Origin of the sequence: Bradyrhizobium sp. 172 (assembly GCF_023101065.1) — a bacterium.
Classification (GTDB): domain Bacteria; phylum Pseudomonadota; class Alphaproteobacteria; order Rhizobiales; family Xanthobacteraceae; genus Bradyrhizobium; species Bradyrhizobium canariense_D.
On the sequence record NZ_CP064701.1, the window covers coordinates 5,987,251 to 6,043,988 of the forward strand.

Annotated in this window: 51 protein-coding genes and 2 pseudogenes (2 of these 53 only partly in view); 28 read left to right on the top strand and 25 right to left on the bottom strand. The window is 64.9% G+C overall.

From position 1 onward, the window contains the following. Positions 1 to 635, top strand: partial view of a glutathione S-transferase family protein gene (locus tag IVB07_RS28775; RefSeq protein WP_018454921.1) — the 3' portion only. The gene continues 52 nt to the left of window position 1, outside the view; only the last 635 of its 687 coding nucleotides appear in the window; its start codon lies off the left edge, out of view; its stop codon occupies positions 633 to 635. 59 nt (positions 636 to 694) lie between these two features. Here the strand turns inward: IVB07_RS28775 and IVB07_RS28780 are convergent, their stop codons facing one another. Next, complete coding sequence (locus IVB07_RS28780) at positions 695 to 2,704, bottom strand: methyl-accepting chemotaxis protein (RefSeq protein ID WP_026232843.1); 2,010 nt, start codon at positions 2,702 to 2,704, stop codon at positions 695 to 697. A gap of 340 nt (positions 2,705 to 3,044) precedes the next feature. Beyond that, the gene (locus IVB07_RS28785; protein WP_018454923.1) at positions 3,045 to 3,488 is read right to left on the bottom strand and encodes a nuclear transport factor 2 family protein; all 444 of its coding nucleotides are present in this window, start codon (positions 3,486 to 3,488) and stop codon (positions 3,045 to 3,047) included. 90 nt (positions 3,489 to 3,578) lie between these two features. On the opposite strand from IVB07_RS28785, the gene IVB07_RS28790 reads away from it, so the two are divergent. Beyond that, positions 3,579 to 4,499, top strand: coding sequence for a LysR family transcriptional regulator (locus IVB07_RS28790; protein WP_018454924.1), 921 nt, complete (start codon positions 3,579 to 3,581; stop codon positions 4,497 to 4,499). 199 nt (positions 4,500 to 4,698) lie between these two features. On the opposite strand, the gene IVB07_RS28795 is transcribed toward IVB07_RS28790, so the two are convergent. Then, complete coding sequence (locus tag IVB07_RS28795; RefSeq protein ID WP_026232844.1) at positions 4,699 to 5,319, bottom strand: glutathione S-transferase family protein; 621 nt, start codon at positions 5,317 to 5,319, stop codon at positions 4,699 to 4,701. A gap of 128 nt (positions 5,320 to 5,447) precedes the next feature. Here IVB07_RS28795 and IVB07_RS28800 point away from each other — a divergent pair, with 128 nt between their 5' ends. Beyond that, complete coding sequence (locus tag IVB07_RS28800) at positions 5,448 to 6,725, top strand: flavin-dependent oxidoreductase (RefSeq protein ID WP_018454926.1); 1,278 nt, start codon at positions 5,448 to 5,450, stop codon at positions 6,723 to 6,725. Between the two features lie 206 nt (positions 6,726 to 6,931). On the opposite strand, the gene IVB07_RS28805 is transcribed toward IVB07_RS28800, so the two are convergent. Together IVB07_RS28805 and mutY are read right to left on the bottom strand one after the other, a co-directional pair. After that, positions 6,932 to 7,354, bottom strand: a complete 423-nt coding sequence (locus IVB07_RS28805) for a PaaI family thioesterase (protein WP_018454927.1) — start codon at positions 7,352 to 7,354, stop codon at positions 6,932 to 6,934. Positions 7,355 to 7,406: 52 nt separating this feature from the next. Then, the gene (mutY, locus tag IVB07_RS28810; RefSeq protein ID WP_018454928.1) at positions 7,407 to 8,522 is read right to left on the bottom strand and encodes an A/G-specific adenine glycosylase; all 1,116 of its coding nucleotides are present in this window, start codon (positions 8,520 to 8,522) and stop codon (positions 7,407 to 7,409) included. A gap of 122 nt (positions 8,523 to 8,644) precedes the next feature. On the opposite strand from mutY, the gene IVB07_RS28815 reads away from it, so the two are divergent. From IVB07_RS28815 to IVB07_RS28855, 9 genes and pseudogenes are all read left to right on the top strand, one after another. Then, positions 8,645 to 9,139: a DciA family protein gene (locus tag IVB07_RS28815; protein ID WP_018454929.1), complete on the top strand. Its 495-nt coding sequence runs from the start codon at positions 8,645 to 8,647 to the stop codon at positions 9,137 to 9,139. A gap of 126 nt (positions 9,140 to 9,265) precedes the next feature. Then, positions 9,266 to 9,940 (top strand): DsbA family protein, encoded by a 675-nt coding sequence (locus IVB07_RS28820; RefSeq protein WP_018454930.1) that lies wholly within the window; start codon positions 9,266 to 9,268, stop codon positions 9,938 to 9,940. A gap of 217 nt (positions 9,941 to 10,157) precedes the next feature. Beyond that, complete coding sequence (gene smc, locus IVB07_RS28825) at positions 10,158 to 13,622, top strand: chromosome segregation protein SMC (protein ID WP_018454931.1); 3,465 nt, start codon at positions 10,158 to 10,160, stop codon at positions 13,620 to 13,622. A 60-nt stretch (positions 13,623 to 13,682) separates the two neighbouring features. After that, positions 13,683 to 14,662: pseudogene (locus tag IVB07_RS28830) on the top strand (small ribosomal subunit Rsm22 family protein). Positions 14,663 to 14,800: 138 nt separating this feature from the next. Beyond that, positions 14,801 to 15,361, top strand: coding sequence for a LemA family protein (locus IVB07_RS28835; RefSeq protein ID WP_085352637.1), 561 nt, complete (start codon positions 14,801 to 14,803; stop codon positions 15,359 to 15,361). 32 nt (positions 15,362 to 15,393) lie between these two features. After that, positions 15,394 to 16,637, top strand: a pseudogene (locus tag IVB07_RS28840) (M48 family metallopeptidase). Between the two features lie 205 nt (positions 16,638 to 16,842). Next, positions 16,843 to 17,598 (top strand): hypothetical protein, encoded by a 756-nt coding sequence (locus IVB07_RS28845; protein WP_018454934.1) that lies wholly within the window; start codon positions 16,843 to 16,845, stop codon positions 17,596 to 17,598. Between the two features lie 60 nt (positions 17,599 to 17,658). Then, positions 17,659 to 18,327 (top strand): hypothetical protein, encoded by a 669-nt coding sequence (locus tag IVB07_RS28850; RefSeq protein ID WP_018454935.1) that lies wholly within the window; start codon positions 17,659 to 17,661, stop codon positions 18,325 to 18,327. Positions 18,328 to 18,413: 86 nt separating this feature from the next. After that, entirely contained in the window at positions 18,414 to 18,746 is a 333-nt protein-coding gene (locus IVB07_RS28855; RefSeq protein WP_018454936.1) for a GIY-YIG nuclease family protein, read from the top strand. A gap of 23 nt (positions 18,747 to 18,769) precedes the next feature. Here IVB07_RS28855 and IVB07_RS28860 read toward each other — a convergent pair whose 3' ends face one another. From IVB07_RS28860 to petA, 5 genes are all read right to left on the bottom strand, one after another. Further along, positions 18,770 to 19,309, bottom strand: coding sequence for an adenine phosphoribosyltransferase (locus tag IVB07_RS28860; protein ID WP_007595035.1), 540 nt, complete (start codon positions 19,307 to 19,309; stop codon positions 18,770 to 18,772). A gap of 12 nt (positions 19,310 to 19,321) precedes the next feature. Beyond that, positions 19,322 to 21,484 (bottom strand): anthranilate synthase component I, encoded by a 2,163-nt coding sequence (locus tag IVB07_RS28865; RefSeq protein WP_018454937.1) that lies wholly within the window; start codon positions 21,482 to 21,484, stop codon positions 19,322 to 19,324. 314 nt (positions 21,485 to 21,798) lie between these two features. Continuing rightward, positions 21,799 to 22,473, bottom strand: coding sequence for a dienelactone hydrolase family protein (locus IVB07_RS28870; RefSeq protein WP_008134159.1), 675 nt, complete (start codon positions 22,471 to 22,473; stop codon positions 21,799 to 21,801). 144 nt (positions 22,474 to 22,617) lie between these two features. Continuing rightward, entirely contained in the window at positions 22,618 to 24,690 is a 2,073-nt protein-coding gene (gene fbcH, locus IVB07_RS28875) for a cytochrome b/c1 (RefSeq protein WP_018454938.1), read from the bottom strand. 62 nt (positions 24,691 to 24,752) lie between these two features. Beyond that, entirely contained in the window at positions 24,753 to 25,283 is a 531-nt protein-coding gene (gene petA / locus IVB07_RS28880; RefSeq protein ID WP_026232845.1) for a ubiquinol-cytochrome c reductase iron-sulfur subunit, read from the bottom strand. Positions 25,284 to 25,562: 279 nt separating this feature from the next. Here petA and IVB07_RS28885 point away from each other — a divergent pair, with 279 nt between their 5' ends. The 6 genes from IVB07_RS28885 (at position 25,563) to IVB07_RS28910 (ending at position 29,290) form a co-directional block, all read left to right on the top strand. Then, the gene (locus tag IVB07_RS28885) at positions 25,563 to 26,021 is read left to right on the top strand and encodes a tRNA (cytidine(34)-2'-O)-methyltransferase (RefSeq protein ID WP_018454940.1); all 459 of its coding nucleotides are present in this window, start codon (positions 25,563 to 25,565) and stop codon (positions 26,019 to 26,021) included. Between the two features lie 28 nt (positions 26,022 to 26,049). Next, entirely contained in the window at positions 26,050 to 26,682 is a 633-nt protein-coding gene (gene queE, locus IVB07_RS28890) for a 7-carboxy-7-deazaguanine synthase (RefSeq protein ID WP_018454941.1), read from the top strand. Positions 26,683 to 26,699: 17 nt separating this feature from the next. After that, positions 26,700 to 27,065, top strand: coding sequence for a 6-carboxytetrahydropterin synthase (locus tag IVB07_RS28895; RefSeq protein ID WP_018454942.1), 366 nt, complete (start codon positions 26,700 to 26,702; stop codon positions 27,063 to 27,065). 4 nt (positions 27,066 to 27,069) lie between these two features. Then, positions 27,070 to 27,969 (top strand): oxygen-dependent coproporphyrinogen oxidase, encoded by a 900-nt coding sequence (hemF, locus tag IVB07_RS28900; protein WP_088930634.1) that lies wholly within the window; start codon positions 27,070 to 27,072, stop codon positions 27,967 to 27,969. Further along, on the top strand, positions 27,960 to 28,712 hold the full coding sequence (locus IVB07_RS28905) for an HAD family hydrolase (RefSeq protein WP_018454944.1): 753 nt from the start codon (positions 27,960 to 27,962) through the stop codon (positions 28,710 to 28,712). Before hemF ends, IVB07_RS28905 begins: the two co-directional genes overlap by 10 nt. A gap of 371 nt (positions 28,713 to 29,083) precedes the next feature. Next, positions 29,084 to 29,290, top strand: coding sequence for a DUF2158 domain-containing protein (locus IVB07_RS28910; RefSeq protein WP_018454945.1), 207 nt, complete (start codon positions 29,084 to 29,086; stop codon positions 29,288 to 29,290). Between the two features lie 112 nt (positions 29,291 to 29,402). Here the strand turns inward: IVB07_RS28910 and IVB07_RS28915 are convergent, their stop codons facing one another. Further along, positions 29,403 to 30,395 (bottom strand): TauD/TfdA family dioxygenase, encoded by a 993-nt coding sequence (locus IVB07_RS28915; protein ID WP_018454946.1) that lies wholly within the window; start codon positions 30,393 to 30,395, stop codon positions 29,403 to 29,405. Positions 30,396 to 30,866: 471 nt separating this feature from the next. Between IVB07_RS28915 and IVB07_RS28920 the strand changes: the two genes are divergently transcribed. Next, positions 30,867 to 31,082: a hypothetical protein gene (locus tag IVB07_RS28920; RefSeq protein WP_018454947.1), complete on the top strand. Its 216-nt coding sequence runs from the start codon at positions 30,867 to 30,869 to the stop codon at positions 31,080 to 31,082. A 99-nt stretch (positions 31,083 to 31,181) separates the two neighbouring features. Here IVB07_RS28920 and IVB07_RS28925 read toward each other — a convergent pair whose 3' ends face one another. Then, positions 31,182 to 34,931 carry a LuxR C-terminal-related transcriptional regulator gene (locus IVB07_RS28925; protein ID WP_247363615.1) on the bottom strand — a complete coding sequence of 1,250 codons (3,750 nt, stop codon included), beginning with the start codon at positions 34,929 to 34,931 and terminating at the stop codon, positions 31,182 to 31,184. Between the two features lie 130 nt (positions 34,932 to 35,061). Between IVB07_RS28925 and IVB07_RS28930 the strand changes: the two genes are divergently transcribed. Further along, positions 35,062 to 35,391 (top strand): nuclear transport factor 2 family protein, encoded by a 330-nt coding sequence (locus tag IVB07_RS28930; RefSeq protein ID WP_204514104.1) that lies wholly within the window; start codon positions 35,062 to 35,064, stop codon positions 35,389 to 35,391. Positions 35,392 to 35,441: 50 nt separating this feature from the next. Here IVB07_RS28930 and IVB07_RS28935 read toward each other — a convergent pair whose 3' ends face one another. The 5 genes from IVB07_RS28935 to IVB07_RS28955 are packed head-to-tail and all read right to left on the bottom strand — an operon-like array spanning position 35,442 to position 39,011. Continuing rightward, complete coding sequence (locus tag IVB07_RS28935; protein WP_018454949.1) at positions 35,442 to 36,209, bottom strand: TSUP family transporter; 768 nt, start codon at positions 36,207 to 36,209, stop codon at positions 35,442 to 35,444. Beyond that, positions 36,206 to 37,462: a CCA tRNA nucleotidyltransferase gene (locus IVB07_RS28940; protein WP_018454950.1), complete on the bottom strand. Its 1,257-nt coding sequence runs from the start codon at positions 37,460 to 37,462 to the stop codon at positions 36,206 to 36,208. Before IVB07_RS28940 ends, IVB07_RS28935 begins: the two co-directional genes overlap by 4 nt. Positions 37,463 to 37,471: 9 nt before the next feature. After that, the gene (locus tag IVB07_RS28945) at positions 37,472 to 37,735 is read right to left on the bottom strand and encodes a DUF6111 family protein (RefSeq protein ID WP_018454951.1); all 264 of its coding nucleotides are present in this window, start codon (positions 37,733 to 37,735) and stop codon (positions 37,472 to 37,474) included. After that, entirely contained in the window at positions 37,732 to 38,403 is a 672-nt protein-coding gene (locus tag IVB07_RS28950; protein ID WP_247766785.1) for a CoA pyrophosphatase, read from the bottom strand. The genes IVB07_RS28945 and IVB07_RS28950 overlap by 4 nt, the downstream gene beginning before the upstream one ends. Then, positions 38,400 to 39,011, bottom strand: a complete 612-nt coding sequence (locus IVB07_RS28955) for a DUF1285 domain-containing protein (protein ID WP_018454953.1) — start codon at positions 39,009 to 39,011, stop codon at positions 38,400 to 38,402. The genes IVB07_RS28950 and IVB07_RS28955 overlap by 4 nt, the downstream gene beginning before the upstream one ends. 280 nt (positions 39,012 to 39,291) lie before the next feature. On the opposite strand from IVB07_RS28955, the gene IVB07_RS28960 reads away from it, so the two are divergent. The 7 genes from IVB07_RS28960 to IVB07_RS28990 all read left to right on the top strand — a co-directional run bounded on the left by IVB07_RS28960 (position 39,292) and on the right by IVB07_RS28990 (position 50,524). Next, positions 39,292 to 40,290, top strand: coding sequence for a MoxR family ATPase (locus IVB07_RS28960; protein ID WP_018454954.1), 999 nt, complete (start codon positions 39,292 to 39,294; stop codon positions 40,288 to 40,290). Next, positions 40,290 to 41,234 carry a DUF58 domain-containing protein gene (locus IVB07_RS28965; RefSeq protein ID WP_018454955.1) on the top strand — a complete coding sequence of 315 codons (945 nt, stop codon included), beginning with the start codon at positions 40,290 to 40,292 and terminating at the stop codon, positions 41,232 to 41,234. The genes IVB07_RS28960 and IVB07_RS28965 overlap by 1 nt, the downstream gene beginning before the upstream one ends. Then, positions 41,231 to 44,044: a DUF4159 domain-containing protein gene (locus tag IVB07_RS28970; protein WP_026232848.1), complete on the top strand. Its 2,814-nt coding sequence runs from the start codon at positions 41,231 to 41,233 to the stop codon at positions 44,042 to 44,044. Before IVB07_RS28965 ends, IVB07_RS28970 begins: the two co-directional genes overlap by 4 nt. A 7-nt stretch (positions 44,045 to 44,051) precedes the next feature. Beyond that, entirely contained in the window at positions 44,052 to 46,115 is a 2,064-nt protein-coding gene (locus tag IVB07_RS28975; protein ID WP_018454957.1) for a membrane protein, read from the top strand. A 261-nt stretch (positions 46,116 to 46,376) separates the two neighbouring features. Continuing rightward, entirely contained in the window at positions 46,377 to 47,390 is a 1,014-nt protein-coding gene (locus IVB07_RS28980) for an alpha/beta hydrolase (protein WP_026232849.1), read from the top strand. Positions 47,391 to 47,611: 221 nt separating this feature from the next. After that, positions 47,612 to 48,016, top strand: coding sequence for a DUF2946 family protein (locus IVB07_RS28985; RefSeq protein WP_018454959.1), 405 nt, complete (start codon positions 47,612 to 47,614; stop codon positions 48,014 to 48,016). Positions 48,017 to 48,163: 147 nt separating this feature from the next. Then, complete coding sequence (locus IVB07_RS28990) at positions 48,164 to 50,524, top strand: TonB-dependent receptor (protein ID WP_018454960.1); 2,361 nt, start codon at positions 48,164 to 48,166, stop codon at positions 50,522 to 50,524. Positions 50,525 to 50,546: 22 nt separating this feature from the next. On the opposite strand, the gene IVB07_RS28995 is transcribed toward IVB07_RS28990, so the two are convergent. From IVB07_RS28995 to IVB07_RS29015, 5 genes are all read right to left on the bottom strand, one after another. Continuing rightward, on the bottom strand, positions 50,547 to 51,704 hold the full coding sequence (locus IVB07_RS28995) for a hypothetical protein (RefSeq protein WP_240543335.1): 1,158 nt from the start codon (positions 51,702 to 51,704) through the stop codon (positions 50,547 to 50,549). Positions 51,705 to 51,734: 30 nt separating this feature from the next. Then, positions 51,735 to 52,436, bottom strand: coding sequence for a methyltransferase domain-containing protein (locus IVB07_RS29000; RefSeq protein ID WP_018454962.1), 702 nt, complete (start codon positions 52,434 to 52,436; stop codon positions 51,735 to 51,737). A 37-nt stretch (positions 52,437 to 52,473) separates the two neighbouring features. Continuing rightward, positions 52,474 to 52,989 (bottom strand): N-acetyltransferase, encoded by a 516-nt coding sequence (locus tag IVB07_RS29005; RefSeq protein WP_018454963.1) that lies wholly within the window; start codon positions 52,987 to 52,989, stop codon positions 52,474 to 52,476. Between the two features lie 67 nt (positions 52,990 to 53,056). Next, complete coding sequence (locus IVB07_RS29010; RefSeq protein ID WP_026232850.1) at positions 53,057 to 54,004, bottom strand: glycosyltransferase family 2 protein; 948 nt, start codon at positions 54,002 to 54,004, stop codon at positions 53,057 to 53,059. Between the two features lie 62 nt (positions 54,005 to 54,066). Continuing rightward, positions 54,067 to 54,558 (bottom strand): NUDIX domain-containing protein, encoded by a 492-nt coding sequence (locus IVB07_RS29015; protein ID WP_018454965.1) that lies wholly within the window; start codon positions 54,556 to 54,558, stop codon positions 54,067 to 54,069. Positions 54,559 to 54,638: 80 nt separating this feature from the next. Here IVB07_RS29015 and IVB07_RS29020 point away from each other — a divergent pair, with 80 nt between their 5' ends. Further along, positions 54,639 to 55,520 (top strand): metallophosphoesterase, encoded by an 882-nt coding sequence (locus IVB07_RS29020; RefSeq protein ID WP_018454966.1) that lies wholly within the window; start codon positions 54,639 to 54,641, stop codon positions 55,518 to 55,520. Between the two features lie 39 nt (positions 55,521 to 55,559). On the opposite strand, the gene IVB07_RS29025 is transcribed toward IVB07_RS29020, so the two are convergent. The 3 genes from IVB07_RS29025 to IVB07_RS29035 all read right to left on the bottom strand — a co-directional run. Continuing rightward, positions 55,560 to 56,114 (bottom strand): hypothetical protein, encoded by a 555-nt coding sequence (locus IVB07_RS29025; protein WP_247766786.1) that lies wholly within the window; start codon positions 56,112 to 56,114, stop codon positions 55,560 to 55,562. Positions 56,115 to 56,313: 199 nt separating this feature from the next. Then, positions 56,314 to 56,520: a hypothetical protein gene (locus tag IVB07_RS29030; protein ID WP_007595122.1), complete on the bottom strand. Its 207-nt coding sequence runs from the start codon at positions 56,518 to 56,520 to the stop codon at positions 56,314 to 56,316. 29 nt (positions 56,521 to 56,549) lie between these two features. Beyond that, positions 56,550 to 56,738: the 3' end of an isocitrate lyase gene (locus tag IVB07_RS29035; protein WP_018454968.1), read on the bottom strand. 1,443 nt of this gene lie beyond the right edge of the window; 189 of the gene's 1,632 nt are visible here — the last part of the coding sequence; its start codon lies off the right edge, out of view — the gene reads right to left on this strand; it ends in the stop codon at positions 56,550 to 56,552.

The window sequence follows — 56,738 nt, forward strand, 5'->3', positions numbered from 1 at the left end:
ATCTCGAAGAGGCCGGCCTGCCCTTCGAGCCGGTGAAGATCGACACCCGCACGGGCGAGCAGTTCACGCCGGACTACCTGAAGATCAATCCGAACGGCAAGGTGCCGGCGATCGACGACAACGGCACCATCGTGTTCGATTCCAACGCCATCCTGCTGTATCTCGCCGAGAAGACCGGCAAATTCCTGCCGGCCGCCAATGTTCGCGGCGAGATGCTGTCATGGCTGATGTTCGTCGCCACCGGCGTCGGGCCGTATTCGGGCCAGGCCGTGCACTTCAAGCATTTTGCGCCGAAAGACCAGAACCACGACTACGCGCATAACCGCTATCAGTTCGAGACCGATCGCCATTACAAGATTCTCGACGGCCACCTCAAAGGCCGCCGCTACATGGTCGGCGACAGCTATTCGATCGTCGACATGGCGCTGTGGGGTTGGGCGCGGATGGTGCCGTTCAAGCTCGGCGACGATGCCTTCGCGCGATACCCGAACGTCAAGCGGCTGGTGGACGAGGTCACGGCGCGGCCCGCGGCGGCGCGCGCGATCGCGCTGAAGGACAAGTTCACCTTCAAGGCGGAGATGGACGACGAGGCCCGCAGCAACATGTTCAAGCACATGACGACGAAAGTCGCCTGATCGTCTCAGGTCACAATGCGAGGCCACGCGCGTGCGCGTGGCCTTTTGCTTCTTGAGGCTCAGGCGGCGTGGGCCGAGTTCAGGAAGTTGGCGACTTCCTGCTTCAAGCGGTTGCTGTCGGCCGACAGCGAGCGTGCCGCCGAGAGCACCTGCGAAGACGCCGAGCCGGTCTCGGACGCCCCGCGCTGCACGTCGCCGATGTTGGACGACACGAGTTGCGTGCCTTGGGCCGCCTGCTGGACGTTGCGGGAGATCTCCCGCGTCGCCGCACCCTGCTCCTCCACGGCGGCGGCGACCGTCGACGAGATCTCCGACAGCCGCTCGATGGTGCCGCTGATTTCCCTGATCGAGCCGACCGACTCCTCCGTCGCAGCCTGGATGCCCGAGACCTGCTGGGCGATCTCACCGGTGGCCCTCGCGGTCTGCTCGGCGAGCGCCTTGACCTCCGAGGCGACTACGGCGAAGCCGCGGCCGGCTTCACCCGCGCGCGCCGCCTCGATGGTGGCGTTCAGCGCCAGGAGGTTGGTTTGGCCGGCGATGGTGCTGATCAACTCGACCACGTCGCCGATGCGGGCTGCAGCCTTGGAGAGCTCGCTGACGCGCGCGTTGGTCTTGCTTACCTGACCGACGGCTTCGCCCGCTATGCGCGCCGATTCCTGCACCTGGCGCGCGATCTCCGTCACCGAGGAGGACAACTCCTCGGTCGCGGAGGCGACCGCCTGCACATTGGCCGAGGCTTCCTGGGAGGCGGATTGCACTTCGGTGGAGAGATCCTGAGCGCGCCTCGCGGTCGCGGTCAGGGTGCCGGCCGAGCCCTCGAGCTCGTGCGATGCCGAGGATACGGTATCGACGATCTCGCCCACCGCCTGCTCGAACTGACTGGCGAGCCGGGCCATGTCGGCCTTGCGGCTCTCGGCCTGCCGGGCCTCGGTTGCGGTCTGCTCTTGGCGCAGCCGTTCGGTCTCGATCATGTTTGTCTTGAAGACGTCGATCGCCTTGGCCATGTCGCCGATCTCGTCGACCTTGCCGCGCGAGGGGATCTCGACGGCGAGATTGCCGCCGGCAAGCAGCCCCATTGCGCGCGTCATCGAGGTCAGCGGCCGCACGATGCTGCGGGCGGTCAGGAAGGCGACGATCAGTCCGAACAGGACGGCGAGGCCGCCCGCGATCTCCTGCAGCGAGGTCGTGCCGTCGATCACAGCATCGGCCGCGGTGCGCGAATCATTGTAATCCGTCTTCAAGGCGGTTTCCGCGACCTTGAGCTTGGCTATGCTGGCGGAGATGAGCGGTGCGAGATCCTTGTGGTAGATCTCGTCGGACCGCAGCATCGCCGCAGAGGTGGTTTCGAACGCGGATTTGTAGATACCAAGGGCGGTCTTCACAGGCGTCAGAGACGAGCGAAGGTCCGCCGCCTGCGGGCTCCTTTCGACGGCCGCCAGCCGCTGCACCGCCCTGTCGACATTGGTTCTGAAGGCGGTGGGCCCGTTGGCGTCGCGCAGAGCGAGGAAGCGCCAGTTCGCGATTCGAACCAGCAGGACCCGGGACTCGAGGTCCGCGACGAGCGACACCGTGTCGTCGTCGGCGGCGGCACGGGCCACATCGACCAGCTTGGCCATCTTGACGGTCAGCTCTTCGCCACTCGGCAACAGCGTCGCCTTGCCGGTCCGCGCCTCGTTGACGGCGTCGCCGAGACTGTCGCGCAGGCTTTTCATTTTGGCGATGTCGGCGATCAGATCGTCGTAGAGCTTCCGCCGCTCCTCCGAGAGGGTGCCCTTTGCTCCCAGCTGCAACAGCCCGGTCGCCGCGGCCTCTCGCTCGGCAGCCTCCCGCATCGCAGGCTCGTTGGCGTCGTAAATGTAGCGCAGATTGGCCCGCTGGATGGCCTGAAGATGGGTCGATATCTCCAGGACGCGCGCCGTGCTGTCCGACAACGCGGAGAGTTTTGCGACCTGATCCTGGACGGATCGCAAATTCCAGATGGCGACCACCGCCATCACAAGACCAACCGCCACCAAGGCCATGAAACCTGCGTACAGGCGTCCCCTGATCCGCAAACGAAAACTCGGCATTCCCACTGTCCACCCAGATGCATGTCAATTCGAGCGGCCGGCCTAATCCGGCGATCGTCACCGGCCACTCTGGCAGCCGCGCGTCGCGTTGTTCGCGACCCACGCTGCACCGCGACACAATGGGGGACACTCGTTAATTGAACCTTCAAATTTTTCGCGCGCGCATCCGTCGGATGGTACAACATCTGCTGATTTTATCGGCAGGTGAGCAAGGTTTTAGCGAGAAGCCCGCAGCGGCATGCAGGCCGCTGCAGCTGGTCCGGCCTGCGCCAGACCAACACGCTCCTCGCCGACCGCGGCGGACGGCACCGGTCGACGGAGGCGACGCTGCTCGATCCGCTCAGCTCGCGGCCCTCACGGCCGTTTGTGGAAACGGACCAAGGGCCTTCTCGGTCAGCACCGAGTCGCAATATTCCCGGATCTCCTTGATCTTGCCGTCCTCGAGACGAAACACGAGACAATAGTCGTTGTCGTAGCGCACGCCTTCTGGCGTGACATTGTCGCCCTTTGCTTCGATGACGACGATATCGCCGTCGGCGATGAAGCGATGAGCGACCGTCCGCGTCCGGTCGACAAGGCGGGTCCGCACATAGCCGTGCAGATCGTTGAGGATCGCCTGTTTGCCCGAAAAGGTGCGCGACCAGGAATACTGGCCGGTCACGATCCATTTGGCGTCGTCGGCAAGACTTTCGGTGAACAAGCCACGGTCGCGCGCAGCCGGATCGGGGCTGGCGGCGGCTGCAAAGATATCCTGCATCAGTTTCTTGTTGGCGCTCGCGCTCATGGCGGCATCTCCTTTGGTGAGAACACGGAAATCATCGCCGCCGGTGCTAAATTCTTCAAATCGATAGTGGATATGATATCTATTCGCCTCATGAATTTGAATTCGCTCGACCTCAATCTCCTGACCGCGCTCGACGCGCTGCTGCGCGAGGCCAGCGTCAGCCGCGCCGCATTGCGGATCGGGCTGTCGCAGCCGGCGGCGAGTCATGCGCTCCAGCGTCTGCGCGACATCCTTGGCGATCCGCTCTTGGTACGCACAGGCGCGCGGATGGAGTTGACGCCGCGGGCGCAAGCCTTGCGCGCGCCGCTGGCGCAGGCGCTCGACCAGGTGCGCGGGCTGTTCGTATCGGATGAATTCGATGCGGCGCGCAGCGAGCGGCAATTCCGACTGATGATGCCGGACCTCGCGGTCGAGCTGTTGATGCCGCCCTTGATGGAAAAGGTGACGCAGGCCGCCCCCAACGTCCGCATCGACGTGGTGCCGTGGCGAGGACCGGCGATTTTCCACGCCGAGTTCGCCCGCACCATCGATCTCGTGATCTCGATCGGCAACGCCTTCAAGGGATTTCACCGCCAGTTGCTCTACACCGACAGCGACGCGCTGGCGGTGCGGCGCGGCCACCCCATGACCACGAAGCTGAAGCGGCGCGAGACGTTCCTGGCCGCGCGCCATGTCGGCGTGATCATCCGCGGCCAGCCGGAGGACCTCATCGACACTTGGCTGGGCACCAAGGGCATAGACCGGCATATCGCTCTCGTCGTCCCGGGTTATCTCGAAGCGCTGCACGTCGCCGCCCGTACCGACCTCGTCGCCTTCGTGCCGCGCCGGTTGATCGCGGCGCTGTCCAAGCAGCTCGGCCTCGTCACGGTGACGCCGCCGCTCGACCCCGGCATCGATGAGCAGTTCATGTTCTACCCGACCCGCGCCCAGATGGATCCGGGCTCGATCTGGTTGCGGCGGCTAATGCTGGAGACGGGACGGGATTTGGAGAAGAAAGGGCGCGCTGGATAGGACGCAACTTCAAAGCAAATGGTGTCGTCCCGGACAAGCGCAGCGAAGCGGAGCGCCGATCCGGGACCCATAACCACAGGACGTGGTTTGGCGAAGACTCGTGATTGTCAGCTTGCGTCACAACTTCTCCCTGTGGTTATGGGTCCCGGGTCTGCGCTGACGCTTGCCCGGCACGACAGGGGAATATATTGCCGCGCTCCTACGCCTTCTGCGCGTCCATCACCTTGCGCACGGCGGGGCGGTCGGACATGCGCTTGAAATGGTCGGCGATCTTGGGCGTCGCGTTGATGTCGACGCTGTCGCCTTCGAGCCAGGTCGACAGGGTGTAAAGATAAGGATCGCAGATCGTGTATTGCTCGCCCATCACCCACGGCCCCTTGTACATCTTCTGCTCGATCAGGGCGAAGCAGGCGCCCATGGTCTTCGGGATCATCGCCTTCATGTCGGCGAACGAGCTCTCTTCGCTCGCCCAGCGTGCGCCGCGCATCTTGTGGGCATGGTTGATGTGCACGGTCGAGCAGAGGTAGGAGTTGAACGACTGGACCTGGGCGAAGTCGAAGGGATCGTCGAGCGGCGCGAGCTTCGCCTTGGGGAAGGTCTGCGCGAGATAGGCGAGCATCGCCGGGGTCTCGGTCAAAACGCCGCGATCGGTCACCAGCGCGGGGACGCGGCCTTTCGGGTTGATCGCGAGGTACTCCACGCTGTTCTGCTGGTTGTCCTTGAAGCTCAGCCGCTCCGCCGCGTAGTCGGCGCCGGCTTCTTCCAGGGTGATGTAGGTGGCGAGCGCGCAGGTGCCGGTGGCGTAGTAGAGCTTGAGCATGTCGGACCTCATGGGAAAGCCGGAAGGTAACGGCTGCGGGCCCCGAGGTCCATAGCACGAACCTCTCTTCGCAGTTGCCCACCGGCGCCCGGCTGTGCCAAGACGCCCCGAGTTGGAGGGGCTTTCCCATGACCGTACTCATCGCCGGTGGCGGCATCGGCGGGCTGACGCTTGCGCTCAGCCTGCACGGAGTCGGCGTTCCCGTGAAAGTGTTCGAGAGCGCCGCCGAACTGCGGCCGCTCGGTGTCGGCATCAACGTGCTGCCGCACGCGGTGCGCGAGCTGATCGAGCTCGGGCTGATGGACAAGCTCGATGCCAGGGGCGTGCGCACCCGCGAGCTTGCCTATTTCTCCAAGCACGGCAAGCCGATCTGGAGCGAGCCGCGCGGGCTGGAGGCCGGCTATAAATGGCCGCAGTTTTCGATCCATCGCGGCACGCTCCAGCAATTGCTGCTCGACACCGCCATCGAGCGCCTCGGCCGCGACAACATCCTCACCAGCCATCATCTGACCGGCTGGAGCGAAACCGCCGACGGCGTGCGCGCCGATTTCGTCGACAAGGCCACCGGCAAGGCCGCGGGGACTTACGACGGCACGATCCTGATCGCCGCGGACGGCATCCATTCCGCCGCGCGAGAAAAACTCTATCCCGACGAAGGCCCGCCGATCTGGAACGGCCGCATCCTGTGGCGCGGCGTCACGCCCGCAAAAGCCTTCCTCAGCGGCCGCACCATGATCATGGCCGGTCACGAGATCCTGAAATTCGTCTGCTATCCGATCTCGAAGGAACTGGACGCCGCGGGCAACCATCTGATCAACTGGGTTGCCGAGCGCCACATGCCGCCGACCTATCAATGGCGGCGCGAGGACTATAACCGCACCGCGCGGCTGGAGGAGTTCTTACCCTGGTTCGAGAGCTGGCAGTTCGACTGGCTCGACGTGCCCGGCCTGATCAAGAACTGCCCGCACGCCTATGAATATCCGCTGGTCGACCGCGATCCGGTATCGCAATGGACTTTCGGCCGCGTCACGCTGATGGGCGACGCCGCACATCCAATGTATCCGATCGGATCCAACGGCGCCTCGCAGGCGATCCTCGATGCGCGCACCATCACGCGCGAGATCCTGGCGCACGGCCCGACGCAAGCGGCCCTGCTCGCCTATGAGGCCGAGCGGCGGCCTGCAACCACCAGTCTCGTCCTGCTCAACCGCAAGAACGGCCCCGAGCAGGTGATGCAGCTGGTCGAGGAGCGCGCGCCCGACGGCTACAAGGTCGTCACTGACGTGCTGTCGCAACAGGAGCTCGAGGATGTTGCCGCCAATTACAAGCGCGTCGCCGGCTTCCAGGTGGAAGCGCTGAATGCGAAGCCGCCGATCGTGAGCAAGGACGCGCGCGCGACGAAATGAGTATTCGCACGAAGCGAGACGCACGTTGATGCGCCCTCGCCCCTTGCGGGAGAGGGCAGCGACGCCGCTAGACGCAAGCTCACTCGGGTGAGAGGTCTGTCTCCGCGAGTCTAACTCTCATTTGAACTCGCCGAGACAAACCCCTCATCCGGCGCTTCGCGCCACCTTCTCCCGCAAGGGGAGAAGGAAAAAAGACTGCGCGGCAGCTATTTGCCCACCACCCTCGCCGCCTCCAGCAGCCGCTCGCTCGCCGTCGCCGTCGCCAGCAGCGTTCCGTCCTCTGCCATCAGCTTTGCCTCGACGAACGCAATCGTCTTGCCGAGCTGCGTCACCTTGGCCTCGCCGATGATCGGTCCGGGCTTTGCGGGCGCCAGGAAATTCACGGTCATGCTGATGGTGGTGGTGTAGAGCCTGCCCTCGCTCATCACCAGCACGGCGGGGCCCATCGTGTCGTCGAGCATGGCCGAGAGCATGCCGCCCTGGATGAAGCCGGCCGGATTGCAGAACTCCGGCTTGCCGTCGAAGGCGAGCTTGATCCAGCCTTCCCTGGGTCGGGCATCGAGCAGGCGCCACCCCAATAGCTCGGCACAGGGCGGCCTGGGAAAGTTGTCGAGCGCGGTCTTGATCATGCGAGCCTCCGTTGCCTACCACAGCTAACGCAGGCCTGCTGCCAGCATTTTGTCAGCAGGATGGGCTGCTAGGGTCCAATCCATGCGCAATCACCTTACGCATGACGTTGGGCAATGCTTCATCGGCGAGCGTGGCGATCGGCACCCAGCGCATGCTGGCGGGTGCCCGCGTCCGCGCTTCCACCCTCGCCGTGTAGACCACCAGTTCCAGCGGAAAATGCGTGAAGACGTGGGTGACCACGCCGACCTTGCGCTGCCAGCGCGACAGCCCCTTCAACTCGGGCGCCTGCCGTTTTGCCTTGGCGTCGTCCTGCCCGGCCAGCCAGTCCGACCCCGGTACTTCGGTCATGCCGCCGAGCAACCCCTTTTCGGGACGGGTGCGGACGAGAAGCTCGTCGCCGCGCGTGACAACGAAAGCGGCGCCGCGCCGTAGCGCGCCGCTCTTCTTCGCGGCCTTGCGCGGAAACGTGTCCTGCGTTCCCAGCGCGCGCGCCGTGCAGCCCTCGTTCAGCGGGCATAGCGAGCAGGCCGGCTTTTTCGGCGTGCAGATCGAGGCGCCCAGATCCATCAGCGCCTGCGCGCTATCACCGGCGCGAGAATCGGCAAGCAGCGTCGCAGCCAACTCCTGAATCAGCGGCTTGGCCTGCGGGAGCTCTTCCTCAACTGCAAAGAGCCGCGAGACCACGCGCTCGATATTGCCGTCGACCGGCATGGTGCGTCGATCGAACGCTATCGCCGCGATCGCTGCCGCCGTATAGGGCCCGACGCCCGGCAGCGCGCGCAGACGCACTTCGGTGTCGGGAAAGGTGCCGCCATGCTCGCGCGTCACCGCGACCGCGCAGGCATGGAGATTACGGGCGCGAGAATAATAGCCCAGCCCGGCCCACATCCGCAGCACGTCCTCCTGCGAGGCCCGTCCGAGCGCGGTGACATCAGGCCAGCGCGAGACGAATTTTTCGAAATAGGGCCCGACCGCCTTCACTGTGGTCTGCTGCAGCATGATCTCGGACAGCCAGACGCGGTAAGGGTCGGATGCTTCGCCGGGCGGAGCCCGCCAGGGTAATCGGCGGCGGTGGCGGTCATACCATTGGAGCAGCGCGAGCGGACGCGATGGGGTCTCCGGCGGAACTGGTTCCGATTTCGCCTTGAGGGCGGATTTGGGGCTCATGTCCGCACTGTAACGGCAATGCGTCGATCTCTCCACGTCGTGCCCACGCATGTCGCGGGCATCCACGTTTTTCTTCGCGGTGAAGAGCCTGCGGCCGACGCCCCGGAGTGCTATAAGGTCCCATGTCCAAGCTTCGACCCATCAAACCCGGTCCCATCAGCGCCAAGCCGCTATCGCTCCTGCTCAACGACGTCTTTGCCGAGGCCTATGCCAAGCAGGGATTTGCCGCGCGCGAGCTGGTGACGCGATGGGCGCAGATTGCCGGGCCGGAGATCGCGGCGCACGCCGAGCCGCTCAAGATGCAATGGCCGCGGCCGGTCGAGGGTCAGCCGCAGGAGCCGGCGACGCTGGTGCTGCGGGTCGAGGGGCCGATGGCGCTCGAGATCCAGCACTCCGCCGATGTGATCCTGCAGCGGGTCAACCGCTTCTTCGGCTGGAGCGCGGTCGGCAAGCTGGCCTTTCGCCAGGCTCCGCTATCACGCGCCCGCCGGCCGACCCGGCCCGGCCCGCCGGACGCCAAATCGGTGGCCGAGGTGGCTGAGCGCCTGGGCGATATCGAAGATGAACAATTGAAGTCGGCGCTGGCGCGCCTCGGGGCCGCCATCAAGCGAAATTGAGCCTTATTCTGCGGCCAAACTGGACCTGTCCTTGCCGCTCGCCATTGCCTCAAACGACGTTTCAAGCTAGCGACAGGCCGTCTGAATGGGAATTCGGGCGAGACCACGCCAATCCGGGAGCCGACCTTGATCATCACCCGCCGCGCCTTCACCTCGATGCTGTCGCTGACCGGGCTTGCCGCGCTCGCCGGGTTCTCTCCGCTGCGATTCATCTCCGATGCCATGATCCCTGAAGCCATGGCGCAGGCAGCGGCTGGTGACGTGGCCAAACCGGTGTCGCTGCCCGACATGGCGCTGGGCCCGAAGGACGCCGCCGTCACCATCACCGAATACGCCTCGATGACCTGCCCGCATTGCGCGGCCTTCAATGAGCAAGTGTTTCCCAAGATCAAGTCGGAATACATCGACACCGGCAAGGTGCGTTACGTCTTCCGCGAGTTCCCGCTCGACATCAAAGCCGCCGCCGGCTCGATGCTGTCGCGCTGCATCGCCAATGGCGACGCGCCGAAATACTTTGCCGTCACCGACATGCTGTTCCGCCAGCAGAACGATTGGGTCGTGAAGAACACCACGGAGACCCTGACGCGGATCGGCAAGCAGGCCGGTCTCACCCAGCAGCAGGTCGAGGCCTGCCTGAAGGACCAGGCGCTGCTCGACAAGATCGCCGCCGACCAGAAATATGCCAGCGACGTTCTGAAGGTCGATTCGACGCCGACGTTCTTCGTCAACGGCGAGAAGATCAAGGGCGAGACCTCGTTCGAGGAATTCGCCAAGAAGATCAATCCGCTGCTCAAGAGCTGATTCGCACGGCGCAATCCTGATTCGCATCTCGATAGCCGTATCTTTCCCGGCATAAATCCCTTGGGAAAAGCGGCTTTCGCCGGTTGCCCTCGCAGCGCACCGCGGCCATTGTCCAGCCGCATGAGGCGCCTCGCGCGACTCGCCCGGATACCGACATTGCCTTCCATGGTATTGTCCCGGCAGGGGGATTCGCGCCTGCCAACAGAGATGCGTGCTTATGAAAATCACCCGCCTGCGCCTTCACGGCTTCAAGTCCTTCGTTGAGGCCACCGACTTCGTCATCGAGCCCGGCCTGACCGGCGTGGTCGGGCCCAACGGCTGCGGCAAGTCGAATCTCGTCGAGGCGCTGCGCTGGGCAATGGGCGAGACCTCCTACAAGTCGCTGCGCGCCGCCGACATGGACGCGGTGATCTTCGCCGGCTCCGGCAATCGCCCCGCGCGCAACCACGCCGAAGTGACGATGACGATCGACAATTCCGATCGCACCGCGCCGGCGGCGATGAACGACAGCCAGCTTCTGGAAATCTCCCGCCGCATCGAGCGCGAGGCCGGTTCGGTCTACCGCATCAACGGCCGCGACGTGCGCGCCCGCGACGTGCAGATTCTGTTCGCCGACGCCGCCACCGGCGCGCGCTCGCCGGCTCTCGTCCACCAGGGCAAGATCGGCGAGATCATTCAGGCCAAGCCCGAGCAGCGCCGCCGCGTGCTGGAAGACGCCGCCGGCGTGGCCGGCCTGCACGCCCGCCGCCACGAAGCCGAGCTGCGGCTCAAGGCGGCTGAAACCAATCTCACCCGCGTCGAGGACGTGATCGGCCAGCTCGCGGGGCAAATGGAAGGCCTCAAGAAGCAGGCCCGCCAGGCCGTGCGCTATCGCGAAGTTGCGGCCAAGGTCCGCAAGGCCGAAGCAACCCTGTTCCATCTGCGCTGGATCGGCGCCCATGCCGACGTCAACGAATCCGGCCAGACCCACGATCTCGCGGTCCGCGAGATGGCCGAGCGGACCCAGCACCAGGCCGAGGCCGCTCGCATCCAGGCGATTCGCGCCGCCGAAATGCCGGCGCTGCGCGATGCCGAAGCGCGCGCCGCAGCGGGGCTGCAGCGCCTGACCAACGCCCGCGAGCTGCTCGATCGCGAGGAAGAGCGCGCCAAGGAGCGCGTCGCGGAACTCGAGCGGCGCCTCGCGCAGTTCGAAGGCGACATCTCGCGCGCCCAGCAGCAGACCATGGACGCCGATATCGCGCTGCAGCGCCTCGACGCCGAAGATGCCGAGCTGAAGGAAGAGATCAAGTCGCGCGTTGAGAAGCGCTCCGGCGTCGACGAGCGTGTCGCCGAAGCCGAGGCGGTGCTGACCGAAACCGAGCAGCAGTTCGCCGAGCTCACCACCGCGCTCGCAGACCTCACCGCCAAGCGCAACCAACTCGAAGCCAACGTTCGCACCCACCGCGACAAGCTCGCCCGGCTCGACCAGGAGATTTCGAACGTCGCGGCGGAAGAGCAGAAGCTCACCGAGGAGACCGGCGGCTTCGGCGATCTCGACGAGCTGACCGCGACGGTCGAGAGCGCCGAGCAGACGCTGGCGGCCTCGGAAGCCGCCGCTCAGGCCAGCGAAGCCGCGCACGTCGCCGCGCGGCAGACGCTGGAATCCTCGCGCTCGCCGCTGGTCGAAGCCGACAAGCGCGTGCAGCGGCTCGATACCGAGGCGCGCACGATCTCCAAGATCCTCAACGGCGAGACCAAGAATTTGTGGCCGCCGATCATCGACGGCATCACCGTCGACAAGGGATTTGAAAAGGCGATCGGCGCAGCCCTTGGGGACGATCTGGACGCCCCGGTCGATCCGTCCGCGCCGATGCGCTGGACCAATGCCGGCGTCACCGACGGCGATCCGGAACTGCCCGAAGGCGTCGTGCCTCTCGCCAGCCACGTGCAGGCCCCGGCCGAGCTGACCCGCCGCCTGGCGCAGATCGGCGTGGTGCCGCGCGAGCGCGGCGCCGAGCTGGTCTCGCAGCTCAAGACCGGCCAGCGGCTGGTCTCGCCCGAAGGCGACGTCTGGCGCTGGGACGGTTTTGTCGCAGCCGCCCACGCGCCGACCGGCGCAGCAAGGCGGCTTGCCGAGCGCGCCCGCCTCATCGACATCGAGAACGAGCTGGAGCAGGCCCGCATCGACGCGCAGATCAAGCGTCAGGCGCTGGAGAACGCCGAGGCCGAGCTGCAGATGGCCGCCAGCACCGAAGGTGCGAGCCGCGAAGCCTGGCGCGCTGCGCAGCGCGAACTCAACGTCGCGCGCGAGCGCCATGCCACGGTCGAGCGCGAGATCAGCCGCCACGCTGCACGCAAGGCGACGCTGTCGGAAGCGCACAGCCGTCTGGCCGCCGACCGCGCCGAGGCCGAAGCCGCCTACGAATACGCCGAAGCCGGGATCTCCGAGCTGCCGTCGAGCGAGGACACCGAAACCCGTCTCGCCGCTGTCCGCAGCGACATCGAAGGTCATCGTCGCATGGCCGCCCAGGTCCGGGCCGAGGCACAGGCGCTGGCGCGCGAAGCCGAGCTGGCCGACCGCCGCGTGCAGGCGATCCTCGCCGAACGCACCGAGTGGCAGAACCGCAAGGAGAGCGCGGCCTCCCACATCGACACCATCCAGGCGCGCATCGCCGAAGTCTCAATCGAGCGCAGCGATCTCGAGAACGCGCCGGCCGTGTTCGCGGAGAAGCGCAGCGCGCTGATCACCGAGATCGAATATGCCGAAAACGACCGCCGCATGGCCGCCGACGCGCTCGCCAGCGCGGAAACCGCGATGGCCGAAACCGATCGCGTCGCCAAGCTGACGCTCGAGGCGCTGTCGAGCTCGCGCGAGGCCACCGCCCGCGCCGAGGAGCGCATGGAAAGCGCGCGGCGCAGGCTCGATGACATCGAGCGCGAGATCCGCGACATGCTCGAAGTCGAGCCGCAGGCCGTTGCCGGGCTCGCCGAGATCGAGCCCGGCGCCGAGCTGCCGCCGCTGCACGACATCGAGGAAGACCTCGAAAAGATGCGCCGCGATCGCGAGCGCCTGGGCGCGGTCAATTTGCGCGCCGAGGAAGAGCTGCGCGAGGTCGAGACCCAGCATAATGGTCTGGTCACCGAGCGCGACGACCTCGTCGAGGCCATCAAGCGGTTGCGCCAGGGTATCCAGAGCCTCAACAAGGAAGCTCGCGAGCGGCTCCTGACCTCGTTCGAGGTCGTCAACAACCACTTCAAGCGCCTGTTCGTGGAGCTGTTCGGTGGCGGCGAAGCCGCGTTGCATTTGATCGAGAGCGATGACCCTCTTGAAGCCGGCCTCGAAATCATCGCCAAGCCGCCGGGCAAGAAGCCGCAGACGCTATCGCTGCTCTCCGGCGGTGAGCAGGCGCTGACCGCGATGGCGCTGATCTTCGCGGTGTTCCTCACCAATCCCTCGCCGATCTGCGTGCTGGACGAAGTCGACGCGCCGCTCGACGACCACAACGTCGAGCGCTATTGCAACCTGTTGCACGAGATGACCGCCTCGACCGACACGCGCTTCATCATCATCACCCACAACCCGATCACGATGGCGAGGATGAACCGCCTGTTCGGCGTCACCATGGCCGAACGCGGGGTCTCGCAACTGGTGTCGGTGAACCTGCAAGAGGCGGTGGACATTCTCGACCAGAACGTGGCGTGAGTCCGCTCCCGTCACGCACCCATTGACGTCGTCATCCGCGCAAGCGGATGATGACCACGAATGATGATCTCACCCACCCTCCCCGCCGAACTGAAAGCGGCCCTCGACGGCAAGCTCCAGGGGTTCTCGCGCACCGACGCTGCGCAGCGATCGCAGAAAATCTCGACCACCTATCGTGCAGGGGGCGGCTCCGGCACGATCAAGTCCGAGGCCGATGCGCTCGCCTATGCGCTCGCGAGGATGCCGGCGACCTACGCTGCGGTGGCGGCAAGTCTGAATGCGCTGACCGAGGTCGCACCGGACCTCGGTCCGGAAACGCTGCTCGACGTCGGCGCAGGTCCGGGCACCGCGAGCTGGGCCGCTGCGGAAGCTTTTCCGTCGCTGCAATCCTTCACCCTGCTCGATGCCAACGCCACGCTGAGCCGTCTCGCGCTCGAACTGGCGCGCGACAGCACGCGTCTGGCGAATTGCCGCTATCTGCCGGGCGATGCCGGCGCGAACCTCGCTGAGGTTTCGCAAGCCGATCTCGTCGTCGCGAGCTATGTCATCGGCGAGCTCAGCGAGGGCGATCAACGCAAGCTCGCGGAAGCGATGTGGGCGAAAGCGCGCCACGTGCTGGTCGTGATCGAGCCCGGCACGCCCGCCGGCTACGCCCGCATCCTCACCTTGCGCCAGCAACTGATCGCGGCGGGCGCCTATGTCGCCGCACCCTGCCCGCACGAAAAGCCGTGTCCGCTGACGGCGCCCGACTGGTGCCATTTCTCCCAGCGCTTGCCGCGCTGCAGGCTCACCGCCAAATCAAGGGCGCCGAGGTGCCGTTCGAGGACGAGCGATTCATCTACGTGGCGCTAACCCGTAGGCCTCCCGCCACCCGCGCCGCGCGCGTGTTGGCGCCGCCGGATCTCGGCAAGGCCGAGATCACGGCAAAGCTCTGCACCGAGCAAGGCGTCGAACTCGCCAAAGTCCCACGGCGGGACAAGGTCGCCTATGCAAGCGCCCGCCGCTGGCGCTGGGGTGATGCCATCCTGTCCGAAAGTTAACCTGCTCCGGCGCTTTCGCCTTGAACTCGGATAGTCCCTCATCCGACCAAGTCTTACCTCTCGTCTGTACCGGGCTCTCGCTCGGCGTCAATTTGGTCTACCCTAGCGCCCGCCTTCTTCCCCCTTCAGGAGTTCTCCATGTCGACCGGCTGGATCGTTCTCGGCGTTATCGTCGTCCTCGTGTTCTTTGCCTTCGCCGCCTACAATCGGCTGGTGGCGCTGGGCCAGCGCGTCGGCCAGGCCTTTGCCGACGTCGACGTGCAGCTCAAGCAGCGCCACGATCTGATCCCGAACCTGGTCGAGACGGTGAAGGGCTATGCCTCGCATGAGCGCGGCACGCTCGACGACGTCATCAAGGCGCGCAATTCGGCGATGTCGGCGCAGGGACCGGCGCAGGTGTCCGCGGCCGAGACCCAGCTCTCCGGCGCGCTCGGCCGACTGATCGCGCTGTCGGAGGCCTATCCCGACCTCAAGGCCAACGCCAATTTCCAGCAGCTCGCCAGCGAGCTGTCCGATCTCGAGAACAAGATCGCGGCCAGCCGACGCTTCTTCAACAGCGCGGTCCAGGAATACAACACCGGCATCCAGCAGATGCCGGCAGCCTTGTTCGCCGGCATGTTCGGCTTCACCAAAAAGGACTTCTTCGATCTCGGCGCCAGCCGCACCGAGGTCGAGGCCACGCCGCAGGTGAAATTCTGAGTTGAGCCGATAGGCCGGCAGGGCATCGCGTCATGGCCGCGTATGGTCTCTACACGCACATCGCCTCGAACAAGTTTCGTTCGATGCTCCTGCTCGCCGGTCTGTTCGCGCTGGTCTACGTGCTGGTCTATGCCGGCGCGCTGATCGCCGAAGCCGTCATCAATGGCGACGAGACCGTCCTCCATTATCTGAGACGCGCCTTCTATGATCTGAAAGTCGCCGCACCGGTTGCGACCGTCGTGGCAGCGACCTGGATCGTGATCGCCTATTTCTTCCACCAGTCGATGATCGATGCGGTGACCGGCGGCCACGACGTCACCCGGCAGGAGCAGCCGCGGCTCTATAATCTGCTTGAAAATCTCTGCATCTCGCGCGGCATCACGATGCCGAAGCTGAAGATCATGGAAAGCCCGGCGCTGAACGCGTTCGCGACCGGCCTCAACCCGCGGCAATATTCGGTCACCGTCACCACCGGTCTCCTCAATGCGCTGGACGACCAGGAAATCGAGGCGGTGCTGGGTCACGAGCTGACCCATATCAAGAACGGCGACGTGCAGCTCATGGTGGTCGCCGTCATCATCGCGGGCGTGGTCGGATTCTTCGGCGAACTGTTCTTCCGCCTGTTCACGAATTTCAGCTGGAGCTCCGGCTCCGGCGGCTCGTGGTCGTCGGGCTCCTCCTCGTCACGATCGTCCTCGTCGTCGAACGACAGCAAGAGTTCGGGCGGCGGCGCGGTGATCGTCATCATCATCGCGGTCGTGCTGATCGTGGTGGCCTGGCTGTTGTCTCAGGTGGTGAAGCTCGCGCTGTCGCGCTCGCGCGAATATCTCGCGGACGCAGGCTCCGTCGAGCTGACGAAAAATCCGGACGCCATGATCTCGGCACTGCGCAAGATCGAGAACCGCGGCGAGCTGCCGGGCGCAACCTCGGCAGTGATGGAGCTCTGCGTCGACAATCCGCGCGAGGGTTTTGCCGATTTGTTCGCGACCCACCCCTCGGTGCAGTCGCGAGTCGACGCGTTGGTCAAGTTCGCCGGCGGCCATGATCCCGGCCCGCTGCCGCTTTCCGCCGACGAGGCCGAGGAGCCAGACACGCAGCCGACCAGCAGGGCGTCCGACCGCCACCGCGCCAGGGGCCCTGGAACGACGTAGGCGGCGCGGCCAGTCCGCCGCCCCTGCCCGCACCCAGCTCCGCCGGAACCGCCAGCAGCAACCCGATAGGCAATCGAGTAAGCAATCCCTTGGGCAATTCCTTGGGTCCTTGGGGCCGCCATTGAGCGTGATTTGACGCCATGCCCGGCAGGATTCGTCGTGCTTGGGAAAAACCTCGGGAATTGCCATAACTGGGCCCTGCGGAATTGAATTCTCCCTTGTTTCTGCCATGTTCGCGCCCAACAGCAGACTTGGGACATGTCTGCGACATCGATTTGGGGCCCGTCCGATTGCAACCTCGCGATCGGGGGCGCGCGTTAGGGGACAGCAATGGCAAAGCCGGCAGTGGTTGTGGTGGGCGCGGACAAGGGTGGGGTCGGCAAGACCACGGTGTCGCGCACCCTGCTCGATTATTTTTCCGCCAACAACGTGCCGACGCGCGCTTTCGACACCGAATCGCCGCGCGGAACCCTGAAGCGCTTCCATCCTGACATCACCGAGATCGTCGACATGACGACGACGTCGGATCAGATGAAGATCTTCGATACGCTCAACGCGACGAGCCCGTCGGTCACCGTGATCGACGTCCGGGCCGGCCTGCTCTCGCCGGCGCTCGCCTCCTTGCGCGACATCGGATTCCTCGACGCCGCCAAGGCCGGCCAGATCACCTTTGCCGTGTTCCACATCCTCGGACCCTCGATCGCCTCGCTGGACGAGATCGCCGAGACCGCGGGCTTCATGGGCGGCGCGAAATATTTCCTGGTGAAGAACTTCATCAACGATACTCAGTTCTTCCAGTGGGATCAGTCGACTTACCAATCGTATTTCAACCGCATCAAGGACGCGACCGAGCTGACCATCCCCAAGCTCAACGAAATGGCCTATGAGCAGGTCGAGGTGTCCTCCGTCCCATTCCTGAAATTCGTCGCCAACAAGGGCGTCAACGACGAGGCCGCCAACTACTCCTTCGTGCTGCGTGGTTATGTCCGACACTGGCTGGCGAACGTCTGGAGTGAGTTCGATCGGATCCGGCTGACCGATATCGTCGGCTCGACGAAATCCGGGGCCCGCAACAGCGAAAAATAGTTGCGCAAGCCGGGCGGATACGGCTGGATTGGTCGCCAAGTTCGACTGATATAGCTATCGATGTCCGCAACGCCCCTCTACATCATTTGCTCGCCCCGCCCGCAGGTCGGCAAGACCCTGCTGGCGCGGCTTTTGAGCGAATTTTTGCTGCTCAAGAACGGCAACGTCGTGGCCTTCGACGTCAACCTGAAGGAGCCGTCGCTGCTCGACTATCTGCCAACGATCACCGAGACCGCCGACGTGATCGACACCTACGGCAAGATGCAGCTGATGGATCGTGTCATCGTCGATGACGGGCTTGCCAAGGTGATCGACCTCGGCTTCCACGCCTTTGACGAGTTCTTCAAGATGACGGAGGAGATCGGCCTCTTGAAAGAGGCTGCGCGCCGCCACGTCGCGCCGATGATCCTGTTCGTCGCCGACACCGACCGCGTCTCGGCCCGCGCCCACGAGATGCTGCGCGAACAGATCCCGCGGATCAACCTGATCACGGTGGACAACGAGCACATCGTGCGCGGCGAGCTGCCGGAAGCGATGGCCGGCGGCCGGCTGCTGCGCCTGCCGGCGCTGCCCGGATTCCTGAAGACCTATATCAGCCGCCTGAATTTCTCCTTCACCGGCTATCTTCGCCAGGAGAAGGATGCCTCGACCGAGCTGCACCAATGGACCCGGCGCAATTACCTCGCCTTCCGCGAACTCGAGCTCAGCCTGATCCTGCAACGGTCCTGAATATTTTACCCGGATAATATTGACGCCCAGCGACGTTGCGGTTACTGAGTGTACGCACCATCGTTCCTCAGCAAGGCCTCTTCACCGTGAGCATCGACCGTAAAGCAGCAATCGCCGCCTATAAGGAGCGGAAGACCGTTGCCGGCATCTACGTCGTCCGCTGCGCGGCCTCGGGCGAGGCCTGGGTCGGCCAAGCCTCGAACCTCGAGACAATCCAGAATCGCATCTGGTTCTCGCTGCGCCAGGGTAGCCACACCTGCCGTAGACTCCAGACTGCGTGGAACATGCACGGTGAGGCAGGCCTGACACTCGGCGAATGCGAGCGGCTGAAAGATGAGGCGAGCGACTATGTCAGGAATGCGCTCCTCAAAGAGCGCATGCTGCATTGGCTGTCGGAGCTAAAGGCCGAGCCGATCTGAACGTCGCCAGCCGTGCCGTGCCCTCAGTGCCCCTCGAACGTCATCAGCGTGCGCACCGGCACGTCCATCGCGCGCAGCTTGGCGGCGCCGCCGAGATCGGGCAGATCGATGATGAAGCAGGCGGCGACCACATTGGCGCCGATCTGGCGCAGCAGCTTCACCGCACCTTCCGCGGTGCCGCCGGTGGCGATGAGGTCGTCGACCAGGATCACACGCTCACCCGGCTGGATGGCGTCGACATGCATCTCCATCTCGTCGATGCCGTATTCGAGAGAGTAAGCGATCCGCACGGTGGTGTGCGGCAGCTTGCCTTTTTTCCGGATCGGCACGAAGCCGGCCGAAACCTGGTGCGCCACCGCGCCACCGATGATGAAGCCGCGCGCTTCCATGCCAGCGACCTTGTCGATCTTGTTGCCGGCCCAGGGATTGACGAGTTCGTCGACCGCACGGCGGAACGCACGCGCATCTGCGAGCAACGTGGTGATGTCGCGGAACAAGATCCCGGGTTTCGGATAGTCCGGGATGGTGCGGACGCTCGCCTTCAGATCATGGTCAAAAGTCATGGTGCCTCTCAATCAGCGCGACGCATCCAGGCGGAACGCGTTCTCGACAATTCGTAAGCCCACCTCGCCGCTCAGCGACATCAGCGATTCCGGATGGAATTGCACGCCGGCGACCGGCAGGGTCTTGTGCTCGAGCGCCATGGCGACGCCGTCCTCGGTGCTGGCGGTGACGGATAGCACCTCCGGCATGCTGTCGCGCTCGACATACAGCGAGTGATAGCGGCCGATGACGATCTCGTTCGGCAGATTGCGCATCAGCCGCCCGCCACGTACCTGAACCCGCGAGGGCCGGCCATGGGCGGGATGCGTGAGCTGCCCGAGCTCGCCGCCGAAATACTCGCCGATCGCCTGGACGCCGAGGCAGACGCCGAACACCGGCAGCTTGTCCTCCAGCGCCGCGTCGATGGTCTTCTTGATCCCAAAATCCTCGGGCCTGCCCGGCCCTGGCGACAGCACCAGCAAATCCCACCGCTTCTGCTTGAGCATGTCGAGCGCATGCACATGGCGGACCACGGTGACGTCGGCGCCGACCTGGCGGAAGTAATCGGCCAGCATATGGACGAAGCTGTCGTCATGGTCGATCAGCAGTACCCGCTTGCCGCTTCCGGTGGCGTCGGGCGCAAAGGCCGACAGCGGCTTCGGCGGATCGCCGCGCAGCGCCTGGAACAGGGCCGCGGCCTTGACCTGGCATTCGCGGTCCTCGGCGGCGGGATCGGAGTCGAACAGACAGGTGGCGCCGACACGCACTTCCGCGAGGCCCTCCTTCATCCGGATGGTCCGGATGGTGAGGCCGGTGTTGATGCTGCCGTCGAAATTCACCGCCCCGATCGCGCCGGCATACCAGCGGCGGGGCGAGCGCTCGTGATCCTCGACGAACTGCATCGCCCAGAGTTTTGGTGCGCCAGTGACGGTGACGGCCCAGGCGTGGGTGAGAAAGGCGTCGAGCGCATCGAAGCCGGGACGCAGCATGCCTTCGACATGGTCGACGGTGTGGAACAGTTTTGAATAGGTCTCGATCTGCCGGCGCGCCAGCACCTTGATGGTGCCGGGAACGCAGACGCGCGCCTTGTCGTTGCGGTCGACGTCGGTGCACATGTTGAGCTCGAACTCGTCCTTCTCGGAGTTCAGGAGCTGGCGGATCTGCTCGGCATCGCCGATCGCATCGGTACCGCGCGCGATCGTCCCCGAGATCGGGCAGGTCTCGACCCGGCGTCCGTCCGAGCGCACGAACATTTCCGGAGAGGCCGAGACGAGAAATTCGCCCTCGCCGAGATTCATCAGCGCGCCGTAGGGCGACGGATTGATGACACAGAGCCGCTGGAACACTTCCGCCGGCGAGCGGTCGCAGGGCTCGGCGAAGAGCTGCCCCGGCACCGCCTCGAACAGATCGCCACGCGCAAAGGCAGCGCGCGCGGTCTCGACAGTGGCCTGATATTCGCCGGGGGCGTGATCGGCAAAACCCTGGCGCGGTGTCTTGAGGTAGGGGCTCTCGGCGGTCTCGTGCGGCAGGCCCGCGGTGGACTTGCCCTTCCACGCGAAATCGTATGTGAGCACGACGCCGCGGCCGGTGGCGCGGTCATAGGCGAGCAGGCGATCGGGGACGTAGAGCACGATGTCGCGCTGGTCGCTCTCGCGCGCGCGCTTCTGCACGAGGTCCTCGATCTGGAACACGAGGTCGTAGGCGAAGGCGCCGAACAGGCCGAGCACGCCGTCGTCATTGGCGGAGAAAGCGGCGACGAGATCGCGCACCAGCGACATCACGCTGGCGCGCCGCGTGCGCTGGTCTTCGTCGATCGGGGCTTCGCCGCGGACGATATGACCCGCAAGGCGCGTGGGCGTCTTCTCGGAGATCACGACGCAGGGCTCGCGCAAGACATCCGCAAGGAAGGCGATCAGGACCTCCCCGCGCGCGTTCAGCGCTTCCAGCTTGAAATTGACGCCGGTGGTCTCGAGCTTGAGCGGCGGATCGGAGAAGCCGAGGTCAAAACTCTCGTAGCGGCCGGGCACGGTCGTCCCCGACGACAGCACCACGCCGCGGCGACGGTCGAGCAGGCTGACGAGATCGTCGAGCCGGTTGGCGCCGCCGGAAAACTGTTCCGCCACGCGCGTGATCGCAAGCCCTGCGCGGGTCACGTAGTCGCTTCGAGCCGGAAGGGCAAAGACGGTCCTGTTCATGGGGTCCTCTTACGAAACTTGTCGAGGGAACGCCACACAGGACAAACGATCAGGCCGCCGCACTGCGTGGGCGACCTCAGACGATTTTGGGAGAATAAATCGCACCGGCCACCTCTCAGGAGGTGCGCCACCAAAGACGGGATGGGCGGACGGCGGTGCTCATGGGCGGATACTCACCATGGCGCGGGGACGACGTCAAGGCTGGCTGGGCTGGCTGCTCAACGCCGATCACCACAGTCGTCCCGGCGAAGGCCGGGCAATTGCGCACCAGGCCGGGGCGACACTGAAATGGTAGCGCGACTGGCGCAGCACACCTACCCCAGATGCTTCCTGAAAAACTCCGTCGCCCTGCCCCAGGCGAGCTCGGCGGCTTCCCGGTCGTGCACGGCCTGGCGCTGCTCGTTGACGAAAGCGTGCTCGGCGTCATAGCGGAACAGCTCCAGCGACTTGCCGGCGGCCTTCATGGCCTTTTCGAAACCGTTGACCAGCTCCGGCGTGCACCAATCGTCCTTGTTGGCGAAATGGGCCTGAAGCGGGATCTTGACGTCGGCGGGCTTGGCCGCCTGCTCTGGCGGGATGCCGTAGAACACCACGCCGGCGGCGAGCTCCGGCACATGCACCGCGCCGATGATGGTGACGGCGCCGCCGAGGCAGAAGCCGGTCAGGCCCACCTTGGCGCCGTTGCGCGACAGATATTGCGTGGCGCCGCGCACCGTCTGCGTGGTGGCGTCCATGAAGTCGAGCGAGTTCATCTCTTTGCCGGCGGCGTCGGTGTCGTGATACGGCACCACCTTGCCCTTGTAGAGATCTGGCGCCAGCGCATCGAAACCGGCGAGCGCGAAGCGGTCGCAGAGGCCCTTGATCTGGTCCGAAAGGCCCCACCATTCTTGGATCACCACCACGCCCGGCGCGTTGCCGCGCGCGGCATTGGCGAGATAGCCCGATGCGTCCTTGCCGTCCGGGCGCTTGAAGGTGATGGCGGTTCCCATGGTGTCCTCCGACGAGTTTTTGGGGAGCGGTTGGCGGCATTTTGGCGTTTGAGCGGGCGATAGGCAATCGCGCCTGACAACACACTCTCGTGCCCAACAAAAAAGCCCCCTTGCGGGGGCCTCTTCATTCTCGCCTCGGGCCCCTCAGTGCGAGTCTGCCCAGACCTTCTTCTTGGTGAAGTACATCAGGCCGGCGAAGATGATCAGGAAGATGAACACCTGGAAACCGAGGCGCTTGCGCGCTTCCATATGCGGTTCGGCGGTCCACATCAGGAACGTGGTGACGTCCTTGGAATACTGCGCGACAGTGGTCGGCGAGCCGTCGTCATAGGTGACCTGGCCGTCGCTGAGCGGCTTCGGCATCTTGATGGCGTGGCCCGGGAAGTACTTGTTGTAGTAGGAGCCCTCCGGGATGGTCACACCTTCGGGCGCCTTGTCCTCAAAGCCCTGGAGCAGCGCCGAGACGTAGTCCGGACCCTGCTCCTGATACTGGGTGAAGAAGTCGACGATGAACATCGGGAAGCCGCGGCCGTAGGAACGCGCCTTGGTGATCAGCGACAGATCCGGCGGCGCCGCGCCGCCGTTCGCCGCACGCGCCGCCTGCTCGTTCGGGAATGGCGAGGGGAAATAATCCGCCGGCCGGCCCGCGCGTTCGAACATGTCGCCGGCGTCGTTCGGACCATCCTTGACCTTGTAGTCGGAGGCGAAGGCTGCAGCCTGCGCGACCGAATAGCCGGGACCGCCGGCTTCCGCGAGATTGCGGAAGGCGACGTAGGACAGGCCGTGACAGTTGGCGCAGACTTCCTTGTAGACCTTCAGGCCGCGTTGCAATGCGCCGCGATCGTACTTGCCGAACGGACCGGCGAACGACCATTTGTTGCCCGGCGGCTTGTCGCTGCCTTCGGAGGCGCGCGCGCTGTCGGCTGAGCCCGCAAACAACGCGCCCGCCAGCGCAAGCACGATCGCGCTCGACACCATCGGCGTCGACCTGCTCCCGGTTTTGGCCAGGACGGCATCCGAGATCGAGTTCGGCACCGGACGCGGCTTCTCGATCCGCGAGAGCAGCGGCAGCACGATCAGGAAGTAGGCGAAATAGCAGAACGTCAGGACCCGGCCGGCGATCACATAGATGCCTTCCGGCGGCTGCGCGCCGAGATAGCCGAGCAGGATGCAGACCGCGACGAAGATCCAGAAGAACTGCTTGGCCAGCGGACGGTACTTCGACGACTTCGTCCTGGCGGCGTCGAGCCAGGGCAGGAAGCACAGGATGATGATCGCCGAGAACATCCCGATCACGCCCGCGAGCTTGTTCGGGATCGAGCGCAGGATCGCGTAGAAAGGCAGGTAATACCATTCCGGCACGATGTGCGGCGGCGTCACGCCCGGGTTCGCCGGAATGTAATTGTCGGCGTCGCCGAGATAATTCGGCATGTAGAAGATGAACCAGGCGTAGAGCAGCATGAAGCAGGAGACGCCGAACATATCCTTGATGGTTGCATGCGGCGTGAACGGAACAGTGTCCTTTTCCGTCTTGGGCTCGACGCCATCAGGGTTGTTCTGGCCGGAGACATGCAGCGCCCAGACGTGGAGCACGACGACGCCCGCGATCAGGAACGGCAGTAGATAGTGCAGCGAGAAGAAGCGGTTCAGCGTCGGGTTGCCGACCGAATAGCCGCCCCACAAGAGCGTCACGATGCTCTCGCCGACATAGGGGATGGCGGAGAACAGATTGGTGATGACGGTGGCGCCCCAGAAGCTCATCTGGCCCCACGGCAGCACGTAGCCCATGAAGCCCGTCGCCATCATCAGGAGGTAGATGATGACGCCAAGGATCCACAGCACCTCGCGCGGCTCCTTGTAGGAGCCGTAATAGAGGCCGCGCAGCATGTGGACGTAGACAGCGACGAAGAACATCGAGGCGCCGACGGCATGCATGTTGCGCAGCAGCCAGCCGTAATTGACGTCACGGACGAGCAGCTCGACCGACTTGAAGGCGAGGTCGGCATGCGGCGTGTAGTGCATCGCCAGGATCACGCCGGTCAGGATCTGGATCCCCAGCATGAAGGAGAGGATGGCGCCGAAGGTCCACCAATAGTTCAGGTTGCGCGGGGTGGGATAGACCACGAAGGAGGAGTGCATGAGGCCGAGGATCGGCAGACGTCGCTCGATCCATTGCAGGGCCGGATTGCTCGGCTGGTAGTCGGATGGTCCGCTCATGATGCGATCCTGAGGAAATAATACGACGAGACGGCGCGAAGCTTCGGACGAGGGCCCGAAGCTCAGCCGATCTGGATTTTGGTGTCGGAAACGAACTGGTACGGCGGCACCGGCAGGTTCGCGGGCGCGGGCCCCTGGCGGATGCGGCCGGACGAATCGTACTGCGAACCATGGCAGGGGCAGAAGAACCCGTCGTAATTGCCTTCATGGGCGATCGGGATGCAGCCGAGATGGGTGCAGATGCCGATCACGACCAGCCACTGCTCATGGCCGGACTTGACCCGGGCCTCGTCGGACTGCGGATCGGGCAGGCTCGCCACGTTGACGGCGCGCGCCTCGTCGATCTGCTTCTTGGTGCGGTGGCTGATATAGATCGGCTTGCCGCGCCAGAACACCTTGATGTCCTGCCCCTCGGCAACCGGGCTGAGATCGACCTCGATCGGCGCACCAGCGGCGATGGTCGACGCATCAGGATTCATTTGGGAGATAAAGGGCCAGAGCGCGGCTGCGCCCCCTACTGCTGCAGCTGCCCCCGTTGCAACGAATAAGAAATCACGGCGTGTCGGATGGTCCGCCGAAGACGCTGTCGTCACGATTCCAACCCTTTCTTCTTATGCAGCCGGCGGAACCGCTCCGGGAGCCCCCAAGGTCCCCAGAACAGCCTGCCGGCGCCCGCGGCCCCCCCGCGGCGGCAGAACTTCGCGTGCCCCCACCAAAACAAGGCGAAAACAGCAGTCCAGAATCGTTCTATTGGCACCCTTGCCGGGCGAGCGCAAGCCCGCTATCGGCGCGGGAGCGTGCAATGCACGAATTCCGCGGCCAGCGATGTTTTATTGAGACATTTCCGGCCCGCACCGAACCCGGCACCGCCCATGCAGATAGCGCTTTTCCAACCCGACATCCCCCAGAACACCGGCACGATTCTCAGGCTCTGCGCCTGTCTGGGCATGGCCGCCCATATCATCGAACCGGCGGGCTTCCCGGTCTCCGACCGGCATTTCCGCAGGGCGGGAATGGACTACCTCGATCAGGTCAGCATCGTCAGGCATGACTCCTGGTCAAAGTTCGAGCAATGGCGGGCGGCGCAAGGCGCTCGCCTGCTGCTGTTCACCACCAAGGGGGCGACCGACTACCGCGATTTCCGTTACCAGACGGCGGACATCCTGCTATTCGGGCGCGAGAGCGCCGGCGTCACCGAGGCGGTGGTCGAGGCGGCGGACGCGCGGCTGGTGATCCCGATCGCTCCGGGGCTGAGGTCGCTCAATGTCGCCATGACCGCGGCGATGGCCGCAGGCGAAGCGCTGCGGCAGCTCCGGAACCCGCAAGTTTAATATGTTGAGGTATGTTGAGGAGAGACGGTTGAGTTACGCGGTCAAGGAAATCTTCCTGACCTTGCAAGGCGAAGGCGCCCATGCCGGGCGCGCGTCCGTGTTTTGCCGTTTTGCCGGCTGCAACCTCTGGAGCGGGCGCGAGGCCGACCGTCAGGAGGCCACTTGCAAATTCTGCGACACCGATTTCGTCGGCACCAACGGCACCCTCGGCGGTCGCTATGGCTCGGCCGCGGAACTCGCAGACACCATCGCCGCGCAATGGACAGCCTCCACCGAAGACCGCTATGTGGTGCTCACCGGCGGCGAGCCGCTGCTCCAGGTCGATACCGCGCTGGTCGACGCGCTCCATGCCCGCGGCTTCGAGATCGGCGTCGAGACCAACGGCACCATCGCCCCGCCCGAGGGGCTCGACTGGATCTGCGTCAGCCCAAAGGGCGGCAGCGATCTGGTGATCCGGCGCGGCCACGAGCTGAAGCTGGTCTATCCGCAACCGCTCGCCATGCCGGAGGCCTTCGCGGATCTCGCCTTCGAGCGCTTCTCACTGCAGCCGATGGACGGGCCCGAGGTCGCCCAAAACACCGCGGGCGCCATCGACTATTGCCTCAATCATCCGCAATGGCGGCTCAGCGTGCAGACGCATAAGTCGCTTGGTATCAGATAGGATTGGTTTTCGAACAGATGTGGGAATTGACGAAATCGTTTCGCTTCGAGGCGGCGCACTCATTGTCGGGAACGACGTTCGGCGCGGATAGCGAAGAGATCCACGGCCACTCCTTTCGCGCCGAGGTGACGCTGCGCGGCACGCCCGATCCCAAAACCGGCATGGTGGTCGATCTCGGCCTGGTCCAGCGCGCCATCGAGGATGTGCGCATGACGCTGGATCACAAGTACCTCAACAAGATCGAGGCGCTGGGCACACCGACGCTGGAAAACCTCTCGCTCTTCGTCTGGGAGCGGCTGGCTCCTATCGGCAAGCTCACCCGCGTCAGCATCCACCGCGACAGTTGCAACGAGAGCTGCACCTATTACGGTCCGCAGGGCTGACGAAATGACATCCACATTGGACCCGAGCTTGATCGAAGACCGCAAGACGCGCGCACGCGCCTGGTTCGAAGCCTTGCGCGACGACCTCTGCGCGAGCTTCGAGCGGCTGGAGGACGATGCCCCCGAGAGCCTTTATCCCGGTGAGGCCGGCCGCTTCAAACGCACACCCTGGCAGCGCACCGATCATACCGGCGCGGCCGGCGGCGGCGGCGTGATGTCGATGATGTCCGGCCGCCTGTTCGAGAAGGTCGGCGTGCATTGCTCCACCGTGCACGGCGAATTCGCACCAGAGTTTCGCGCGCAAATTCCGGGCGCGGCGGACGACCCGAAGTTCTGGGCCTCCGGCATCTCGCTGATTGCGCATCTGCGCAATCCGCACGTGCCGGCGGTGCACATGAACACGCGCTTCGTCGTCACCACCAAAGCCTGGTTCGGCGGCGGCGCCGATCTTACGCCGGTGCTCGACCGCCGGCGCACGCAGGACGATGCCGATAGCATCGCCTTCCACGCCGCAATGAAACAGGCCTGCACGCAGCCGAACGGCATCGCCGATTACGACAAGTACAAGAAGTGGTGCGACGAGTATTTCCACCTGCCGCACCGCAAAGAGGCGCGCGGCATCGGCGGCATCTTCTACGACTGGCACGACAGCGGCGACTGGGACGCTGACCTCGCCTTCACCCGGGATGTCGGCCGCGCCTTCCTGAAGGTCTATCCCGACATCGTGCGGCGCAATTTCGCGACAAGCTGGACCGCGGAGGATCGCGAGGAGCAATTGATCCGGCGCGGCCGCTATGTCGAGTTCAACCTGCTCTACGACCGCGGCACCATCTTCGGTCTCAAGACCGGCGGCAATGTGGATTCGATCCTGTCGTCGCTGCCACCGGTGGTGAAATGGCCATGACGACGATGAAGCCCGCAATGAGACCGCTGCCGCGCGCCATGCTGATCGACATGGACGACACCATCCTGTCGGCCTATGCGCGGCCCGAGATCGCCTGGAACACGATCACAGCGGAGTTCGCCGAGGAACTCGCGCCGCTGCCGCCGCAACTGGTCGCGAGCACCGTCCTGGCCTTCGCGAAGAATTTCTGGGCCAATGCGGACGCTTCGTGGCGGCTCAAGCTCGCCGAAGCCCGGCACCTCACCGTCAAGGGCGGTTTCGCCTCGCTCGCAGCCGCCGGTCATCGCGCCCTGCCCGACGACCTCGCCATTCGCCTGGCCGACCGCTTCACCGCCTATCGCGAGGAGGAGATGTTCGTCTTCCCCGGCGCGCATGACGCTATCGACAGGCTCAAGGCGCTCGGCATCAAGCTCGCATTGGTGACCAACGGCGCCGCCGACACCCAGCGCGCCAAGGTGGAGCGCTTCGAGCTGGCGCATCGCTTCCACCACATCCAGATCGAGGGCGAGCACGGCTTCGGCAAGCCCGAGGAGCGCGCCTATCTGCACGCGATGGAGGCGCTCGGCGTCACCGCAAGAGACACCTGGATGATCGGCGACAATCTGGAATGGGAAGTCGTGACGCCGCAGCGTCTCGGCATCTACTCGATCTGGATCGACGTGCATGGCGACGGCCTGCCCGAAGGCTCGATCGTCAAGCCCGACCGCATCATCCGCTCGCTGACAGAACTGGTGCCGGACTGACTGCAATCGGGGTGCGCAAACAAAAACGTCGAAAACAACCCCATGCACAGTAGACGGCCGCAGCAAAATCAAGGACTTGCGGCAAGCGCAAACTGCGGATCTGACGAAATCATTTGCGCCGTCGGGCAAAACAGGCGCATGGTGTGATGGTCGCGACGCACGGGACGGAAGAGCCCTTGTGCCATCCATCGAACAGGCACCATTGCCTCTCGTGATGGGATCGCTCCGGCCTAAAGCTCTCTGATCGACGTTTCAGCAGTCTGGCCGGCGGATGCGCGCTACCGCAACACATCCACTGACCGAGTAGCCCGTGATCGGCATGTCATGCCGGTTTGCTAGCTTCGCCGTCAATCAACCCGAAAGGACCATCCATGGAACTAAAAGCCGGCGATATCGTCATGCTGAAATCCGGCGGGCAGCCGCTCACCGTCGCGGACGTGAAGGGCGACGACGTGATCTGTCTCTGGATGGGCGCGGAGGGCGATCTGTTTCGCGAGACGCTCCCGCTTGCGGTGCTCGAGCACCTGGAAGAGCTCGACGACGAAGACGAGGATGAAGACGACGAAGACGAGGAGTAAGCGCGGCTGAGGCCGCGTCCTCATTAGGTCGGGGTGCTCGGCTCCGCCCAACCTGGTGTCCGCTCCTCTGTCCATATCGGCACGAGAGCGGACATCGCTGGATGCTCGAACGTCAATCCAACGGAACGTTCAAACTGGTCCCTTTGGTGATGATGCCGCCACGGTTACCGATCTCGATCGAGCCATAGCGCTGCTTGAAGCAATCGGGCAACGGCCGGTCGCTCTCCATGCTGAGCCAAAGGCGCAATAAATGACGCTTCTGGCCTGCATCGGGCCAATCGCGGAATCCGGTCCGGTCATGCAGCAAGGCATGATTGTAAACGAACTGCATGTCGCCCGGCTGAAGCCGCATGCCGAAATGCAGCGCGGGATCATTTGCGAGCGCGTCAAAAAGATCGAGCGCCTCGACGTGAGCCGGCGTCAGTCTCGGCGCATCGGGAAAGCGCTGCGCACTATCGATATATTGGCGCTGATAAAACCCGGTCAGGAACCCCGCATGCCAATTCAGCACCGGGATTTCAAGATATGGCTTTTCGTTCTCCGGCACCTCGCCCCGTCGGTCCGTCGCGATCGGATCAAACAAGAGAGCGGCAAGGTCGGGACGTCTGTCAAACATCTCGTTGTAGATTGTCGTCGTACTGACAAGGAGAGAATCCCCTCCCTCCATCGCCTCGCGAATGCATAACAATCCAACCACGTCGGACGAATCCGTGTGGAATGTTTGCCGTTCCGAGGTTTGATAAATTCGGGTGTTCGGATCCTTAGCATCGGCGCCGGTGTCACGGACGTGACCGAGAATGTGGCCCGCTGCATTCTGAGACCGCGCCGATCCAAGATGGGCGCCCACTCCGCAAAAGATCGTAGCGGCAAACTCCTGACTGTATTTTGCCACCGGGAGGCCGCGGATCACTTCGAAGCCAATGCCTACCAGGAGCTTCTTCTTGAGATCTTCCAGGTGCGCGCCGAGATGGGGAAGCGGAAAGCTTTCCTTCGTGATCTCGGCGATTTTTTTGTTTCTGCCAAGATATGTTTCAGCCACGCCCTCGAGTTCGGCGATTTCGCCGGCAGCAAGCGATATCAACCATCGATCAGGATTGGCTTTCATCTCAGCCCCCTCCCAGGCGGATGGGATATCGACCTTCCCTGGAGGGCGATGGATCCCGCTGGGCAGTGAGACCACATTCATAGGGTTGGTTCCTGAGGGAGATTGAACGTCAGACATCGGCGCGGACGATCGACGATATTGTGCCGACCGCTTGTTTGCAACTTGGCTGACGCGCAGCCCTGGGCCGAGTGCACTGTCGCCGACAACGGGTGCGCTCGCTTGACGAGATCCGTTCCGGGCAGTTGGCGATCCGCTTCCGCCAAGGGGATCGGTTAACAACATGGCCTCTCGTGCGATCGATCAAAGCCCGGGAAAAAATGGCATCAGCCGGAACGTTCGCGAAGCTGGCTGAGTTAAAAGCCATACGCGTCGCGCTGTGGTCATAGCCGCACCGCGCGCCCGATAAAGGCCCTGCACGAAGCGAAACCTACTCTGCGGCGTGCTTCGCAGCACGGCCGCGCGAGGATCGCGATGTACACGACGGCGATATACGATGAGCTGAGGCAGATCGAGCGCGACGTCGTCGAAGGAGAACGCCGGCTCGCCGAGCAGGAGGCGCTGATCATCGAAATGAAGCGCCAGAACGAGGACACAACCAAAGCTGAAGGCGAACTCGAACGGATGCGCATGGAGCAGCGAGGTCGCGATCAGGATCGGCAACGTCTGCTCTCACGGCTGCAACCCTGAACAACTGCTCCCCATCAGGCTGATCCGCCAAAGGCGTCGCGTTCCTGAGCCGTGGCTACGGTGACAGTTGCCATTTTCGGTCAATGACGATGCAGCGGTTCAGATCAGCAAATCATGATGCGCAGGTAGAATCGCTTGGTGCGGGCTGTTGGTGCCGTGATCGTCCGCGTGTCCGTTCAGTGCATGAGGGACGAGCTTGACGTTGAACCCGAGGCCTTCTTCCTGACCGGGCGGAACGTGCGCATCCAGCGGATGATTGAACTCTTTCAGTCCGACTATCTCGACGAAAGCAGAAGGAGCTACGCCGCTATCGAACCGGAATACCGGTCCCTGGTCTGCGCCGCCGGTTTCGAACGCAGCCTTGGCCGCGTGTGCGTCGTCTGCGATTGCTGCAGATTGCGCAGCGTGCTGCGAGTTACCGTGGTCCACGGTGGCTGGTTCTGCTGTCTTCACGGTCCCCGCAGCCTGCGAAGCCGAAGAGGGATGCTCGGCCCCATCGCCGGCGCCGTTGCCCGGTTTGCCTCCATGTTCCGTCGATTCCGTGCTTGCCGCCTTTGCAGATCCTGGCTCCGAAGCGCGTTGCGAGTTGCCGTGGCCCGCGCTGGCGGGCGTTGCGGCGGCCGGATCGATCGCTGCTCCGTCCAGCGGGCTTGCAGCGGCTGAGTGCCCGGATTTTCCGTGTTCCGCGCCGTCTGGTTCTGCCGTTGTCGCTGGTGTTTGCGCGCCTTCGGAAGCCGAAGCGTGATGCTCGCCACCACGGTCGGCGGCGTTGCCCGCTTTGGAGCCAGCTCCAGTCGATTCGCTGGCTGCCGCCTTCGAAGATTCTGGTTCTGAAGCGTGCTGCGCATTGCCGTGACCCGTGCTGGCGGCCGTTGCGGCGCCCGGATCGATCTCGGTTGCGTCTGGTGCGTTTGCAGCGGTTGAGTGCCCGGATTTGCCGTGTTCCGCGCCGTCTGGTTCTGCCTTCTGCGCTGCCCCTCCCTGAGCCTCCGGGTCCTTATCGTGATGCTCGGCGCCATTGCCGACGCCGTTGCCGGGTTTGCCCCCATCTTCCGTCGACCCCGTGCTTGCCGCCTTTGCAGATCCTGGCTCCGATGCGTGCGGCGGGTTGCCGTGGCCTGCACCGGCGGCTATCGCGGCGCCCGGATCGATCTCGCCTGCGTCTGGTGCGTTTGGGGCGGCGGAGTGCCCGGATTTGCCGTGTTCGGCGCCGCCTGGGTCGGCCTTCTTCGCTGGCCCTCCCGGAGCTTCCGAAGCCGAAGCGTGATGCTCGGCGCCATTGCCGACGCCGTGGCCCGCTTTGGAGCCAGCTTCAGTCGATTCGTCGGCTGCCGCCTTTGCAGACCCCGGCTCCGAAGCGTGCTTCGAGTTGCCGTGACCCGCGTCGGCGGCCGTTGCGACGTCCGGATCGGTCTCGGCTGCGTCCGGTGCTTTTGCAGCATTTGAGTGCCCGGCTTTGCCGTGTTCCGCGCCGTCTGGTTCTGCGTTCTTCGCTGACCCTCCTGGAGCGTCCGAGGCCTTATCGTGATGCTCGGCGCCATGGCCGACGCCGTTGCCCGGTTTGGAGCCAGCTTCAGTCGATGGGTCCGAAGCGTGCTGCGAGTTGCCGTGCCCCGCGCTGTCGGCGGTTACGACGCTGGGTTGGCCGATCTCGTTGGGCCCCGTCGACGAAACGCCGTTGCCCGCATTGATCGGACCATTGTTCGATGCGACATTTGCCGCTGCCGGGGCCGTCGCGCTATGAGCAAGCTCGATGGATGATGCGTGAGCCGACGCGGCAGACGCACCATCGCTCTCTTCCGTTGCATCCGCCGACGCGTCGCTGGAGCTTCTGAGCCTCGTCGACGTTCCCAAGCCGGTCCGGGCCGGCCCGAAATGGAAACCCGAGCCGTTGTTGGCCAGAAGGGCCCAGGCTCCAGCCGTCCCGAGCGTGCTCTCGCTCCCCTCGATACTGGTTTGGACATGATCCTTCGTCAGAGCGGCCTCATCGGTTGCGATCGCCGGTATCAGCGCGGCTTCGAGCTGCTCCAAGGTGGTCGCAACAGCCGCGCCATCTGGCTCGGAGCCGACATCCGCCTCCGCAACGGCCACGATCCCCTCGAGATGGATTTCCAGCAGGCCGCGATCGCCGATATCAAGGATATGATCGGTCGCATTCACATAGACGATCGTCTCGTTGCTTGCGGAGTCGTAGACCCAGGCGAGTGTATGTGGCGGTATAGACTTGGTTGCCGCCGTCATGTGCAGCCAGGCAAGCCCTCCGAAAGCCGCAAGATTGATCCTGCCCGGCCCAGATGCGAAATCGAACACGGCGTCGGAAGAGGTCGACTTGAACTGGTTAGACTCGGAGTCAATCGGGGAGCGATAAACAATTTTTCCAACGTCGCCGCCCCCGCCGACACCGGCATCGTGACCAGGGTCCGCGCCAACAAATTTATGGAGATTGTCACCCGCATCGCCCGGGCCCTTTTCGCCCAGAGCGCCTTCAGCGAGGTTGCCGCTTCCAGTGGTCACAGCGGCGAAAGACAGGCGGACATCGTGCGAAAGGAAACCCGGGGCTGAATTGTGGTCATGATTGGCGGCAGCATGGGTGATCGCGGCCAGTTTTGTGGTCGCACTCTCTTCAGTGACGGCCAGGATGCTGTCGATCGACGCTTGACGAAGGTCATGCGCGTGGGCGGCGAGATGGGGATCCTCCAGTGCGTAGATCAACGCACCGGTGAGAATAGCAAAGTTGCCATACCCTCCATGCATCGACATCGCATTGGAAAGAAGCCGCGGGAATTGATGTTCCGGGGCCGGGTCAGCTCCGACCTGTATGTCGTTTGCTCCTCGCAGTAAGGGCACGGGAAGATCGGGCGCGCCCGATCCAGCAGGAGCGTGGTGCGTCCACGCTTTCGCGCCCCCGAATTGCTCGGCCGCGCGTAGCGCTTCCATTGCCGCCGCCGGGTTGGTGATTTGGGCGGCCTTGGCGAACAAGTCTCTCTGAGCCTGCGTGGGCGGCTCGCCGGATTCCCAGACGACGAGGTGCCGGAGAATCCCTTTTTTCCAGGGCTCGTACCCCGCGTGCTCGTCCACGTGGCCGACGCCGTTCTCATCCGGGAAGATGTCGTTCGCTTCCGACGCCTTGAGTTCGTCCGCAATTGCGAGCGCCAGAAATGCCAGGGAGAGCGCGGCCAGGCCGGAGGGCCGTTGCAGCAATGCGATGGTCGCGAGCACAGTTCTGTTGGTGATCTCAAGCTTCTGGAAAATATTGTACAGGTGGACCTTGACCGTCCCGTCGGAAACGTTGAGCTGACGCGCGATCTCCTTGTTCGACATTCCTTCCGCCACGAGTCGTGCGATTTGACGTTCCCGTTGCGTCAACAGCTCCAGCATCCCTTCGACTTTGCTATCGCCGTCCGCCTCCTTGCCGGGTGCGGAGAGATCGGACTTCTCCAGTGCCACGCCGCTCTTCGTCATCAGCCGCAGCGATCGCAGCATCGTGGCGGGAGAGGCATACTTCGAAATTGCGCTGCAGGCGCCGGCTGCGATGGCTGAAGTCAGATCGTGGTCGGTATCGGACTCGGTGAAGAACACCAGGCGCGTGGAGAGCTTCTCCGCCTTCACAATCGCGAGGATCTCGGAGACCGTCAGATCCGGCACCTTGTCGGCAAGAAGCGCGACGTCAGGTGTCAGCTTCCGAATTGCTTCGAGGCAGCTTGTCCGATCGCTGGACGATGCGACAACGTCGAAGTCCGGCTGCGTCCCGAGGACCGACCTCAGTCCCTGCAGAACGATCGGCTGTGGGTCGACGATCACGAGCCGGATGGGCTTGAGTATCCCCTGCCTGGCGGACGTGTCCAACATCGACTTTGGCCCTCGGCCCGGTCCCCTATGTCGTTCGCCATATGGCCGTGCCCGGGTGGGATATTAAAATCAAAAAAGGCCTGGCGGTTCCAGAGCCTACCCAGATTTGGACGCGATGCGAGTGAAAAATATGTCCTTTGACCCGATGGCCGTTGCGGTCGACTGGCTTGATGCCTATCGCGCGGGCGATATCGAAGCGATTTTGGAACTTCATGCCGAGGACGCGGTGGTCCACTGCGGCTGCGCCGGCGGCCAAACCATCACCGGCCGCGAAGCACTTCGTGCCTATTGGGTCGATCACCTCCGGAAATATCCGGCAGGCACGTTGGATGATCTCAATCCCTGGCGCAACGACGGCACCATTATCTCGTACCTCACCAGTGCTGGCGTCATGAGTGCACTTTTGGCATTTGACGCCGCCGGCAGGATCAAGGAACTGGACTGCAGTCCCTCACACTAGACCCGCGGCGTGAACCAAACTGGCAGCGGGACAGCGCCACATCCGATTGATTAGATGAGCTGCCTCGCCCCAGCCGAGATCATCACTACGCCGCCGGTGATCACCGCGACGTCGAGGATCGCGGTGTGGATGTGCACCGGCATCCGCTCGACGAAGGCTTTTGCGAGGAACGCGCCGGGGATTGCGATTGCTCCGATCAGCAGCGCAAAGGCGAGCACCTGTGCGGTCACGGCGCCGGCGAGGCCGAACACCGAGATCTTGATGAGGCCGGTGCCGAGCGAGATCATGGCATCGGTCGCGATCACGGCCGCGCCTTCCAGGCCCGCGGCCATCAGCAGCGACAGCAGGATCACGCCGGAGCCGGAGGTGCCGCCGACCAGCACGCCATAGCCGACCGAGCCGGCCGCAAGCCCAGTGTCGCCGATCTTGACCTGGCGGCGGCGGAGCACACGGCGCAGCGGCACGCTCAGGATCAGCATGGAGCCGATCACCAGCGCCGCGCCCGCATTGGTCAGCCGTGTGTAGCCGTAGGCACCAAGCGCTGCCGTCAGTGCCGCACAGGCCAGCACGATCAGCGCGCGGCGGCGATCGGCATAGCGGAGATAGGCGAGCGCGCGGCTGGAATTGGTGAAGATCGCGGAGATCGCGATGATCGGCACCACCGGTTCGGCGCCGACGAGAGGCACCAGCACCAGCGGCATCAAGGCGCCGGTGCCGTAGCCGGCGAGACCACCGATAATCGAAGCAAACAACGCCATCAACGCGACCAGCAGGAGCTGAAAGATCGAGATGTCGGCGAAGCCTGAGACGATGGTCACGTTCTCTCATCGCGGCTGACGCGTGCCGCAGCTTGATCGGCGATGGAAGCGAGTGCGGCTTCCTCTAGGGGAAAATCCGCCGCAAGCCAAGCGTCCTCCGCGAGCGTCAACACATGTCCGAGCGAGGGTCCTTCCGCCATGCCGCGCGCGATGAAGTCGGCGGCGCGAAGCGGAAATTTCGGCGCAGTCCAGCGCTGCGGCAGCTCGGCGAGCGCACGCCATCGCGACGAGCCGACGTCACCGCCGGCTCTCGCCCAGCCCAGCAACACGCGATCGTGATAGCGATCCGCACCGAGCCGGTAGAGCAGCCGCCGCGCATCGGCTTCGTCCTTGGTGGCCAAGCGCCACCAGCGGTGCCCCATCGAATCCAGCGCCTTGGTTTCCGCATTGGAGAGCCTCAGGCGCGTGGCGACGCGCTTGGCGTCTTCAGTCACCGCGATCGCCAGCGCGGCGAGGCGCCGCGTGCTGCTTGCGGTGAGGCCGAGCTCGCGCTCGATCACGATCATCGCCGCGAGCGGTCCGGTGTAGACCACGCCGCCGGTCAGCGCCTGCAGCAATCCGCCATCGGCCATCGCAAGCGCGGCGGCGGACGCGCCGGGAGCGACCAGAAGCTTCAGCGTCTCCATGCGCAGCCGCTCGGCCGAGAGGCTCGCGAGGCCGGCGCGTCCCCGGATGCAGGCGAGATAGCCGTCGCGGTCGGGATCGCCGGCGCCGAAGGCGGCGTGGATGCGGAAGAAGCGCAGGATGCGCAGGAAATCCTCGGCGATGCGCTGGTCGGGATCACCGATGAAGCGCACGCGCCGCGCGGCCGCATCCGCGATGCCTCCGACGTAATCGCGGACGACGCCGTCGGCATCGACCGAGAGCCCGTTCATCGTGAAGTCGCGGCGCTCGGCGTCCTTCACCCAGTCGCGGCCGAACGCGACCTTGGCCTTGCGGCCGAAGGTCTCGGTATCCTCGCGCAACGTCGTGACTTCGTAAGGTTGCCCGTCGATGACGAGGGTGACGGTGCCGTGGTCGATGCCGGTCGGCACAGCCTTGATGCCGGCAGCTTTGGCGCGCCGCATCACCTCGTGCGGGAGCGCCGTGGTCGCGATGTCGATGTCGCCGGGGACGAGGCCGAGCAGCGCGTTGCGCACGGCGCCGCCGACAACCCGCGCCTCCTCGCCATCCGCATTGAGCAATTGCAGGACGCGCGCGGTGCCACCCGAAATCAGCCAGGGCGCATCGGCGAGCATGGGCACCGCGCTCATCGGCCGGCCCTATCTTTCCACGCCCGGCACGAGCTTGCCGTTCTCGACATGGGCGGGGACATAGGTCGAATCCGGTGCGGCGCCGGAGAAATGCGCAAAGCCGATCAGCCCGGCGATCACCAGCACGAGCGCCGCCAGCATGAGACGCGCGACGATGGTGATCGGCCAGGACGATTGCACGAACAGGCCGGAACGCGTGGCGGCCAGGAACAGCGCATAGACGGCAAAGGGAACGAGGAAGATTCCGATCTCGGTCAGGATCGGCCGAATCATGACGAATAGATCCGCTCATAGAGCACACGGAGCATGCCGGCCGTCGCGCCCCAGATGTAGCGTTCGGCAAACGGCATCGCGTAGTAGGACCGCTCCATGCCGCGGAATTCCTTGCTGTGCACCTGGTGGTTGGCCGGGTTCATCAGGAAGGATAGCGGCACTTCGAACGCATCATCAACCTCGGAATGGTTGATCGTCAGCTCAAAGCCCGGGCGCACCCTGGCCACCGTCGGCAGGATGCGGAAGCCGAAGCCGGTGCCGTAGAGATCGAGATAGCCGATCGGCTCGACGAAGTCGCGCGACAGCCCGACCTCCTCCTCGACCTCGCGCAGCGCCGCATCGAGCGGCGAGCGGTCGGTTGCGTCGATCTTGCCGCCGGGGAATGCGATCTGGCCGGCATGGTCGTTCAGATGCGCCGAACGCTGCGTCAGCAGAATGGTCGGCTCGGGATGATCGACCACCGCGATCAAGACCGCCGCCGGCCGCACCGGCTGCTCGCGCGCGATGATCTCGAGCATCTTGTCGGTGCCGGGATCGCCCGAGGCCGGAATGATGTTGGGATCGTAGAGGCCGGGCGGAACGTCGAAGCCGAGCCGCGCGGCGGAGCGGGCGAAGAAATCCGCCGCACCGATCACGGCGGGATCGTTCCTGGAGATAGGCTTGTTCAAAGCGCGGCCCTCACCTGCTCCGCATCGGCCATGGCGAAGAACTCGCCGGCCGACTCGACACCGAACATCGGCTGGCCATCGACCATCCGCTCCTCACCCATGTCAACCAGATCGTAATAGAGCGCGCGGGTGACCTTGGCCCAGAGCTCGGCGCGGATATGCAGATAGGGCGTCAGCCCGCCGTCCTTGGCCTGCTCGAAGCGCAGCCGGTGCGCCGCATCGCAGGTGACCCAGTCGTCGACATTGGTGCGGAAGCGGAGCACGCGATGGTTGGCATCGCCGTCCTTCTGCATCTCGACCGCCATGAACGGCGCGTCGTCGACGCGAATGCCGACCTTCTCCACCGGCGTGACGAGGAAATGCTTGTCGCCTTCGCGCTTGAGGATGGTCGAGAACAGGCGAACCAAGGCATGACGGCCGATTGGCGTCCCCAAATAGAACCAAGTACCATCTGACGCGATTCGAATGTCGAGATCGCCGCAAAACGGCGGATTCCACAAATGCACCGGAGGCAGGCCCTTTTTGGCGCCTTCGGCATCGGCAGCAGTTTTGGCAGCGGCAGTCAGCCCCTCAAGACCGCGATCGGCGCTCTGCCCTTGGTTCGCCATGGTTTGCCCTGACTTTGTCATTTGGCACGATCGGTCATTTGGCACGATTGGTGCAGGTTTACGTTGTATCCGGGTACTCGGTTCCACCCCGCATTCGTCCGGTGTGGAGGTCGCCACTTCGTGATGCCCTACATATCCCTAAGCCGATAAGGTGGGGATAGGTTAATTCAACGAATACATGGCCTTCCTGCAAGTCTAGCATAGGGCCCACGTCTTGAGTTGAGGACGTGATGACATGACGACGCAAGCGAGCTGCATGGCAGGCTGAAGGAGCTAACGGATGGCGGAGAGTGTCGAGAAGCTCGAAGACGGGATAGTCCGTTCGGCCGAGCAGGTGTCGAGCCAGATTCGCGCGGCAAAGGATGCGATCGCGTCCGTCATCTTCGGCCAGGATCGCGTGATCGAGAACACGCTGGTCACCATCCTCTCCGGCGGCCATGCGCTGTTGATCGGTGTCCCCGGTCTGGCCAAGACCAAGCTGGTCGAGACGCTCGGCATCACCCTCGGCCTCGATGCCAAGCGCATCCAGTTCACGCCCGATCTGATGCCGTCGGACATTCTCGGCGCCGAAGTGCTGGACGAGAGCACCTCCGGCAAGCGTGCCTTCCGCTTCATCTCCGGCCCCGTGTTCGCGCAACTGCTGATGGCCGACGAGATCAACCGCGCCAGCCCGCGCACGCAGTCGGCGCTGCTGCAGGCGATGCAGGAGCAGCACATCACCGTTGCCGGCGCGCGTCACGATCTGCCGAAGCCGTTCCACGTGCTCGCCACGCAAAACCCGCTGGAGCAGGAAGGCACCTATCCGCTGCCTGAAGCCCAGCTCGACCGTTTCCTGATGGAGATCGACGTCGACTATCCCGACCGCGACGCCGAGCGCCGCATCCTGTTCGAGACCACCGGCGCCGACGAGACGCTGGCGAAGGGCTCGATGACACCTGATGCACTCATCACCGCGCAGCGACTGATCCGGCGCCTGCCGGTCGGCGATTCCGTGGTCGAGGCGATCCTGTCGCTGGTGCGCTCGGCCCGTCCGGGTCCGGACGGCGGCGACACCAGCAAGTTCATCGCCTGGGGACCGGGCCCGCGCGCCAGCCAATCGCTGATGCTCGCGGTGCGCGCTCGCGCGCTGATCGACGGCCGCCTCGCGCCCTCAATCGACGACGTGCTCGACCTCGCCGAGCCCGTGCTGAAGCACCGCATGGCGCTGACGTTCCAGGCGCGCGCCGAAGGCCGCACGATTCCGGACGTGATCCGGCAATTGAAGACACGGATCGGTTGATGGCGGCGGAGAACGGGCACACAGCAAAGGAGGTCATCGCGATCCGACGTGCCGATGGCGAAAGCCGCACGCTCGCCGCTTCGCTGCCGCGCCTGGTGCTCGAGGCCCGCCGTATCGCCGCCAACGTCATCCACGGCCTGCACGGCCGCCGCCGCGCCGGCTCCGGCGAAAATTTCTGGCAATACCGCCGTTTCGTCTCCGGCGAACCGTCGCAGAATGTCGACTGGCGGCGCTCGGCGCGCGACGATCTCCTCTATGTCCGCGAGCTCGAATGGGAAGCCTCGCATACGGTCTGGATCTGGCCCGATCGTTCGCCCTCGATGGCGTTCGCGTCAAAGCAGGCGCGTGAATCCAAGCTCGAGCGGACGCTGATCGTCGCCTTCGCGCTGGCCGAGCTGCTGGTCTCCGGCGGCGAGCGCGTCGGCATCCCCGGTTTGATGGCACCGACCGCCAGCCGCAGCGTCATCGACAAGATGGCGCAGGCGATGCTGCATGACGATGCCGACCGCTTGAGCCTGCCGCCCTCCTTTGTGCCCGCGGCGCTGGCCGAGACGATCGTGCTGTCGGACTTCTGGTCGCCGCTCTCCGAGATCAGGACCACGCTCGCCGGCCTGTCCGGCTCCGGCGCGCATGGCACGCTGGTGCAGGTCGTCGATCCCGCCGAGGAATCATTCCCCTATTCCGGCCGCGTCGAGTTCGTCGAGCCCGAGGGGTTCGGCGTGATCACCGCCGGCCGCGCCGAGAGCTGGGCGCAGGATTACACCGCCCGGCTCGCGCTGCACCGCGATCAGATCCGCGCCGAGACCAACAAGCTCGACTGGCTGTTCACGACGCATGCGACCGACCGCTCGGCCGCCGAGCTCTTGCTGTTCCTGCATGCCGGCATGCAGGTGAGCAAATCGGGCGCGCGCACCACAACGATCAAGGCGGGGCCGGCAGCATGATGGGACTGCCGCTCGCCTTCACCGAACCGCTGCTCCTGATCGGCCTCGTCAGCCTGCCGGTGCTGTGGTGGCTGTTGCGCGTGATGCCGCCGCGGCCGCGCCGGATCGAGTTTCCGCCGACGCGCCTGCTGTTCGACATCGCACCGCGCGAAGAGACCCCGTCGCGAACGCCGTGGTGGTTGACCGCATTGCGGCTGCTGGCTGCGGCACTGGTCATTTTCGCCGCCGCCGGTCCGATCTGGAATCCGCAAACAGGCGCGGCCGCCAGCAAGGCGCCGCTGATGATCATGTTCGACGACGGCTGGAGCGCGGCCTCGAACTGGGACATCCGGATCAGGGCCGCCGACGAATTGATCGCCAGTGCCGAGAACGACCGCCGTGCGATCGCGCTGGTGCCGCTGTCCGAGCCGAACCGCGATATCACCCTGATGCCGGCGGGCGCCGCGCGCGTCGCGCTGCGGCAGCTGACGCCAAAGCCGTATTCGATCGAGCGCGTCGAGACCCTGACCGCAATCGATCGCTTCCTGAAGGCGACCGGCGACTGCGAGATCGTCTGGCTCTCCGACAGCGTCGATACCGGTCGCGGCGAGGAATTCGTGGCGGGCCTCGGCAAGACCATCGGCGATCGCAGCCTGACCGTGTTCGAAGGCGGCACCTCCTCAGCCCTAGCCCTGGTCGCGGCCGAGAACGCCGCAGCCAGGATGACGGTGAAGGTGCTGCGCACCGACGGCGGCATCGCCATCGGCACCGTGCGCGCGCTGGACCAGAAGGCCTCGCCGATCGGCGAGGCGCGTTATTCGTTCGGCCCGCAGGACAAGGAAACCGAAGCGTCGTTCGATCTGCCGGTCGAGCTGCGCAACGACATCACGCGGCTGGAAATTGCCGGTGAGCGCTCCGCCGGCGCAGTGCAGCTGCTCGACAAGCGCTGGCGCCGCCGCGCCATCGGCATCGTCTCGGGCTCGACCAGCGAGACCGCGCAGCCGCTGCTGGCGCCGACCTTCTATCTCACCCGTGCGCTGGCGCCGTTCGCCGACGTGCGGCTTGCCGACAAGGGCTCGCCGCAGCAGGGCATCACGCAGTTCCTCGATCAGAAGCTGCCGATGATCATCCTTGCCGATGTCGGCACCATCGCCCCTGAAATCCGCGAGCGTCTCAATGCCTGGATCGACCAGGGCGGCGTGCTGGTGCGGTTCGCCGGTCCGCGGCTGGCGCAGGCCGAGGACGATCTCGTCCCGGTCAAGCTGCGCAAGGGCGGCCGGACGCTCGGCGGCAGCCTGACCTGGGAAAAGCCGCAACATCTTGCCTCCTTTGCCGCCGATGGTCCGTTTGCCGGCGTCGTGGTCCCCAAGGACGTCACCATAAGCCGCCAGGTGCTGGCCGAGCCCGACGCCGTGCTCGCCACCAAAAGCTGGGCGTCGCTGGAAGACGGCACGCCGCTGGTAACAGGCGAGCATCGCGGCAAGGGCGTCGTCAGCCTGTTCCACGTCAGCGCCGACATGCGCTGGTCGGATCTGCCGATGTCGGGGACCTTTGTCGAAATCCTGCGACGTGTCGTCGACATGTCCGGCTATACCGCCAAGCCGGGCCCAGGCGTTGCCACTGAGGCGAGCGCCGAAACGGTGGCGCCGTTGCACATCCTCGATGGCTTTGGCGCCTTCGGCCCGCCGCCGGCCGCCGCAAAGCCGCTGCCCGCGGATTATCGCGACCGCGCCACACCCGATCATCCGCCGGGCTTCTATGGTCCGGCAGAAGGACCGCTCGCCGTGAACACGCTTGCCAGCGCCGACCGTATCGCAGCCCTGAACACCGCGAGCCTGCGCGCCCGGCATGCCACCTACACCAACGCCGAGCCGCAGGACTTGCGCGGTTGGCTGCTATCGACGGCGCTCGCGCTGTTCCTGATCGACGCCATCATCGTCGCGGTACTCGGCGGCGGCCTTGCCGCGCTGGTGCGCCGCCGCGCCGCGCCCGCGATGATCGTCTTTGGGCTGGTGCTCGCAGGTCTCGCCTCGTTCGTGCCGACGCCGTCGCATGCGGACAGCGCGCCCGACGAGTTCGCGATGAAGGCGGTGTCGCAGACCCGCCTCGCCTATGTCGTGACCGGCAATGCCGACGTCGATTCCATCGTCAGGGCCGGGCTATCCGGACTGACGCTGTTCCTGGCGCAGCGCACCGCGCTCGAGGCCGGCGATCCCGTCGGCATCGACCCGGCGCGCGACGAACTCGCTTTCTTCCCGCTGATCTACTGGCCGATCGTGCCGGGCGCGCCCAAGCCGTCGCGGGACGCCATCAACAAGATCGACGCCTATATGAAGCAGGGCGGCACCGTGCTGTTCGACACCCGCGACGCGGTCGAAGCGCCACCCGGCGCGAACGGCGCCGCGCAGACCCCGGCCATGCAGACGCTCCGCGAGATCCTGTCCTCGCTCGACGTGCCCGAGCTGGAGCCGGTGCCGCGGGAGCACGTGCTGACCAAGACCTTCTATCTGTTGCGCGACTTCCCCGGCCGCTTCAGCACCGGCCAGACCTGGGTCGAGACCTTGCCGCGCGAAGACGACGAGGACAGCGCGCAGCGGCCGGCACGCGGCGGCGACGGCGTCTCGCCGATCATCATCACCTCGAACGACCTGGCCGGCGCCTGGGCCGTGCGGCCCGACGGCCAGTCCATGCTGCCGGTGATCGGCGCCGACCCCCGCCAGCGCGAATTCGCCTACCGCGCCGGCGCCAACATCGTGATGTACACGCTGACCGGCAACTACAAGGCCGACCAGGTGCACGCACCGGCCCTGATCGAACGGCTGGGGCAGTAGGATCGATATGAATTACGGCATCGCATTCACGCCGCTTGTTCCCACGATCGTCCTGTGGCTCGCGCTGGCCGCGATCGCCGTCATCGCGCTCGTGCTGCTGCTGGCGCGGGCGCGCGGCGCTGCCGTGCGCGTGGCCGCGCTGGCGCTGTTCCTGCTGGCGCTCGCCAATCCCTCCTTTACCCGCGAGGACCGCGATCCCCTCACCTCGGTCGCCGCAATCGTCGTCGACAAGAGCCCGAGCCAGAATTTCGGCAATCGCAATCGCGAGGCCGCAACGGCGCAGGAAGCGCTGGTCGACAGCCTGAAGAAGATCAAGGGGCTCGAGGTCCGCGTCGTCGATGCCGGACAGGCTGACGGCGAGACCGACGGCACCAAGCTGTTCGGGGCGCTGGCCTCGGCCTTGTCGGACGTGCCGGTCGACCGCGTCGCCGGTGCGTTCCTGATCACCGACGGCCGCGTCCACGACATTCCGGCCAACGCCGCCGGGCTCGGCTTCCAGGCGCCGGTGCATGCGCTGATCACGGGGCAGAAGGACGAGCGCGACCGCCGTATTGCGGTCATCGCCGCGCCGCGCTTCGGTATCGTCGGGCAGCCCCAGACCATCACCTACCGCCTCGACGACCAGGGCGTCAGCGGCGAGCGCGCCAAGGTTACGGTCCGCAGAGACGGCGAGGTCATCAACGAGCGCACGCTTTCGAGCGGCCAGAGCGCAAGCGTCGACGTCGACATCAAGCATTCCGGGCCGAACATCGTCGAGATCGAGGCCTCGCCGCTCGAGCGGGAATTGACGCCGGTGAACAACCGCGCCGTCGTCGCCATCGACGGTGTGCGCGACAAGCTGCGCGTGCTGCTGGTCTCGGGCGAGCCGCATTCCGGCGAGCGCACCTGGCGCAATCTGCTCAAATCCGATGCCAGCGTCGATCTCGTCCACTTCACCATTCTACGGCCGCCGGAGAAGCAGGACGGTACGCCGATCAACGAATTGTCGCTGATCGCGTTTCCGACCCGGGAGCTGTTCCAGCAGAAGATCAACGAATTCCAGCTGATCATCTTCGACCGCTATGCCCGCCAGGGCGTGCTGCCGATCGCTTATTTCGACAACATCGCACGCTACGTGCGTTCCGGCGGCGCGGTGCTGGTCTCGGCCGGCCCCGACTACGCCTCCAACACCAGCATCTGGCGCACGCCGCTGGATTCGGTGCTGCCCGCCGAACCGGTCGGGGTGACGGAAAAGCCGTTCTACGCGCATCTGTCCGACGTCGGCAAACGCCATCCCGTCACGCGTGGCCTCGAGGGCTCCGCCTCCGAGCCGCCGCGCTGGAGCAGGTTCTTCCGCACCGTCGATACCCGCAATGCGGTCAACCCGCCCGTCATGACGGGCGTCGACGGCAAGCCGCTGCTGTTCCTGTCGCGTTTCGGCGAGGGCCGCGTCGCGCTGCTGCTCTCCGACCACATCTGGCTGTGGGCGCGCGGCTATGAAGGCGGCGGTCCGCATCTCGACCTGTTGCGGCGGATGTCGCACTGGCTGATGAAGCAGCCTGATCTGGACGAGGAAGCGTTGCGCCTGCAGGTGCAGGGCAAGAATCTCGTGGTGGTGCGCCAGACCATGGCGGACAGCGTCCAGCCGGTGAGTGTGACCTCGCCGTCGGGCGTGTCGCGCGACCTGACGCTTGCAGCCGGAGATCCCGGCGAATGGCGCGCCAGCCTGCCGGCGAGCGAGCTCGGGCTGTGGCAGGCCACCGACGGCACGCTGAAGGCGCTGATCAATGTCGGCCCGACCAATCCGAAGGAGTTTTCGGAAGTCACCTCCACCACCGAAACGTTGAAGCCGCTGACCCAGGCGACCGGCGGTGACGCCGTGCGCGTGGTCGACGGCGCCAGCGTCGAGCTGCCGCGCATTCTGCCGGTCCGCTCGGCGAGCGTCTTCCATGGCGACGGCTGGATGGGCGTGCGGATGCGCGACGCCAGCGTGGTGAAGGGCGTCGGCGTGCTGCCGATCTTCGCCGGCCTGATCGGGCTGTTGCTGCTGCTCGGCGCGTTTGCTGCGACGTGGATGCGCGAGGGGCGCTAGGCGGCTTACGCGCGTCCCTTCGCTTCCCGTTAGTCGGATAAATCCCATCGTCACTTCTTCGCCGGAAGCTCCATAACGCCTTCGACCCCGAACTCGGTCGCATGTAGCACGTTGTGAAATCTGGAGGCGGTTCTTCCTCGACCCTGGGCAGGCGTGTCCCTGTCCAGGCATCGCCCGCAGCGGACAAGAGCAGTTCTGAACGCAGCCCTTCGCAGCACTTAAACAGTGCGAGCGTTCGATGAGAAGCGGAGTTACTCGACCATGACAGACCCACTTCACCAGCGCACGTTCAGCTCGCCTCGTCAGACAACGCGCTATATCGAGTGCGGGCCGGTCGACAGACCGTTGATGATTTTCGTCCATGGCTGGCCGAGCATCAGTTTGATGTGGCGCGCGCAGATGGAAGCGTTTGCCGCCGACGGTTGGCACTGCGTCGCTCCCGATCTGCGCGGCTACGGCGGCTCTTCCACGCCTGCAGCCAACGACGCCTATACCATCGAGGAAATCGTGACGGACATGGCCGAACTCCATGATCACCTGGGCGGCAAGCCTGCGATCTGGGTTGGCCACGACTGGGGCTGTGTTGTGGTCGGTGAGTTGGTCGCGCATCAGCCAAAGCGCAGCCGCGGAGTCGTGCTGACCTCGCTGGCATATCAACCCGACGGGCACGCCCTGCGCACAGTCGTCCCGCTGGTCGACCGGACGATTTATCCGGTCGACCAATATCCGGATGGCCAATGGGATTACTACCGTTACTACAACACGCACTTCGAGGCGGCAGTCGCCGACCTCGATGCAGACTTGGCAGCATCGCTGGCGTCGATCTTTCGGCCAGGCGACCCCGCCGGCATCGGCAAGGTTTCGCCGAATGCGATGGTCACGCGCAATGGAGGGCGCTTTGGCGCCGCGCACCGCGCTCCGCCGACTGAGCCCGATTCGGCTCTCTGGCCGCCGGCGGACTTCGACGTGCTGGTGCAGACGTTCAAGGCTCATGGCTTCCGCCCATCCTGCGCGTGGTACATGAACGACGACGCCAACATCGCCTATGCGCGCAAGGCACTCAATGGCGGCCGCCTGTCGCAGCCGGTGCTGTTCGTTAACGGCGACTTTGATCAGATCTGCAGCATCACCGGAAATCGCCAAGGTGACCCGATGCGCGCCACCTGCCCGGACCTGACCGTAACGAGCATGCCCGCAGGGCATTGGCTGCCGCTGGAGCGCAAGGCAGAACACATCGAGGCCATCCGCACCTGGCTCCGGAGCAAAAAGCTCTGATGCCACCTGCTCGCGCTGACACTGAGTCCAATCGCCGTCCGCGTAAGCCGTTTGACAGGTCCTCAGCCTAGGCTTTCAGTTGCCTGCACGACACGGCAAGGAGCCGGCCCGCTCGGGTCGGCTCGACAGCGGTTGACATCCGCTGACGGATTGCGCGATGTTACATTATAACATCGCGGGATCAGGGGATGATACCTCGCGATGTGGGGTGGCGTTTCCAGATGAAGTGGTTCCGGTCGAATATCAGGCACGGCGCCCGGCTCGCGATCTTCGCGATGCTGGTGCAGTTCGCGCTGACGTTCGGCCACAGCCATTGGTTCGCCCAGGCGGCTCCCCTCGCCCAGTCCTCGCTGCAGCAGACCGACGGCGCCCAAGCTCCCGCTTCGATCGACCGTTCCGCGGTCGAGAGGCAATCGCCATTGGCTCCCGACAGGGAGCAACCGGGCGAGGACAATTGCGCGATCTGCGCATTGGTCGCGATGGCGGGCACCGTCTTGTTCGCGGCGCCGCCTGTGTTGCTGCTGCCGCAGGCGATCGACCTGCTCTACCGCACCACCGACGCCGAATTCGTCCACCTGAAATCGGCCGGTACGGCATTCCAGCCCCGCGCCCCTCCCGCGTCCTGACTTCCACAACGCTTGATCACGCCCGGGCTCGCCGCTTTCAGGCGCATTCCCGGGAGCAGCTGAAGTCGAATTCCGTCGCGCAGCGACGGCAGGCCGCCTCCGATCAGCAGACGAACATGCGGACGGCGCCTGACTGGAATCAGGACCATGTCATTCAAATTGCGGCGCGCGCAGCGCCTTGGCGGAGCAAGCCTGCTCCTGCTCGGCGCCGCCACCTCGGCGCTGGCCGAGGATAAGTCATCGACCGAGATCCCCGCCGTCACCGTGACGGCTCCGAGCCCCATCGTGCGCAGGGCGGTGGTGCCGACCCGCAACCCCGGTCGTCCCACCCGAACCGCGCGGGCACGCAGCCACCAACGCGCTGCGGACGCCACGCCGGCAACCTCCACGCCGGCCGCACCTCAGCAGGGCGTGCTGCCCATCGTGACCAACCAGTTCGCGACGGTCACGGTGGTGCCGAACGAAGAGATCCGCCGCGAGGGCGGCGGCCAGCTCGGCGACCTCCTGTTCTCGAAACCCGGCATCACCGGATCGAGCTTCGCGCCCGGCGCCTCCAGCCGGCCGATCATCCGGGGACTTGACGTCAACCGCGTCGGCATCGTCGAGAACGGCACCAATGCCGGCGGCGCCTCCGATCTCGGCGAGGATCACTTCGTTCCAATCGATCCGCTCGCGACCAACCAGGTCGAGGTGGTACGCGGGCCGGCTGCGCTGCGCTATGGCTCGACCTCGATCGGCGGCGTCGTCAGCGCCACCAACAACCGGATTCCGGATGCGCTGCCGAACTGCGGTGCCCAGCCGTTCCAGAGCTTCGGCCTGCCGGTCAAGGCGCCGCTCGCAGCGGCCGCGACTTCGCCTTGCGTCAGCGCCGAGACGCGCAGCGCGTTCAGTTCGGTCGACCGCGGCGTCGAAAGCGGCGTGCTGCTCGACACCGGCGGCGGCAATTTTGCCTTCCATGCCGACGTCTACGGCCGCAACACCACCGACTATAGCATCCCGAGCTACCCGTACCTGAATGACCAGACCCGGTCCGTCGCCAACGGACGCCAGCCCAACTCGGCGACGCGCTCGGACGGCGCCTCGATCGGCGGCTCCTACTTCTTCCAGGGCGGCTATATCGGTGCGGCGATCACGCAGAACGACGCGCTCTACCACATCCCCGGCGTCGACGGCGCCGACCACAACACGCGCATCGACGGCCATCAGACCAAGATCAACGTCAAGGGCGAGTACCATCCCGACGCTACGGCCATCGATGTCGTTCGCTTCTGGGCCGGCGCGACCGACTACCGACACAACGAGATCGGGCTTGCCGATCCCGCCGATCCCAACACCGACGGCGTGCGGCAAACCTTCACCAACAAGGAGCAGGAGATCCGCACCGAGGTGCAGCTGATGCCGTTCAACGCGCGCTTCGCCGAGGTAACGACGGCGCTGGGCTTCCAGGTCGGCCATCAGGAATTGAGCGCGCCGAGCCCGGACAATCCGGGCACGCTGTTTAATGGCCTGTGGGACCCGAACAACAGCACGCGCGTTGCGGGCTATGCTTTCAACGAGTTCAAGTTCACGGAAGCGACGCGGGCGCAGATCGCCGGCCGCATCGAGCATGTCGAGCTGCACGGCACGACGCCGGATTTTCCCGCGGACTTCCTGCCCGACGGCACGCCGCAGGCGGGTATCGGTCGCAATCCGTCCTTCACGCCGAAGAGCGGCAGCATCGGCCTGTTGCAGGACCTGCCGGGCGGCCTGGTCGGCAGCATCACCGCGCAATACGTCGAGCGCGCGCCGAAGGCGGCGGAGCTGTTCTCGCGCGGCGCACATGATGCGACCGCGACCTTCGACATCGGCAACCCCAACCTCACCATCGAGACCGCGAAATCCGTGGAGGTCGGCCTGCGCAAGGCAACGGGGCCGTTCCGCTTCGAGGCGACGGTCTACTACACGCATTTCAACAACTTCATCTATCGCCGTCTCACCGGCGTGATGTGCGACGACGACTTTGCCTCGTGCGGCACGCCCGGCGCCGAGGTGAACCAGGCGGTCTATTCGCAGCGGGACGCGAACTTCCGCGGCGGCGAATTCCAGTCGCAGCTCGACGTCGGTGCATTCCAGGGCGGCATCTGGGGCATCGAGAACCAGTTCGACGTGGTCCGGGCCACCTTCACCGACGGCACCAATGTGCCGCGCATTCCGCCGGTGAGACTGGGCGGCGGCGTGTTCTGGCGCGACGACAACTGGCTGATGCGCGTTAATCTGTTGCACGCCTTCGCTCAGAACAACGTCGCGGTGATCGCGGAGACGCCGACGCCGGGCTACAATCTCTTGAAGGCCGAGGTGAGCTACAAGACCAAGCTCAACCCGAATGCATTCGGCGCGCGCGAGATGCTGCTCGGCCTCGTCGGCAACAATCTGTTGAACGAAAACATCCGCAACTCGGTGTCCTACACCAAGGACGAGGTGTTGATGCCCGGCATCGGGGTACGGGCGTTCGCGAACTTCAAGTTCTGAAAGCGCGATTGCTAGCCGGACTTCATCGTGCTGTGGCTGAGGCGGCCGCTTCGGGGGCCCCCTCTGATGCCTCCTGAAACAGCACGGCAAACAGCAGGGTCCACAATGTCAGGAGAGAAATAGGGATCGTGTAGTACGGCGTCGCGATCGGATAGGTGAAGAAGAAGGCGAGGTTGAGCGCCAGATTGGCGATCGTGAGCAGCGCGACGCGGCGAATGCCGTTCGCCTGCCGCAACAGCCAGATCGAGCCTGCGATTCCGATGACGATCAGCAAGGTCTGGAGCGGATCGGCCAGATAGTCCCGGACCACCGCGAACGAAAAATCCAGTGGCCTGACATCGGGATTGTTGCCGTAGGTCGATGCGAACGGACTGCCGGCGTTGACGGCGTAAGAGACGATGGTCGGGATCACGCCGGCCAGCAACGCGACGCCGAACACAAGCCCCTGCAAGAACCGGGACATCGTCCGCTTCGCAAGAAACGCGACGAGGAGAAAGAGACCATAGCCCGACGCCAGGAAAAGGTTGGCCAATCGAAAGTCGACGGTCAATCCGAGCAGGAAACCGATTGGCGCCAGCAGCCAGATATTCGGTTGAGATCGCGGGCCCGCCAGCCATCGCGCCGTGAGACATCCTACGAGCGCGCACACGACGACCGTCGGGGCCATCGAATAGCTCGCCTTGACCGGATTGACCATCAGGTAGATCGCAAGACAGCCGAACGTCCCGGCCATCAGGACCAACCTCATGCTGCGCGCGAGAGAAAGCGCAAACAGCGCAAAGCCCAGGACGACAATGGTCGCCAGCATGTACATGGGCGCGACCTGGTGCCCTGGCGGAAACAACGCCAACACGAGGCCGACGCCCGGCGGGTATTGAATGACGACCTTCCCCGTGGCCGGCATCAGATTGTGACATGGCGCCGCGGTCGTATCGTTCCAGTCGGGGTAGCCGATCTCCTTCAGCTTTGCTTTCTGATAGCCATCGTCGTCGCGGGTGAGGCTGGTGTCGAATCCCTCCACCAGCCCGAATCTCTGGAACAGATGCGCCTGCCGCAGGTAGCAGATGTCGTCATAGACGCCGCGCGCCTCGTTCCATCGCATCATGGTCCAGAAATGGCCGACCAGCACCGCGAGAAACAACACGACGAAGAAGGCTTTGCTGGTGTGGATCTTCTTCATCGGGATCATGCTGGGGCGGGAGGCGCTGCTTCAGCGGAATGCAAGATAGAGATTGGACGATAGCGGGCCGAGCGACAAACCGGTGTAGCCCACAGCCGCGGACATGGGGTTGGACGACTTGGCACTCGCAGACTCGGCAACCAGCGCGGCGAGCCCCAGCAGCCGTTTTCGCGTCATCAGGATCAGGTTCTGCTCGTCGGTCCATTCCGACTTGCCGGCGATCATGCAGGCGATCCTGAAGGTGCCGTCCAGATAGTGCGCCAGCGGGATGGCCGTGTGGTGCTCAACCGGAAAGAACCTGTTGGGCACCGTGATGAAGACCCGCCGCGCGACGCGGCCAAGCTCCTCGACCAGGAGCACCTGGTTTTCATGGCTGCCGGCATGCTCGAGCACGGCATTGGACGTCGCGACGTCGAACGCATTGTCGTCAAACGGCAGCCGTGTATTCGGTTCGATCTGCACGTAACGGCAAAGCGGAAAAGCCGCCTTGAACCCGATACCTTCGCCGAGCCCGCAAGCCGTGATCTTGTGCTGATGCGGGTAGCTTCGCTCCAGCACGTTGGCGCCGTCGTTGATCACGTCGGACACGCCGACATCCAGGATCTCGTCCGCCGAGGACGGCTGCATCTGGGCGATGAAATCCTGGTAGATGCGGTCGCGCGCCGCGATCAGCAGCTTTTCCGCCGTGCTCCCGGACGCCACTTCCCGGTAATATTGCTGATCGACCGGCACTGCCCTACCTTCATGTGAGCTTCGAAGCGAGGGCGCGTCAGGTTCGCGTCTTGCTCCAGTCGGGACCGACCGGCCCCGATACGCCTTCGAACGCGCCCTCGACCAACTCGATGACGAGGAGCCGGCTGTAATCGACCGGGCCCGGCATGGTGACGCGTCCCTTGGGGACTTGCTTGAAGCCGACGCGGCTGTAATAGGGTTCGTCGCCGACCAGCAGCACCAGGCGATGGCCCTGCGCCTTGGCATCCTTCAGCGCGCGCTCGAGCAGCAGCCGGCCGACGCCGCGGCTGCGGAACGGAGGCTCGACCGTCAGGGGCCCGAGCAGCAACGCCGGCGTGTCGCCGACGCAAATCGGCAATTGCCGGACGGATCCGACCAGCAACGTACCGACGCGGGCGGTGAAGGATAGATCGAGCACATGGTCCACGTGCTCGCGGATGCGGTACGCGCTGAGCACGAAGCGGCCCGGTCCGAAGGTGCGTTCGTGCAGCCGCTCGATCGCCTGAGCATCGCCGACGGCTTCCGACCGGATGGTGAGGGAAAGATCGTTCATCGCGTCGGCGGGATATCACCTTGGAGGGCAGCGGTCCATACGATTGCGCCCGGCCCCCGGGGCAATTTCAGCTCCGCCCGAGCGGTGGTTGGGACAGGTAGGCGAGCATCTTCATTTCCCGCCGCCCGCGCGTCACGGTGTCGAGCACGAGCCCCGACGAAGCCGAAAGCAGCGCCATGATCATCAGACCCATGGAAAGCACGGCGGTCGGCAGGCGCGGTACCAGGCCGGTTTCGAGGAAGGTGATCACCACGGGCAATCCGAAAGCGATCGACAGCAGCGCGAAGACGATGCCGATCGCCGAAAAGAAGCGCAGCGGCCGCTCCAACCGGTTGAGCTTCAGCATCGTGTTGAAGATGCGCAACCCATCCTGCCAAGTATTGAGCTTGGAGAAGGAGCCTTCCGGGCGCGCATAATAGGGCGTCCCGACCTCGGCGACCGGCAGCGACAATTCCAGCGCATAGACCGCGAACTCGGTCTCGATCTCGAAACCGCCGGACAGGACGGGAAAGGATTTGACGAAGCGGCGGGAGAACACGCGGTAACCGGACAAGATGTCCTTGAAGGTGTGGCCGAAAGTCGATGCCAGGAAACCGGTGAACAGCCGATTGCCGATGCGATGACCGCGCCGGTAGGCCGCTTGCGATTGATCGACACGCAGGCCGACAACCATATCCAGATGCTCGTCGAGGAGCTGGTCGATCATGCGCGACGCGCTCGGCGCGTCGTAGGTCGCATCGCCATCGACGAGCACGTAGATGTCGGCTTCGATGTCTGCGAACATGCGGCGAACGACGTGGCCTTTGCCCTGGCGCCGTTCGCTGCGCACGATCGCTCCCGCCTCGCGCGCGACCGCCGCGGTACGGTCGGTCGAATTGTTGTCGTACACGTAGACCTCGGCCGCAGGCAGGGCCTTGCGGAAATCGGCGACGACCGTCGCGACGGCGGCTTCCTCATTGTAGCAGGGCACCAGCACGGCGACCCGAAATGGCCATGACGTCGTCGATTCAGACAATCTTCATCCCTCGTCCATGCGCCGACACCGCAGGCGCGGCGATCTACTAGCACGGGCAGCCATCATCGCCACGTCGCAATCCGCGGCCTGCCGTCCAGCACTTCGGCGATCCGCAGCCGCGTGCCCGGCGTGGTCCCTTCGGGCAGCGCAGTGACCGCGAAGAATCCGCACTCCGCGATCTCGCGGTTGGGCGCGGGCAGGCGATCCTGCTTGAACTGCCTGACGACGTAGACCGCGACATGGTCGCGGCGGGAGACGTGGCTGTTGAGGAAGATGCCGTGCAGCACGGCGTCGCCGGTGAGATCGATATCCCCCTCCTCCTTGAGCTCGCGGCGCATCGCGTGCTCCATGGTCTCGCCGAGATCGACGCCGCCGCCGGGCAGATACCAGCCCGTGACGTAGCTGTGCCTGACCAGGAACACCCTGGTGTCGGCATCCACCACCACGGCGCGGACGCCGAGCGTCATCCCGCGGACCAGCAGGAAATAGGCGTGGAAGATTCGCCGCAGCAGCGGCTCGAATTTCCGTCGGACGCTGTTCAGACGTTCCCCCATCGGGCTCCCTTGATGCCCCGCTTGCACCTAGCCTGCGACCTTGCCATTACAGCGGACGAATAGCGAGGCAATCGCCCCCCATGGCTCCCTTCACGCTCGCCCATCTGTCCGACCCGCATCTGCCGCCGCTGCCGAAGCCGCGGCTGATCGAGCTCGCCGGCAAGCGCGCGTTCGGCTATGTCAACTGGACGCGCAACCGTCACAAATACCAGCGCCGCGAGGTGCTCGACGCCCTTGTCGCCGACGTGAAGGCGCAAGGTCCCGACCACATCGCGGTCACAGGCGATCTCGTCAATCTGGCGCTGGAGGCGGAGTTCGCGCCGGCGCGCGCCTGGCTCGACGGCGTCGGTCCGCCCGACCGCGTCACCACGATTCCCGGCAATCACGACGCTTATGTCCGCGCTACCTTTCATCGCTTCGGCGAAACCTTCGCGCCCTATCTTGCGGGCGACGATGGCCGTATCGGCTTTCCGAGCCTGCGCCGGCGCGGGCCGCTCGCACTGATCAGCCTGTCCACGGCGGTGCCCACCTTGCCGTTGATGGCGACAGGCGCGCTCGGACGCGAACAGCTCGCGGCGCTCGAAGAGGTGCTCGAGCGGCTCGCAACCGAGGACGTCTTTCGCGTGCTGCTGGTGCATCATCCCCTGAAGTCCGGCGCGCGCCACAAGCGCATGACTGACTCCGCCGGGCTGCTGACGCTTTTGAAACGCCACGGCGTCGAGTTGATCCTGCATGGACACGACCACATTCATTCGACGATGTGGTTCGAGGGACCCAACGGCAATATTCCGGCCCTCGGCGTGCCGTCGGCCTCCGCGCTCGCGCACGGCCGCACCCCGGCTGCGGCCTACAATCTGTTCACGATCGAGAAGGACAACGCCGGCTGGCGTTGCGAGCAGACGGTGCGGAGCCTGGGGGTTGGACTTCAGATCGGACAGATCAAGCATGTGAGATTGATTTGAGGCCGCCCGTCATTGCTCGCAATGACGACGGCGAACGTCTCACCAGCTCCGCAGCGCCGCGAGCACGGCAACACCGAACAGCGCGGCGGCGCCGAGCACAAATCCGAACACGAACGGCCACACGCGCGAGCGGCGCCGCGGCGGCGCTAGCTCGGGCTTCGGCTCGGGCGGGACCACCATCGCATGCTCGCGTTCGATCATGCGGCGGGCGACATAATCAGTCACGGCCTCGACGATGACAGCGGTGTCGTGCGATTCGGCGAGCACGATGCGGCCGAAGCGGGTGTCCTGCACGAAGCGGTACATTCGCTTGTCACGCCCCATCAAGATATGCGCGACGACGTCGATCCAGAGCCTGGGCGTGTCGCCCTGGCTGATGCCACGGTCGAACAGGTCGATCTGATCGGGCACCTGCGCGAACAGGGGATCGAGCGAATCGTTGAGGATCTCGAGCCGCGCCACCTCGGCATCGCGCAAATCGACGACGACGCCGGTCCGGTCGGCGGCCTCGATCCGCGCGCGCAACAGCGCATCGCGCAGCCGCACCGGGCGCGGCTGGCTGGGATGGATCCCGCTGCTCTCGGGCTCTGACATTGGCGGCCTCGTCCTCACTTGGCGGGATTAACCTATCAGCAACCAAAGTGTCCGCAAAGGGCCTACAATTCCAGTGACTTACGACGCCCACAAATCTTTCACCTGTGCCAAAAACAGACGGTCCCACCCGGCTTGCGCCGGATGGGACCCTCCGTCCTTGGACGTCTTCTTATTCAGATTGGCATGCAAGTTCAGATTGTCACGCCGAGACCCGCGACGGCTCTTCCACGATCGAGAAGCGGACGCCCGCCTTGTGGCGGTTCTCTTCCGAGACCGAGCGCCAGGCGTCCTCGGCCTCCTTGCGGGTCTTGAACGGACCCTGCACCTGGGCCGAACCTTCCACGAGCTTGTGGAAGTTCATCGAACCGAACTCGCCGCCGATCACCCAGAAATTGCTGTTGGTCATTGTCGTCTCCTGTCGATTAGCGTGATGCGTTAGCCGAACTGGTTCATCGTGTTGTGGGCACCGCCCGCCTTCAGGGCAGCCTCGCCGGCGAAGTATTCCTTGTGGTCGTCGCCGATGTCGGAGCCGGCCATGTTCTGATGCTTGGCGCAGGCGATACCCTGACGGATCTCGGCGCGCTGGACGTTCTTGACATAGCCGAGCATTCCCTGGTCGCCGAA

What these genes read in the sequence shown, in the direction of transcription:
- mutY (WP_018454928.1), bottom strand. Translation starts at nt 8,522, where the DNA reads ATGAGCCCCAAATCCGCCCTCAAGGCGAAATCGGAACCAGTTCCGCCG.
- IVB07_RS29025 (WP_247766786.1), bottom strand. Translation starts at nt 56,114, where the DNA reads ATGTCAGAGCCCGAGAGCAGCGGGATCCATCCCAGCCAGCCGCGCCCG.
- IVB07_RS29020 (WP_018454966.1), top strand. Translation starts at nt 54,639, where the DNA reads ATGGCTCCCTTCACGCTCGCCCATCTGTCCGACCCGCATCTGCCGCCG.
- smc (WP_018454931.1), top strand. Translation starts at nt 10,158, where the DNA reads ATGAAAATCACCCGCCTGCGCCTTCACGGCTTCAAGTCCTTCGTTGAG.
- IVB07_RS28925 (WP_247363615.1), bottom strand. Translation starts at nt 34,931, where the DNA reads ATGTTGGACACGTCCGCCAGGCAGGGGATACTCAAGCCCATCCGGCTC.
- IVB07_RS28780 (WP_026232843.1), bottom strand. Translation starts at nt 2,704, where the DNA reads ATGCCGAGTTTTCGTTTGCGGATCAGGGGACGCCTGTACGCAGGTTTC.
- IVB07_RS28815 (WP_018454929.1), top strand. Translation starts at nt 8,645, where the DNA reads ATGTCCAAGCTTCGACCCATCAAACCCGGTCCCATCAGCGCCAAGCCG.
- fbcH (WP_018454938.1), bottom strand. Translation starts at nt 24,690, where the DNA reads ATGAGCGGACCATCCGACTACCAGCCGAGCAATCCGGCCCTGCAATGG.
- IVB07_RS28915 (WP_018454946.1), bottom strand. Translation starts at nt 30,395, where the DNA reads ATGAAAGCCAATCCTGATCGATGGTTGATATCGCTTGCTGCCGGCGAA.
- IVB07_RS28955 (WP_018454953.1), bottom strand. Translation starts at nt 39,011, where the DNA reads ATGGCGAACCAAGGGCAGAGCGCCGATCGCGGTCTTGAGGGGCTGACT.
- IVB07_RS28885 (WP_018454940.1), top strand. Translation starts at nt 25,563, where the DNA reads ATGCAGATAGCGCTTTTCCAACCCGACATCCCCCAGAACACCGGCACG.
- IVB07_RS28790 (WP_018454924.1), top strand. Translation starts at nt 3,579, where the DNA reads ATGAATTTGAATTCGCTCGACCTCAATCTCCTGACCGCGCTCGACGCG.
- IVB07_RS28995 (WP_240543335.1), bottom strand. Translation starts at nt 51,704, where the DNA reads ATGAAGAAGATCCACACCAGCAAAGCCTTCTTCGTCGTGTTGTTTCTC.
- IVB07_RS28860 (WP_007595035.1), bottom strand. Translation starts at nt 19,309, where the DNA reads ATGACTTTTGACCATGATCTGAAGGCGAGCGTCCGCACCATCCCGGAC.
- IVB07_RS28850 (WP_018454935.1), top strand. Translation starts at nt 17,659, where the DNA reads ATGTCCGCAACGCCCCTCTACATCATTTGCTCGCCCCGCCCGCAGGTC.
- IVB07_RS28870 (WP_008134159.1), bottom strand. Translation starts at nt 22,473, where the DNA reads ATGGGAACCGCCATCACCTTCAAGCGCCCGGACGGCAAGGACGCATCG.
- IVB07_RS28970 (WP_026232848.1), top strand. Translation starts at nt 41,231, where the DNA reads ATGATGGGACTGCCGCTCGCCTTCACCGAACCGCTGCTCCTGATCGGC.
- IVB07_RS28905 (WP_018454944.1), top strand. Translation starts at nt 27,960, where the DNA reads ATGGCCATGACGACGATGAAGCCCGCAATGAGACCGCTGCCGCGCGCC.
- IVB07_RS28980 (WP_026232849.1), top strand. Translation starts at nt 46,377, where the DNA reads ATGACAGACCCACTTCACCAGCGCACGTTCAGCTCGCCTCGTCAGACA.
- IVB07_RS28845 (WP_018454934.1), top strand. Translation starts at nt 16,843, where the DNA reads ATGGCAAAGCCGGCAGTGGTTGTGGTGGGCGCGGACAAGGGTGGGGTC.
- hemF (WP_088930634.1), top strand. Translation starts at nt 27,070, where the DNA reads ATGACATCCACATTGGACCCGAGCTTGATCGAAGACCGCAAGACGCGC.
- IVB07_RS29015 (WP_018454965.1), bottom strand. Translation starts at nt 54,558, where the DNA reads ATGGGGGAACGTCTGAACAGCGTCCGACGGAAATTCGAGCCGCTGCTG.
- IVB07_RS28865 (WP_018454937.1), bottom strand. Translation starts at nt 21,484, where the DNA reads ATGAACAGGACCGTCTTTGCCCTTCCGGCTCGAAGCGACTACGTGACC.
- IVB07_RS28785 (WP_018454923.1), bottom strand. Translation starts at nt 3,488, where the DNA reads ATGAGCGCGAGCGCCAACAAGAAACTGATGCAGGATATCTTTGCAGCC.
- IVB07_RS28965 (WP_018454955.1), top strand. Translation starts at nt 40,290, where the DNA reads ATGGCGGCGGAGAACGGGCACACAGCAAAGGAGGTCATCGCGATCCGA.
- IVB07_RS28975 (WP_018454957.1), top strand. Translation starts at nt 44,052, where the DNA reads ATGAATTACGGCATCGCATTCACGCCGCTTGTTCCCACGATCGTCCTG.
- IVB07_RS28990 (WP_018454960.1), top strand. Translation starts at nt 48,164, where the DNA reads ATGTCATTCAAATTGCGGCGCGCGCAGCGCCTTGGCGGAGCAAGCCTG.
- IVB07_RS28920 (WP_018454947.1), top strand. Translation starts at nt 30,867, where the DNA reads ATGTACACGACGGCGATATACGATGAGCTGAGGCAGATCGAGCGCGAC.
- IVB07_RS28800 (WP_018454926.1), top strand. Translation starts at nt 5,448, where the DNA reads ATGACCGTACTCATCGCCGGTGGCGGCATCGGCGGGCTGACGCTTGCG.
- IVB07_RS28940 (WP_018454950.1), bottom strand. Translation starts at nt 37,462, where the DNA reads ATGAGCGCGGTGCCCATGCTCGCCGATGCGCCCTGGCTGATTTCGGGT.
- IVB07_RS28930 (WP_204514104.1), top strand. Translation starts at nt 35,062, where the DNA reads ATGTCCTTTGACCCGATGGCCGTTGCGGTCGACTGGCTTGATGCCTAT.
- IVB07_RS29005 (WP_018454963.1), bottom strand. Translation starts at nt 52,989, where the DNA reads ATGAACGATCTTTCCCTCACCATCCGGTCGGAAGCCGTCGGCGATGCT.
- IVB07_RS28835 (WP_085352637.1), top strand. Translation starts at nt 14,801, where the DNA reads ATGTCGACCGGCTGGATCGTTCTCGGCGTTATCGTCGTCCTCGTGTTC.
- IVB07_RS29030 (WP_007595122.1), bottom strand. Translation starts at nt 56,520, where the DNA reads ATGACCAACAGCAATTTCTGGGTGATCGGCGGCGAGTTCGGTTCGATG.
- IVB07_RS28795 (WP_026232844.1), bottom strand. Translation starts at nt 5,319, where the DNA reads ATGCTCAAGCTCTACTACGCCACCGGCACCTGCGCGCTCGCCACCTAC.
- IVB07_RS28910 (WP_018454945.1), top strand. Translation starts at nt 29,084, where the DNA reads ATGGAACTAAAAGCCGGCGATATCGTCATGCTGAAATCCGGCGGGCAG.
- IVB07_RS28895 (WP_018454942.1), top strand. Translation starts at nt 26,700, where the DNA reads ATGTGGGAATTGACGAAATCGTTTCGCTTCGAGGCGGCGCACTCATTG.
- IVB07_RS28805 (WP_018454927.1), bottom strand. Translation starts at nt 7,354, where the DNA reads ATGATCAAGACCGCGCTCGACAACTTTCCCAGGCCGCCCTGTGCCGAG.
- IVB07_RS28945 (WP_018454951.1), bottom strand. Translation starts at nt 37,735, where the DNA reads ATGATTCGGCCGATCCTGACCGAGATCGGAATCTTCCTCGTTCCCTTT.
- IVB07_RS28960 (WP_018454954.1), top strand. Translation starts at nt 39,292, where the DNA reads ATGGCGGAGAGTGTCGAGAAGCTCGAAGACGGGATAGTCCGTTCGGCC.
- IVB07_RS28985 (WP_018454959.1), top strand. Translation starts at nt 47,612, where the DNA reads ATGAAGTGGTTCCGGTCGAATATCAGGCACGGCGCCCGGCTCGCGATC.